The sequence below is a fragment of the Amycolatopsis ponsaeliensis genome (assembly GCF_030182635.1).
In the GTDB taxonomy this organism is placed as follows: domain Bacteria; phylum Actinomycetota; class Actinomycetes; order Mycobacteriales; family Pseudonocardiaceae; genus Amycolatopsis; species Amycolatopsis ponsaeliensis.
On sequence record NZ_JAPZLD010000067.1, the window covers coordinates 1 to 47,886 of the forward strand.

Sequence of the window (47,886 nt, forward strand, 5' to 3'; positions counted from 1 at the left end):
GGGGGCGCCCCGGGGCGGCCGGCGCGGGGGGGGCGGGGGGGGTGGTTGTGTCACACGCGTGTTACAAAACGTGAAACCCCCCCACGACCCCTAGGCACCGCACTAGACCTGACCTGTCCGCCGTGGACAGCCTCGCCGCGCCTGTGTTGCCGTGAAGGTCGAGCAGTCGCCAGAGGAAGGAATCCGCCCGCCCATGGAGCGTGAGATGACGGGTTTTGCGAGCACTCCGGGCGAGCCGGTCGCCGTGGTCGGGCTGTCCTGCCGCCTCCCGGGCGCGGACGGGCCCGCCGCCTTCTGGCGGCTGCTGACCGAAGGCCGCAGCGCGATCACCGACGTCCCCGCCGAGCGGTGGGACCCGGACGTCTCCGGGGTTCGCCGTGGCGGGTTCCTCGACGACGTCGACCGCTTCGACGCCGCGTTCTTCGGCATCTCGCCACGCGAGGCCGGCGCGATGGACCCGCAGCAGCGGCTGGTCCTGGAACTGGCGTGGGAAGCCCTGGAACACGCCGGGATCGTGCCCGCGAGCCTCGGCGGGAGCGCCGCGGGCGTGTTCGTCGGCGCCATGTGGGACGACTACGCCGCGCTCGTGCACGCGAGCGACCCCGAAACGATCACCCACCACACCATCACCGGCGTCCACCGCAGCCTGCTGGGCAACCGCGTCTCGCACCTGCTTGGCGCGCACGGCCCGAGCTTCACCGTCGACTCCGGCCAGTCGTCCTCGCTCGTCGCCGTCCACCTGGCGGTGCAGAGCCTGCGCCGCGGCGAATGCCCGGTCGCGCTGGCGGGCGGGGTCAACCTGATCTTCTCGCCGGGCAACGCCGTCACCACGGCGAAGTTCGGCGGCCTGTCCCCGGACGGGCAGTGCTTCACCTTCGACGAACGCGCCAACGGTTTCGTGCGCGGCGAGGGTGGCGGGCTCGTCGTCCTCAAGCTGCTTTCGCGGGCGCAGGCCGACGGCGACGAGATCCTCGGCGTCATCCGCGGCACCGCGGTCAACAACGACGGCGCCGGCGACGGCCTGACCGTCCCGGACGCCCAGGCCCAGGCCGCCGTCGTGCGCGGCGCCCACGCCGACGCCGGGATCGAGCCGTCCGCCGTGGGCTACGTCGAGCTGCACGGGACCGGGACGAAGGTCGGCGACCCGATCGAGGCGGCCGCGCTGGGCGAGGTCTTCGCCGCCGGGCGGGACGAGCCGCTGCCGGTCGGCTCGGTCAAGACCAACATCGGGCACCTGGAAGGCGCGGCGGGCATCGCCGGGCTGCTCAAGGCCGTCCTCGCGGTGCGCCACGCCACGCTGCCCGCGAGCCTCAACTTCGCGACGCCGAACCCGGCGATCCCCCTGGACGAGCTGAAGCTGCGTGTCGTGGCGGAGAACGCCGGCTGGGCCGCCGAAACCCGGATCGCCGGGGTCAGCTCGTTCGGCATGGGCGGGACCAACGCCCACGTCGTGGTCGAAGCGGCCGAGCCCGCCGCGCCCCGCGAGACGACGGACGCGACCGCGCCCTGGCTGCTCTCGGCCCGTACCGCCGAGGCGCTGCGGGCGCAGGCGGCCCGCCTGCTGTCGCATGTGGACGAACACCCGGAACTGTCCGCCGTGGACATCGGGTGGTCACTGGCGAACCACCGCACGGCCTTCGCGCACCGCGCGGTCGCCGACGGCCGGGACGCGCTGCGCGCGGTCGCGGACGGCATGGGCCGCACCCAGGGCGTCACCGCCACGAGCGACGACCGCGTCGTCTTCGTCTTCCCCGGCCAGGGCGGGCAATGGGCCGGAATGGCCGCCGAGCTCCTGGACGGTTCGCCGGTGTTCGCCGCGCGGCTGGCCGAATGCGCCGCCGCGCTCGCACCACACTTGGACTGGGACGTCGTCGACGTCCTGCGGGAGACCCCCGGGGCTCCCTCGCTCGACCGCACCGACGTGCTGCAGCCGGTGTTCTGGTCGGTAGCGGTGTCGCTGGCCGCCGAGTGGCGAGCGCGTGGGGTCGAACCTGCCGCCGTACTGGGGCACAGCCAGGGCGAACTCGCGGCCGCAGTCGTCGCGGGCGCGCTGTCGCTGGATGACGCGGCACGGATCGTCGCGCTGCGGGCCAAGCTGCTCGCCACACGGATGGCGGGCAACGGCGGCATGCTGTCGGTCGACCTCCCGGTCGCGGCCGTGACGGAGTTCCTGGACGCCTACCCCGGCCGGCTCTCGGTCGGCGCGGTCAACGGCCCGGCGACCACCGCGGTCTCCGGCGACCTCGACGCCCTCGACGAACTGCAGGCCGAATTCAGCGCGCGCGAGGTGCGTTCGCGCCGGATCGCCATCGCCTACGCCTCGCACTCCGCACAGGCCGAGCCCCTGAAGGACGAGCTGCTGCGGCTGATCGCCGGAATCCGGCCTCAGCCGTCGGAAGTCCCGTTCTACTCCTCGACCGCGGGCGGCCTGCTCGACACCGAGCGCCTCGACGCGGACCACTGGTTCGCCAACCTGCGGCAGCCGGTGCTGTTCGACCCGGCGATCCGGGCCGCGCTGGACGCGGGCGTCGGCCTGTTCGTCGAGGTCAGCCCGCACCCGGTGCTCGTCGGCGGCCTGCTGGAGACCGCGGCCGCCGCCGACCGGCCCGCCGCCGCGGTCGGCACCCTCCGCCGTGGTGACGGCGGCCCCGCACGCTTCGCCACCTCGGTCGCCGAGCTGTGGACCCGGGGCGGCGGCATCGACTGGACGTCCACCTTCGCCGGCGGGGGCCCGGTCGACCTGCCGACGTACGCCTTCCAGCGCGAGCGCTTCTGGCTCGAAGGCGACACCGCCGAAACTGTCGGTACTCACCGATACGCTGGAAACCGGGGGCCGGAGGCCCACCCGCAACCGGCCCAGGACCTGCTCGAAACCGTCCGCGCGCACACGGCGCTGGTGCTCGGCCACCCCGGCCCGGACGCCATCGACCCCACGGCCTCCTTCAAGGACCTCGGCTTCGACTCGATCATCGGCGTCGAGCTGTGCGAGCGGCTGTCCGCCGCGACCGGCCTGAAGGTGCCTGCCACCTCCGTGTTCGACCACCCGACCCCGACCCGGCTCGCTGCGATGCTGCGTTCCGAGCCGGCCGTGACCTCCCCGGCCGTCACGGCCCGCGCCGACGAGCCCATCGCGATCATCGCGATGAGCTGCCGGTACCCGGGCGGCGTGCGCTCGGCGGACGAGCTGTGGCAGCTCGTCGCCGACGGCCGCGACGTCATCGGCGGCCTGCCCGCCGACCGCGGCTGGGACCTCGACGACCTGTACGACGCCAACCCGGGCAAGGCCGGGAAGTCCTACGCGCGCCACGGCGGCTTCCTCGCCGACGTCGCCGAGTTCGACGCGGACTTCTTCGGCATCTCGCCGCGCGAAGCCCTCGCCATGGACCCGCAGCAGCGGCTGCTGCTGGAGACGACGTGGGAGGCGTTCGAGCACGCCGGCATCGACCCCGCGTCGCTGAAGGGCAGCCGCACCGGCGTCTACGTCGGCGCCACCTCGTCCGAGTACGGCCCGCGCCTGTTCGAAGGCGGCGAAGGCTTCGACGGCCACCTGCTCACCGGCACCACCGGCAGCGTCGCGTCGGGCCGGCTGGCCTACGTCCTCGGCTTGGAAGGCCCGGCCCTGACGGTCGACACCGCGTGCTCGTCCTCGCTGGTCGCGCTGCACCTCGCCGTGCGCGCGCTGCTTGCGGGGGAATGCACGATGGCGGTCGCCGGCGGCGCGGCCGTGCTGGCCAGCCCCGGCATGCTCGTCGAGTTCAGCCGCCAGCGCGGCCTCTCCCGCGACGGCCGCTGCCGCGCCTTCTCGGCCGATGCCGACGGCACGGGCTGGGCCGAGGGTGCCGGCGTCGTGCTGGTCGAGCGCCTGTCCGACGCTCAGCGGCTGGGCCACCCCGTGCTCGCCGTCGTCCGCGGCACGGCGGTCAACTCCGACGGCGCGTCCAACGGCCTGACCGCGCCCAACGGCCCCTCGCAGCAACGCGTGATCCGCTCCGCGCTGGCCGACGCCGGACTCGAACCATCCGAAGTGGACGTCGTCGAGGCGCACGGCACCGGAACCCCGCTCGGCGACCCGATCGAAGCCCAGGCACTCATCGCCACCTACGGCCAGGACCGCGAACGGCCGCTGCTGCTCGGTTCGCTGAAATCGAACCTCGGGCACACCCAGGCCGCGGCGGGCATCGGCGGCGTGATCAAGATGGTCCAGGCCCTGCGCCACGGCGTGGTGCCGCGGACCCTGCACGCCGACGAGCCCAGCCCGCGGGTCGACTGGTCCGCCGGCGCGGTGACGCTCGCCTCGGCGGAACAGCCGTGGCCGGAGACCGGCGCGCCCCGCCGGGCCGGCGTGTCCTCGTTCGGCATCAGCGGCACCAACGCGCACGTCATCGTCGAACAGGCCCCGGAACCGGCCCCCGTGGTGTCCGAAGAGGACACCTTGGGAGTGTGGGTGCTGTCCGGCCGGACCGACGCCGCGGTGGCGGACCGCGCGTCGGCGCTGGCGGAGACGCCGCACGGCGTCGCGGAAGTCGGCTGGTCCCTCGCCGCGACGCGGACCGCCTTCGAGCACCGGGCCGCCGTGGTCGGCGAACGCGCCGAGCTCCTGGCCGGCCTGGGCGAGATCGCCACGCGGACCCCCGGCGCGTCCGTGGTCACCGGCGTCACCGGCCCGGTGGGGCGCACGGTCTTCGTGTTCCCCGGCCAAGGTGCGCAGTGGGTGGGCATGGCGGCCGGGCTGCTCGACGAGTCGCCGGTCTTCGCGGACAGGTTCGCCGAGTGCGCGTCAGCTCTCGAGTCCTTTGTCGACTGGTCGCCTTTCGCCATCCTCCGCGAAGGCGCGCTGGACCGCGTCGACGTGGTGCAGCCCCTGTCGTGGGCGGTGATGGTGTCCCTCTCCGCGCTGTGGCAGTCGTACGGAGTCACGCCGGACGCTGTCGTGGGCCACTCCCAGGGTGAGATCGCCGCGGCCGTCGTCGCGGGTGGACTGTCCCTGGTGGACGGTGCCCGGGTGGTCGCGTTGCGCAGCAAGGCGATCGCGGCCGGGCTCGCCGGGCGGGGTGGGATGGCGTCGATCGCGCTCGCCGCCGAGCGGGTCGAAGCCCTGCTCGACGAACGGATTTCGATCGCGGCGTTCAACAGCCCGTCGTCGACCGTCGTGTGTGGCGACCCCGTTGCCCTGCAGGAACTGGTCGCGCGCTGCGAAAGCGACGGCGTTCGGGCGCGGGTGATCCCGGTGGACTACGCGTCGCACTCGGCGCACGTCGAGGCGATCGAAGCCGAACTGCGCGAGGTGCTGGCCCCGATCCGGCCGCGCACCGGCGACATCCCGTTCTACTCGACCGTGACCGCCGAACCGATTGACACCGCGACCCTGGACGCCGGGTACTGGTACCGCAACCTGCGTCAGCCGGTCCTGTTCCGCGACACCGCCGACGTCCTCGCCGAGCGCGGGCACCGGTTCTTCGTCGAAGTCAGCCCGCACCCGGTGCTCGGCGGCGGGCTCCAGGAGACCCTCGAAGAAGCGGCGGTGGTGGGGACGCTGCGCCGCGGCGAAGGCGGCCTCCGCCGGTTCCTGCTGTCGGCGGCCCAGCTGTGGGCGCGCGGCCACGACGTCGACTGGTCGGCCCTCTACCCCCGCCGCCGCACGGTTCCGCTGCCGACTTATCCCTTCCAGCGTCAGCGTTTCTGGATCGAACCGGCGGCCAAGTCCAGCGATGACAGCGGGTTCTGGACCGCGCTCGACGACGACACGCTCGGCCTCGCCGACGACCTGCCGTGGCGCGACGCCCGGGTCGCGCTGTCCCGGTGGCGGCGGCAAGCCGACCTGGACACCTGGCGCCACCGCATCACCTGGCGTGCCTGGCCCGAGCCGCCCGCCACCCCGCTCACCGGTACGTGGCTCGTGGTCACGCCCACCGCCGGAGCCCTCGCCGGGCTGGACGCCGACCTCGTCGAGGTGCTCGTCACCGCCGAGGACGACCGCGCGACGATCGCCGAACGACTGGCCGGCCTGACTCCCGACGGCGTCCTCGCGCTGGGGACTTCCGATGACCCGATCCACGCGGTCACCAGCGTGGCCGTGCTCGTCCAAGCACTCGGTGACGCCGGGATCGACGCACCGCTGTGGTCCCTCACCCGGGGCGCGGTCGCCGCGCTCGACACCGACCCGGCGCCGAAGCCGGCGCAGGCGGCGGTCTGGGGCCTCGGCCGCGTCGCCGCGCTGGAACACCCCGGCCGCTGGGGCGGGCTGATCGACCTGCCCGGGACCTGGGACGCCGAGGCCGCCGCGCGCCTGGCCGCCGTACTGGCCGGCGACGAGGACCAGGTCGCCATCCGGCCGACCGGAGTGCTCGTCCGCCGGCTGGTCCCCGCCTCGGTGCGGGGCAAGACGCCGGGCCGGACCTGGGAGACCCGGGGCACGGCGCTGGTCACCGGCGGCACAGGTGCGCTGGGCAGGCACCTCGCCCGGTGGCTCGTCGCCCACGGCGCCGAGCACGTCGTCCTGACCGGTCGCCGCGCCGCCGACGTGGCCGAGCTGGGCCCCCGGGTGAGCGCCGTGATCTGCGACGTCACCGACGCGCACGCCCTCCGGGAGCTGGTCGACGGCATCGACGACCTCCGGACCGTCGTCCACGCGGCGGGTGTCGGCACGCTCGCCACGCTCGACGACACCGACCCGGCCGCGATCGCCGAAGTCCTGCGGGCCAAGGTGCTCGGCGCACAGCACCTCGACGACCTGCTCGGCGACCGCGAGCTGGACGCCTTCGTGCTCTTCTCCTCGATCTCCGGGGTCTGGGGCGTCGCCGACCACGCCGCCTACGCCGCGTCGAACGCCTACCTCGACGCGCTCGCCCTGCGCCGCCGCGCGCTCGGCCGGACCGCGCTGTCGATCGCTTGGGGCCCTTGGGCGGGCGGCGGCATGATCGCCGAGACCCTGCACGACGTCCTCGCCCGCCGCGGCGTCCCGGTCATCGAGCCCGAGCTCGCCTTGGCCGGCCTCGGGCAGGCGCTGGGCCACGAAGAGGCGTTCGTCGCGCTGGCCGAGATCGACTGGCCGGTGTTCGCCGACGTCTTCACCGCCGTCCGGCCGAGCCCGCTGCTCGCCGAGCAGCCCGCGGTCAAGCAGCTCCGCGAACAGTCCCCGGAAACGTCGGGCTGGGGTGATCAGCTCGCCGCATTCACCGGGCCGGAGCGCGAAAAGTTCGTGTCCACTGTGGTCCGGCAGCAGGTCGCGGCCGCGCTCGGGCACGCGAGCCCGGAGACCGTCGACGTCCGGCGTGCGTTCAAGGATCTCGGCTTCGACTCGCTCACCGCCGTCGAGCTGCGCAACCGGCTGAGCGCGGCGACCGGGCTGAAGCTGCCGAGCACCCTCGTGTTCGACCACCCGACCGCCGCACTGCTGACCGAGCACCTGCTGGCCGAGGTGGCCCCGGAGTCCACTGTGGACGCGACGCCGGTCCCGGTCGCGGCCCCCGCCGACGACGACCCGATCGCCATCGTCGCGATGGGCTGCCGCTTCCCCGGCGGCGTCACCACGCCCGAACAGCTCTGGACGCTGCTGACCGACGGCGTCGACGCGATCTCCGGCCTGCCCGCCGACCGCGGCTGGGATCTCGGCTCGCTCTACGACAGCGACGCGAGCCGGCCCGGCACGACCTACGCGCGTCACGGTGGGTTCCTCGCCGACGCCACCCGGTTCGACCCGGCGTTCTTCGGGATCTCGCCGCGCGAAGCCGTCGCGATGGACCCGCAGCAGCGGCTGCTGCTGGAGGTCTGCTGGGAGGTGTTCGAACGCGCCGGGATCGACCCCACCGCGCTGCACGGCACCCCGGCCGGCGTGTTCGTCGGCATGACCGACCAGGCCTACGGCTCGGGCGGCGGCTCCGAGGGCGAGGACTACCTGGTCACCGGCGCGGTGTCCAGCGTCGCCTCCGGCCGGATCGCCTACGTCCTCGGCCTGGAGGGTCCGGCCGTCACGGTCGACACGGCGTGCTCGTCGTCGCTGGTGGCCCTGCACCTCGCGGCGCAGTCGCTGCGCTCCGGCGAGTGCTCGATGGCGCTCGCGGGCGCATCGATGGTGATGTCGACGCCGAGCCAGTTCCTCGGCTTCAGCCGCCAGCGCGGCCTCGCGCCCGACGGCCGCTGCAAGCCGTTCGCCGCCGCCGCCGACGGGTTCGCCCTCGCCGAGGGCGTCGGCGTCCTGCTGGTCGAGCGGCTGTCCGACGCGCGCCGCCACGGGCACCCGGTGCTCGCGGTGCTGCGCGGGTCGGCGATCAACTCCGACGGCGCGTCCAACGGCCTGACCGCGCCGAACGGCGGGTCCCAGCAGCGGGTCATCCGCGCCGCGCTGGCGGGAGCGGGCCTGCGTCCGTCCGAAGTGGACGTCGTCGAAGCGCACGGCACCGGCACCCCGCTGGGCGACCCGATCGAAGCGCAGGCGCTGATCGCCGCGTACGGCCCGGACCGCGAACGGCCGCTGCTGGTCGGGTCGCTGAAGTCCAACCTCGGGCACACGCAGACCGCGTCCGGCGTCGCCGGCGTGATCAAGATGGTCGAGGCGATGCGGCACGGGCAGCTGCCGAAGACGCTGCACCTCGACGAGCCGACGGCGGAGGTGGACTGGTCGTCCGGTGTGGTCGAGCTGACGGCCGAGGAGCGCGCGTGGCCCGAGACCGGGGCCCCGCGGCGCGCGGGCGTGTCGGCGTTCGGCATCAGCGGCACCAACGCGCACGTGATCCTGGAGCAGGCACCCGAAGCGGCGCCGGTGGAGGCACTTCCGGACACCGTGGGCACGTGGGTGCTGTCGGGCCGATCCGAAGCCGCCGTGCGCGAGCAGGCAGCGGCGCTGGCGGAGGCAGAGCACGGCGTCGCCGAGGTCGGCTGGTCACTGGTCAGCACCCGGCCGGCGTTCGAGTACCGGGCGGCGGTCGTCGGCGATCGCGACGAGCTTCTGGCCGGGTTGCGTGAGCTGGCCGCGGGGAGCCCTGTGACCACCGGGACCGCGGGGGAGACCGTCTTCGTCTTCCCCGGCCAGGGTGCGCAATGGGCCGGGATGGCGGTCGACCTGCTCGACGAGTCGCCCGTCTTCGCCGAGCGGATCGCGCAGTGCGCGGCCGCGCTGGCCCCGTACGTGGACTGGTCGCTGACCGAGGTCCTGGGCGACGCGGACGCCCTCGAACGGGTTGACGTCGTGCAACCGGTGTCGTGGGCCGTGATGGTGTCCCTGGCCGCGCTCTGGCGGGCGCACGGGGTCGAACCCGACGCGGTCGTCGGGCATTCGCAGGGCGAGATCGCCGCCGCGGTGGTCGCGGGTGGACTGTCCCTCGAGGACGGTGCCCGGGTGGTGGCGTTGCGCAGCAAGGCGATCGCCGCCGGGCTCGCCGGACGCGGCGGGATGGCGTGGATCGCCGCCCCGGAAGCCGAGGTCGCCCCACTGCTGGAGCCCTACGGCGGCCGGCTCTCCATCGCCGCGGTGAACGGGCCGGGTTCGGTCGTCGTCTCCGGCGAGGTCGAGGCCTTGGACGAACTGGTCGCCGAAACCGGTGACCACCTGCGCGTCCGCCGGATCCCGGTGGACTACGCATCGCACTCGGCCGCGGTCGAGGCGATCGAAGCCGAGCTGAGCGAGGTCCTGGCGCCGGTCCGGCCCCGGCCGTCGGCGATCACCTACCTCTCCGGCGTCACCGGCACGCCGGTCGACACGGCCACGCTCGACGCCGGGTACTGGTACCGCAACCTGCGTCAGCCGGTGCGGTTCCACGACGCCACGAAGACGCTCATCGAAGCCGGGCACCGGTTCTTCGTCGAAGTCAGCCCGCACCCGGTGCTCGGCGGCGGGATCGAGGAAACCCTCGACGAGACGGAGGAGAGCGCCGCCGTCGTCGGCACCCTGCGGCGCAACGCGGGTGACCTCCGGCGGTTCCTGGCTTCCCTCTCCCAGCTGTGGGCACACGGCCACGACGTCGACTGGTCGGTGCTGTACCCGGTCAAGCGGACGGTTCCGCTGCCGACGTACCCGTTCCAGCGTCAGCGGTTCTGGCTCGAACCGCGCTCCGCCGCCCCGGTCGTCCGGTCCACAGTGGACGAATTGCGTTACGAGGTCCGCTGGAGCCCCCTGGCCACTCCCCGCGCCACGACGCTCGATGCGGGCTGGCTGGCCGTGGTGCCCGCCGGGGCCGACTTTCGGGACCTGCTCGGCGAAGACGTCCGCGTGCTCGAAGTGGCCGCTCAGGACCGTTCCGAGCTGGCGGCCCTGCTGGCCGCCGAAGACACGCCGGCCGGGGTGGTTTCCCTGCTGGCGCTCGACGACGAGCCGCACGCCGAGCACCCCGTGCTCACCGCCGGGCTCGCCGGCAACGTCGTGCTCACGCAGGCGCTGGCCGACGCCGGGATCGCCGCCCCGCTGTGGTTCGCGACCCGCGGCGCCGTCTCGACCGGTCCGGGCGAGCCCCTGCACAGCCCGGCCCAGGCGATGGCCTGGGGCCTCGGCGGGATCCTCGGCCTCGACCAGCCCGACCGCTGGGGCGGCCTCGTCGACCTGCCGCCCGTCACCGACGCCACGACCGCCGGCCGGTTCGCGGCGGTCCTCACCGGCCACGACGGCGAAGACCAGGTGGCGCTGCGGCCGTCGGGGGTGTTCGCCCGCCGGCTGGTCCGCGCGGCGGCCTCCCCGCCCGTCCGCTGGCGGCCGCACGGCACAGCGCTGGTCACCGGCGGCACCGGCGCGCTCGGCGGGCAGGTCGCCCGCTGGCTCGCCGCGAACGGTGCCGAGCACCTGGTGCTCCTGAGCCGCCAGGGCGAAGAGGCGCCTGGGGCCACGGACCTCACGGGCGAGCTGTCCGCACTCGGGGCGAAGGTCACCGTCGCCGCCTGCGACGTCTCGGACCGCGACGCCCTGCGCGAACTGCTCGCGGAGCTGCCGCCGGTGAACGCCGTGGTCCACACGGCCGGCGCGGTGGACGTCGAACGCCCGATCACCGCCGTGACCCTGGCCGACTTCGCGGATCTGGCCGAGGCCAAGGTGCGCGGCGCGCGGAACCTCGACGAGCTGTGCGGGGACCTGGACGCGTTCGTCCTGTTCTCCTCCGGCGCAGGCGTCTGGGGCAACGCGGGCCAGGCGGGCTACGCCGCCGCGAACGCCTACCTGGACGCGCTGGCCCACCAGCGGCGCGACCGCGGGGTGCCGGCGACCTCGATCGCCTGGGGTGCCTGGGCGGGCGGCGGCATGGTGGACGAGAACGTCGGTGCGCAGCTGGAGCGGCGCGGGGTCCCGATGATGCGGCCCGAGCTGGCCGTCACCGCGATCCAGCCGTCGGTCGACACCAGCGGTCCGACGACGGTCGTCGCCGACATCGATTGGGCGAAGTTCACCCCGCTCTACACCGCGTCCCGGCAACGCCCGCTGCTGCGAGAGCTACCCGAAGCGCAGCAGGAGTCCCCTGTGGACAGTGACGGCGAGCTGGCGAAGCGGCTGCGTGCGGCGTCGGAAAACGAACGCGAGCGGGTCGTGCTCGACCTGGTTCGCGGCGAGGCCGCCACGGTGCTCGGCTTCCCGGGCCGCGACGCCGTCCGGCCCACGCAGACGTTGAAGGAGCTCGGGTTCGACTCCTTGACCGCGCTCGACCTGCGCAACCGGCTCAGCGCGGCGACCGGTCTGAAGCTGCCCGCCACGCTGGTCTTCGACTACCCGACCCCCGCCGCCGTGGCCCAGCACGTGCTCGAAGGCCTTTTCACCGAGGACACCGCGGACGACGAGCTGGACCGGATCGAGGCCGCGCTGGCGGCCCTGCCGACCGAGCTCGTCACCGCCCGGCTGCGGAAGCTGCTGTGGAAGTGGGACGACACGGGCGACGACGAAGACGACGGCCTGGAACTCGACACGGCGACCGACGACGAGATGTTCGCGGCGATCGACCGAGAACTCGGAATCTCTTGACGTGACCGGAAAACCTTCCCAGGAGCGGACGCAGATGCGCAACGAGGACAAGCTCCGTGACTACCTCAAGCGGGTCACGGCCGATCTGAAGCTGGCCAACCGCCGCCTGCACGACGTCACCGAGCGCCGCGCCGAACCGATCGCCGTCGTGTCCATGAGCTGCCGGTTCCCGGGCGGGGTGACCGACCCCGAGCAGCTGTGGGACTTGCTTGCCGAGGGCCGCGACGCCGTGTCGCCGTGGCCCGCCGACCGCGGCTGGGACCCGGAGCTCTACGACCCCGACCCCGAGCGGGTCGGCCGCAGCTACGTCCGCGACGGCTGCTTCCTGACCGACGCCGCCCAGTTCGACCCGGCGTTCTTCGGCATCTCCCCGCGCGAGGCCGTCGCGATGGACCCGCAGCAGCGGCTCCTGTTGGAGACCACTTGGGAGGCGTTCGAGCGGGCGAAGCTCGACGCGGCGGGCCTGCGCGGCAGCAAGACCGGCGTGTTCGTCGGCGCCAGCAACCAGGGTTACGCGGGCGGCATGGTTACCGCGCCCGAAGGCCTGGAAGGGCTCCTGCTCACCGGTGGTTCGGCCGCCGTGCTCTCCGGCCGGCTCGCCTACACCTTCGGGCTGGAGGGCCCGGCCGTCACCGTCGACACGATGTGCTCGTCCTCGCTGGTCGCCCTGCACCTGGCGGTCTCCGCGCTGCGCAACGACGAGTGCTCGATGGCCCTGGCCTGCGGCGCGACCGTGATGGCCAACCCCCGCAACTTCGTCGAGTTCAGCCGCCAGCGCGGTCTCTCCTCCGACGGCCGCTGCCGCGCCTTCTCCGCCGACGCCGACGGCACCGGCTGGGGCGAAGGCGTCGGTGTCGTGCTGCTGGAACGGCTGTCCGACGCGCGCCGCAACGGCCACCCGGTGCTCGCCGTTATCCGCGGCACCGCGATCAACCAGGACGGCGCGTCGAACGGCCTGACCGCCCCCAACGGGCTTGCGCAGCAGCGCGTCATCGAGGCGGCGCTGGCCAACGCGCGGCTCGCGCCCGAGCAGGTCGACGTCATCGAGGCGCACGGCACCGGCACCAAGCTGGGCGACCCGATCGAGGCGCAGGCCTTGCAGGCGACCTATGGCCGCGACCGCGAACGGCCGCTGCTGCTCGGCACGGTCAAGTCGAACATCGGCCACACACAGGCCGCCTCCGGCGTCGCCGGCGTGATCAAGATGGTCCTGGCCCTGCGCGCGGGCGTCCTGCCGAAGACGCTGTTCGTCGGCGAGCCGACCCCGCACGTGGACTGGACCGACGGCGCGGTCTCGCTGCTGACCGAACAGACGGAGTGGCCCGAGACCGGTGCGCCGCGCCGGGCCGGGGTGTCGTCCTTCGGTGGCAGCGGCACCAACGCGCACGTCGTGCTGGAAGGCGTCACCGACGAACCCGAGGCGGTCGCGGAGTCCACTGTGGACACCGCGGTGTGGGTGCTGTCGGGCCGGTCCGACGCCGCTTTGAAGGCCCGCGCGGCGGAGCTGGCGGACCTGCGGGACGGAAACATCGCCGACGTCGGCTGGTCGCTGGCCGGGACGCGCTCGGCGTTCGAGCACCGTGCCGCGGTGATCGGCCGAGACTTGCCCGCACTGGTCGCGGGCGTCCGCGAGATCGCCGACTCCGGCACGGCCGCCGGTGGCACGGTGGTCGGCGGCGAGGCGCAGGCCGTCGGGGGGACCGTGCTGGTCTTTCCCGGCCAAGGGGCGCAGTGGGCCGGGATGGCCGTGGATCTGCTGGCCGCAGCCCCGGTGTTCGCGGCCCGGATGGCCGAATGCGAGGCGGCGCTGTCGGCTTTCGTGGACTGGAAGCTGACCGACGTCCTCGGCGACGCGACCGCCCTGGAACGCGTCGACATCGTGCAGCCGGCCTCGTGGGCGGTCATGGTCTCGCTCGCCGCGCTGTGGGAGTCCCACGGCGTCACGCCGGACGCCGTGGTCGGGCACTCGCAGGGCGAGATCGCGGCCGCCGTCGTCGCCGGTGCGCTGTCGTTGTCCGACGGCGCGAAGGTCGTCGCGCTGCGCAGCAAGCTGATCGCCGGCCGGCTCGCTGGGCTCGGAGCGATGGCCTCGATCGCGGCACCGGAAGCACAGGTCGAGACGCTGCCCGCGGCCGGACGGGTGTCCATCGCCGCGGTGAACGGACCCGCGTCGGTGGTGATTTCCGGCGAGATCGCCGCCGTCGAGGAGGTCCTGGCGCGCGCCGAGTCCGAAGGTCTGCGCGTGCGCCGGATCCCGGTGGACTACGCGTCGCACTCCGCGGTGGTCGAAGTCCTCGAAGCCGAACTCCTGGAAGCCCTGGCGGACCTCGAACCCCGCGCCCCGCGGATCGCGTTCGTCTCCAGCGTCACCGGCGAGGCGGCCGAGACCCTCGACGCCGCCTACTGGTACCGCAACCTGCGGCACCGCGTGCGGTTCCAGGACGCCACCAGCACCCTCATCGCCGACGGGCACCGGTTCTTCGTCGAATCGAGCCCGCACCCCGTCCTCGGCGGCGGCATCCAGGAGACCCTGGACGCCGCGCTCGACCCCGGTTCGGCGGCCGTCGTCGGCACGCTCAGGCGTGGCGAAGGCGGCTTGACGCGGTTCCTGACGTCGGTGGCGCAGCTGTGGACGCAGGGCCACGACGTCGACTGGTCGGCCGTCTACCCGCAGGCGCAGCCGGTCGCTTTGCCGACATATCCCTTCCAGCGGCAGCGCTACTGGCTCGAAACCCCGGTCGAGACCGCCGCGGCCGACGACGGGTTCTGGACCGCCGTCGAGGACGGCGCCCTGACCGACGAGCTGGGCGTCTCCGCGGAAACGCCGTGGGAGGAGGTGCTGCCCGCGCTGGCGGACTGGCGCCACCGCCGCACCGAGCTGTCCACAGTGGACCAGTGGCGGTACCGGATCACCTGGCACCCGGTCGCCGCACCCGCACCGGCGTTGTCCGGCACCTGGCTGGTCGTGCACGCGCCCGACGTCTGCCTCGACGCCCTGGAGAAGGCCGGCGCGGTGGTCCGCACCCTGCAGGTCGACGAGGCCGACGACCGCGCGTCGCTGGCCGAGCGGCTGCGCACCGAGACCGACGTCGCCGGCGTGCTCTCCCTGCTCGCGCTCGATGAGAGTGCGCACGCCACGCACCCGGTGCTGTCCCGGGGACTCGCGGCGAACCTCCTGCTCTCCCAGGCTCTCGGCGACGCCGGCATCGGCGCGCCGCTCTGGCTCGCGACGCAGGGCACCGCCGTCGTCGTGCCCGGCGACGAGGCGCCGCGTCCCGGCCAGGCCACGACCGGGGGCCTCGGGCGCGTCCTCGCCCTGGAGCACCCCGACCGCTGGGGCGGCCTGGTCGACCTGCCGGAAACCCTGGACGAACCGGCCGCGACCCGGCTCTGCGCCGCGCTCGCCGGGATCGGCGACGAAGACCAGTTGGCCGTCCGCGACTCCGGGCTGTACCAGCGCCGCCTGCGCCGCGCGCCCTTGAGCGGCACCGCGCCCGAGTGGCGGACGAGCGGCACCGCGCTGATCACCGGCGGCACCGGCGGGCTCGGCGCGCACGTCGCCCGCTGGCTCGTCGGCCGCGGGGCCGAGCACCTCGTGCTCACCAGCCGCCGCGGTCCCGACGCGCCCGGCGCCGTCGAACTGCGGGAAGAACTCGAAGCGATGGGCGTCGAGGTGACGATCGCCGCGTGCGACGTCGCCGACCGCGAGGCGCTGACGTCGCTGGTCAGCGGCCTGCGAGAGATCCGCACGGTCGTGCACACCGCCGGCGTCGGCCTGCTGGCCGCCCTGTCCGACACGGACCTGCCCGAGTTCGAAGAGGGCGCCCGCGCGAAGCTCGCCGGCGCCCGCCACCTCGACGCCCTGTTCGGCGAAGCCGACCTCGACGCCTTCGTGCTGTACTCCTCGGTCGCAGGCGTGTGGGGCAGTGGCGACCACGGCGCATACGCCGCCGCGAACGCCTTCGTCGACGCGCTCGCCGAGAGCCGCCGCGCTCGCGGGCTCGCCGGGACCTCGGTCGCCTGGGGCATCTGGGCCGGCGACGGCATGGTCTCCGACGTCGTCGCCGACCAGCTCAAGTGGCGCGGGATCCCGTTCATGGCCCCGGAACCGGCGCTGCTCGGGCTCGGCCAGGTGCTCGACCACGCCGAGCCGTTCCTGGCCGTCGCCGACATCGACTGGGAGCGGTTCGTCCCGGTCTTCACCGCCGCCCGCCCGCGGCCGCTGCTGTCCGAGGTACCCGAGGTCGCGGCCGTGCTGGCCGCCGAGTCGGAGGTCACCGAGGAGGAGACCGGCGCCGCGGGTGCCTTGCGCGCCAAGCTGTCCCCCCTGTCCGAACCGGACCAGGAGCGCGAACTGCTCGGACTGGTCCGCAAGCACGCGGCCGCCGTGCTCGGCTACGCCGGGCCGGAGGACGTCGACTCCTCGCGGGCGTTCCGGGAGCTGGGCTTCGACTCGCTGACCGCGATCGAACTGCGCAACCGGCTCACCGCGGCCACCGGCCTCAAGCTGTCCGCCACCCTCGTGTTCGACTACCCGAACGCGACCACCCTCGCCCGGCACGTCCGCACCGAGGTCCTCGGCGCCCCGGCACCCGAAGTGGTGGCGTCGGCCGTCGCGACCGACGAGCCCCTGGCCATCGTCGGCATGAGCTGCCGGTTCGCCGGCGGCATCGGCAGCCCGAAGCAGTTGTGGGACCTGATGATGGCCGAGGCCGACGCCATCGGCGAGTTCCCCGGCGACCGCGGCTGGCACCCGGGCGACCTCTACGACCCCGACCCCGACAGCGCCGGCCACAGCTACACCCGCGCGGGCGGGTTCCTCTACGACGCCGCCGAGTTCGACCCGGGCTTCTTCGGCATCAGCCCGCGCGAAGCCCTCGCGATGGACCCGCAGCAGCGCGTCGTCATGGAAGCCTCGTGGGAAGCCTTCGAGGACGCCGGGTTCGACCAGGCCACCGTCCGCGGCAGCCGCACCGGCGTGTTCGTCGGCGCCAGCGGTCACGACTACGGCCAGCGGCTGCGGGAAGTTCCCGAGGGCGTCGAGGGCCACCTGGTCACCGGCGGGACCGGCAGCGTCACGTCCGGGCGCGTCGCCTACACCTTCGGGCTCGAAGGCCCGGCGGTCACGATCGACACCGGCTGCTCGTCGTCGCTGGTCGCGCTGCACCTGGCCGGCCAGGCGCTGCGGTCGGGGGAGTGCGACCTCGCGCTGGCCGGCGGCGTCGCGGTGATGTCGACCCCGGCGCCGTTCGTCGCGTTCAGCCGCCAGCGCGCGCTGGCCGCCGACGGCCGGAGCAAGCCGTTCTCCGCCGAGGCCGACGGCATGGGCCTGGCCGAGGGCGTCGGCATGCTGCTCGTCGAACGGCTTTCCGACGCGAAGCGCAAGGGACACCGCGTGCTCGCCGTGGTCCGCGGCACCGCGACCAACCAGGACGGCGCGTCCAACGGCCTGACCGCCCCGAACGGCCCGTCGCAGCAGCGCGTGATCCTCTCCGCGCTGGCCGCCGCCGGGCTCGAACCGTCCGAAGTGGACGCCGTCGAGGCGCACGGCACGGGCACCACGCTGGGCGACCCGATCGAGGCGCAGGCCCTGATGGCCACCTACGGCCGTGACCGCACGGCCCCGTTGTGGCTCGGCTCGGTCAAGTCGAACATCGGGCACAGCCAGGCCGCGGCGGGCGCCGCCGGCGTCATCAAGATGGTGCTGGCCATGCGTCACGGCGTCCTGCCGCGCTCGCTGCACTCGGAACACCCGTCGCCGCATGTCGACTGGTCCTCCGGGGCCCTCGAACTGCTCACCGAGGCCACGCCGTGGCCGGACAAGCCGGGACCCCGCCGCGTCGGCGTGTCCTCGTTCGGCGTCGGCGGCACCAACGCCCACGTCGTGCTCGAACACGACCCGGCTCCCGAGCCGGTCGTCGAGCGAGAGCCGGTCGTGGGACCGGTGCCGTGGGTGCTTTCGGCCCGCTCGGCGGCCGGACTCCCCGCGCAGGCGGAGAAGCTGGCGGCGGTCGGCACCGCGGACATCGCGGACGTCGGCTGGTCCCTCGCTTCGACGCGCACCGCGTTCGAGCACCGGGCCGTGGTGCTCGGCGACGACCGCGACGCTTTGCTGGCCGGGCTCACCGACCTGACCACCGGGACGCCGAGCGCGTCGGTGGTGACCGGGGTGGCGTCCGCGGTGGGACGGACGGTGTTCGTCTTCCCGGGCCAGGGCGCGCAGTGGGCCGGGATGGCCGTGGGGCTGCTGGACTCGTCGCCGGTGTTCGCGGAGCGGTTCGCGGAGTGCGCGGCGGCCCTGGAGTCCTTTGTCGACTGGTCGCCGTTCGCCGAGCTGCGCGAAGGTGCGCTGGACCGGGTCGACGTGGTGCAGCCGATGTCGTGGGCGGTCATGGTTTCGCTGGCGGCGCTGTGGCAGTCGCACGGCGTCTCGCCGGACGCCGTCGTGGGGCACTCCCAGGGCGAGATCGCCGCGGCGGTGGTCGCGGGTGGACTGTCGCTGATGGACGGTGCTCGCGTGGTCGCGTTGCGCAGCAAGGCGATCGCCGCCGGGCTCGCGGGCCGGGGCGGGATGGCGTCGATCGCGTTGGACGCGTCTCGCGTGGCCGCCCTGCTCGACGACCGGATCTCGATCGCGGCGTTCAACAGCCCGTCCTCGACGGTGGTCTGCGGTGACCCGGTGGCGTTGGAGGCCCTGGTCGCGCGCTGCGTGGCCGACGGCGTCCGTGCTCGCGTGATCCCGGTGGACTACGCGTCGCACTCGGCGCACGTGGAAGCGATCGAGAGCGAACTGCGTGAAGTCCTCGCCACGGTCGAGCCGCGGACCGGCGAGGTCCCGTTCTACTCGACGGTGACCGCCGAGCCGATCGACACGGCGACGCTGGACGCCGGGTACTGGTACCGCAACCTGCGCCGGCCGGTGCTGTTCACCCAGACCGTCGAGGCGCTGGCGGCGCGGGAGCACACCGTCTTCGTCGAGGTCAGCCCGCACCCGGTCGTCACGTCCGCGATCGCCGAGGCCGTCCCGGACGCCGTCGCCACCGGCACGCTCCGGCGCGGCGAGGGCGGCCTGACGCGCTTCCGCACGTCGCTGGCCGAGCTGCACGTCCGCGGCGTCGACGTCGACTGGGCCCCGGTCTTCCCGAGCGCCTCGGCGATCCCGCTGCCCACCTACGCCTTCCAGCACCAGCGCTACTGGCTGGACGTCCCCGCCCACGCCGACCCGCTGGACGACGAGTTCTGGGCCGCCGTCGAGCAGTCCGACTTCGAAGCGCTCGCCGCCTGGCGCGGCGGCCGGCAGGCCAAGTCCACTGTGGACGACTGGCGGTACCGGGTCGAGTGGACGCCGCTCACCGTCGCGACCGGCACCACCGTGGCGGGCTGGCTCGTCGTCGGACCCGACCCGCACGGCCTCGCCGACGGCCTGGGTGCGCGGCCGCTGGCGCTCCCGTCCGAAGCGGACCGGGAGCGGTGGGCCGAGCTGCTTCGCGAGGCGGGCCCGTTCCAGGGGGTGCTCTCCCTGCTCGACGGTCTCGTCCCGAACCTGACGCTGCTGCACGCCCTCGGCGACGCCGGCCTCGACGCACCGCTCTGGTGGGCCACCAGCGGCGCGGTCAGCACCGGCGACGCGGACCCGATCCGCGCCGCCGAGCAGGCCCTGACCTGGGGCTTCGGCCGGATCGCGGCCATCGAGTACCCGCAGCGCTTCGGCGGCCTGGTCGACCTCCCGGCCGACCTCGACGCCCGCGCCGTCGCCCGGCTCGCCGCCGTCCTCGGGTCGCCCGGCGAGGACCAGGTCGCCGTGCGCGCGTCCGGCGTCTTCGGCCGCCGGCTCGTCCGCGCGGAACCGGCCCGGGGTACGACGACGCCGTGGACGGCATCCGGCACGGTGCTGCTCACCGGCGGCACCGGCGGGGTCGGCCCGCACCTCGCCCGCTGGCTCGCCCGGGCCGGCGCCGAGCGGCTGATCCTCACCAGCCGGCGCGGGCTGGATCTCCCCGAGCTGACCGAAGAACTGGCCGACCTCGGCACCGAGCTGACCGTCGCGACCTGCGACGTCGCCGACCGCGACCAGCTCGCCGAAGTCCTCGCCGGGCTGCCGGACCTGACCGCGGTGGTGCACGCCGCCGCCGTGCTCGACGACGGCGTCCTCGACGGCCTCACCGGCGAGCGGATCGCGAACGTGCTGCGCCCCAAGGCCGACGCCGCGCGGCACCTGCACGAGCTGACCGCGGACCGCGACCTTTCCGCGTTCGTCCTGTTCTCCTCGCTGGCGGGCACACTCGGCGGCCCGGGCCAGGCGAGCTACGCCGCGGCCAACACCTACCTCGACACGCTCGCCCGCGAGCGCCGCGCCGCGGGCCTGCCCGCGACGTCCGTCGCCTGGGGTGCGTGGGCCGGCGGCCGCGGCGAAGGCCTCGCCGAGCAGGGCCTGCCCGCGATGGCCCCCGACTTGGCGATCCTCGCGCTGCAGCAGGCTCTGGACGAGGACGAGACCGTGCTCGCCGTCGCCGACATCCGCTGGGACCGCTACCGCAAGACCCTCGCCCAGGGCCGGCCGAGCGCCGCGCTCCTGGGCATCCCCGAAGCCGCCGCGCCGGAAGCCGCAGCCGTCGAAAGCGGCTGGGCTCAGCGCCTGGCCGGGCTCGGAGCGGACGAGCAGCACCGGCTGGTCCTGGAGCTGATCCAGGCCCAGGCCGCGGTGGCGCTCGGCTACCCCGGACCCGAGTCGATCGAGGCCGACCGCGCCTTCCGCGACCTCGGCTTCGACTCGCTCACCGCCGTCGACCTGCGCAACCGCCTGGGTGAAGTCACCGGCCTGCGGCTGCCGGTCACGCTCGTCTTCGACCACCCGACCGCCGTCGCGCTCGCCGGCCACGTCCGGCGCGAGCTGGTGGGCGACGAGCTGACCGAAACCGCCGCCCCGGTGGTGGCGGGCACCGACGAGCCGATCGCCATCGTCGCGATGTCCTGCCGCTACCCCGGCGGCGTCGCCGACCCGGACGACCTGTGGCGGCTCGTCGCCGACGGCGTCGACGCGGTCGGCGAGTTCCCGGCCGACCGCGGCTGGGACATCGAAGGGCTCTTCGACGCCGACCCGGACAAGCCCGGCACCTTCTACACGCGCGGCGGCGGCTTCCTGCACGACGCGGCCGACTTCGACCCGGCGTTCTTCGGGATCGCGCCGCGCGAGGCACCGGCGATCGACCCGCAGCAGCGGCTGCTGCTGGAGACGTCGTGGGAGGCCGTCGAGCGCGCGGGCATCGACCCGGCGCTGCTGCGCGGCAGCCGGACCGGCGTGTTCGTCGGCTCCAACTACCACGACTACGGCTCCCGGGTGCGGCACGCGCCGGGCGAGTTCGAGGGGCACCTGGCGACCGGCAGCGCGGGCAGTGTCGCGTCCGGCCGGATCGCCTACACCTTCGGGCTGGAAGGCCCGGCGGTCACGGTCGACACGGCGTGCTCGTCGTCGCTGGTCGCGCTGCACTGGGCGGTCAAGGCCCTGCGGTCGGGCGAGTGCGACCTCGCGCTGGCCGGCGGGGTCACGGTGATCTCCTCGGTCGACACGTTCGTCGAGTTCAGCCGGCAGCGCGCGCTGTCCCCGGACGGCCGGTGCCGCGCGTTCTCCGCGGACGCCGACGGCGCGGGCTGGGCCGAGGGCGTCGGCATGGTACTGGTGGAACGCCTTTCCGACGCTCAGCGGCGGGGACACCCGGTGCTCGCGGTCGTGCGCGGCAGCGCGGTCAACCAGGACGGCGCGTCCAACGGCATGACCGCCCCGAGCGGGCCCGCGCAGCAGCGCGTCATCCGCGCGGCGCTGGCCGACGCCGCGCTCACACCGTCCGATGTGGACGCTGTCGAAGCGCACGGCACGGGCACCACGCTGGGCGACCCGATCGAGGCGCAGGCGCTCATCGCGACCTATGGCCAGGACCGCGAACGGCCGCTGTGGCTGGGGTCGGTGAAGTCCAACATCGGGCACACCCAGGCCGCGTCCGGCATCGCGGGCGTGATCAAGATGGTGCAGGCGCTGCGCAACGGTGTCCTGCCGCGCACCCTGCACGCCGAGACGCCGTCGCCGCACATCGACTGGTCCGCCGGGCAGGTGCAGCTGCTGTCCGAGCCGGTCGAGTGGGCCGCGAACGGCCACCCGCGCCGCGCTGCGGTGTCCTCGTTCGGGGTCAGCGGCACCAACGTGCACACGATCCTCGAAGAAGCACCTTCGCTTCCCGAGTCGCTGGAAGTCGTTTCCCCGCAACGGTTCAGTGTCTGGCCGGTGTCGGCCCGGACCGAAGCCGCGCTGCGCGGCCAGGCGCGCCGGCTGCTGGCGGCGACGGAGTCCGAAGTGGACGCTGCTGACGTCGCCCGATCACTGTCCGCCCGTGCGAAGTTCGGTCACCGTGCGGTGGTCGTCGGCGAGAGCCTCGGCGAGCTGCGTGACGGACTGGCCGCGCTGGCCGCGGACCGCCCCGCCACCGGACTGCGGCAGCACACCGCCCGATCCGGCCGCACGGCGTTCCTGTTCACGGGGCAGGGCGCCCAGCGGCTCGGCATGGGACAGGAGCTGTACGCGCGGTTCCCGGTCTTCGCCGACGCCTTCGACGCGGTCTGCGCGCACTTCGACCTGCCGCTGCGCGACGTCATCTTCGGCGACGACGCGGCCCGGCTCGACCGGACCGGCTTCACCCAGCCCGCGCTGTTCGCCGTCGAGGTCGCGTTGTTCCGGCTCCTCGAATCGTGGGACGTCCGCGCGGACTTCCTCGCGGGCCACTCGATCGGCGAGCTGTCCGCGGCGCACGTCGCCGGGGTGCTTTCGCTGGCCGACGCGGCCAAGCTCGTCGCCGCGCGCGGGCGGCTCATGGAAGCCTTGCCCGAGGGTGGGGCCATGGTGGCGATCGGTGTCCCCGAGGCCGAGGTCGTCCCGCTGCTCGACGAGCGCGTGTCACTGGCCGCGGTGAACGGACCCGACGCCGTGGTCGTTTCGGGGGAGACCGAAGCCGTGCTGGCGCTCAAGGAGCACTTCGCGGCACTGGGCCGCAAGACCAAGCGTCTGGAGGTCTCGCACGCGTTCCACTCGCCGCTGATGGACCCGATGCTCGGCGAGTTCGCCGCCGTCGCCGAGAGTCTCACCTACCAGCGGCCGCGGATCCCGATCGCGTCGGTGGGGGACGTCGCGACGCCGGAGTACTGGGTGCGGCACGTGCGCGAGGCCGTCCGGTTCGCCGACGGCATCCGCGGGCTGGCCGCCGAAGGCGTCACCCGGTTCGTCGAGCTGGGTCCGGACGCGGTGCTCGCCGCGCTCGTCCCGGACTGCGCCGGACCGGCCGAGCTGAGCGTGGGATCGGTGCTGCGCAAGGGACACGACGAAGAGCGGTCCCTGCTCACCGCGCTCGCCGGGCTGCACACCGCCGGCGCCGACGTCGACTGGGCCGCGGTGCTCGCCGGCGGCGGCCACGTCGAACTGCCGACGTACGCGTTCCAGCGCGAGCGGTACTGGCTGGATGTCCCGGCCGTGACCGGCGACGTCACCGGCGCCGGGCTCAGCGAAACCGGGCACCCGCTGCTGGGCGCGTCGGTCTCGCTCGCCGGTTCCGATGGCGCGCTGTTCACGAGCTTGCTCTCGGCGACCAGCCACCCGCTGCTCGCGCAGCACGTCGTGCTCGGCAGCGTGCTGCTGCCCGGAACGGCGTTCATGGAGCTGGCCATGCACGCCGCGGAGAAGGTCGGCTGCGAACGCGTCGAAGAGCTGACTCTCGCGGCACCGCTGGTGCTGCCGGAGACCGGCGGGGTGCGGCTGCAGGTCGCCGTCGGCGGGCCCGACCGGTTCGGCACCCGCTCGATCGACGTCTACTCCCGCGCGGACGACGCGATGGAGGACGAGCCGTGGACCACGCACGCCAGCGGCTCGCTCGCCGCGACGGCCGCCCCCGCGGCCGGTGACCTCACCGGGACCTGGCCGCCGGCCGGGGCCGAGCCGATCGACCTCGACGGGCTCTACGACCGCATCGCGGCCAACGGGTTCGACTACGGCCCCGCGTTCCAGGGGCTGCACCGGGCGTGGCGTGTCGGCGACGAGATCTTCGCCGAAGTCGACCTGCCGGCGGAGGAGCGGGCGGAAGCCGAACGCTTCGGCCTGCACCCGGCGCTGCTGGACGCGGCCCTGCACACTGTGGCCCTGCGCGACGAAAGCCGTGCGGTGCTGCCGTTCACGTGGTCGGGCGTGACCCTGCACGCCGGTGGCGCGTCGGCGCTGCGGGTGCGCGTCACCGGGCAGGGCGACGACACGGTCGCCCTGGCGGTCGCCGACCAGGACGGGCTGCCGGTGGCCACCATCGGTGCGCTGACGCTGCGGCCGGTCTCGGCCGAGCAGCTGGACGTCGCGCGCTCGGCGTACCACGAGTCGCTGTTCCGGGTGGGCTGGGTGATGGCCCCGATCACGCCGGTCAGCCACTCGGCGGCCGAACGCTGGGCGGTCGTCGGGCACGACGTCGGCGTCCGCGTCACCAAGGCCCTCGGCACCGCGGGCGTCCCGGTGGAGTCCTACCCGGACTTCGACGCGCTCGGCGCGGCCGTCGCGGCGGGTGCCCCGGTGCCCGAGGTGGTCGTGATGACGAGCGGCCCGCAGCACGACGAGGATGTGGCGCGCGCGGTCCGGACCGCTACCCACGGCGCGCTGGAACAGGTGCAGGAGTGGCTGGCGAGCGAGCGGTTCGCCGGCTCGCGGCTGGTGTTCGTCACCCGGGGCGCGATCGCGACGCGGGTCGGCGAAGGCATCACCGACCTCGCGACCGCGGCGGTCGTCGGCCTGGTCCGCTCGGCGCAGTCGGAGAACCCGGGCCGGTTCGTGCTGGTCGACCTCGACGACCGCGAAGTCTCCTACGCGGCGCTCCCGTCCGCCGTGGCCTGCGGCGAACCGCACGTCGCGGTCCGGATCGGCGCGATCCAGGTGCCGCGCCTCGCTCGCGTCCCGGCCACCAGCCCGGCGCCGGTGGCCGCGTGGGACCCCGAGGGCACGGTGCTGATCACCGGGGCCACCGGGACGCTCGGCACGCTCGTCGCCCGGCACCTGGTGACCGCGCGCGGAGCCCGGCGGCTGGTGCTGACCAGCCGCCGCGGACCGGCCGCGGAAGGCGCCCGGGAGCTGGTCGACGAGCTGACGGCCTGGGGCGCGGACGTCACCATGGCCGCCTGCGACGTCGCCGACCGGGACTCGCTGGCCGCGTTGCTCGCGGCCATCCCCGCCGAGCACCCGCTGACCGCGGTGGTGCACACGGCCGGCGTCCTCGACGACGGCGTCGTGTCCGCGCTGACCACCCGCCAGCTGGACACGGCCTTGCGGCCCAAGGTCGACGCGGCGTGGCACCTGCACGAGCTGACCGCCGGGATGAACCTGGCGGGGTTCGTGGTGTTCTCCTCGCTCGCGGGGACGTTCGGCGGCACGGGCCAGGCGAACTACGCGGCGGCGAACGCGTTCCTCGACGCGCTGGCGCACGTGCGCCGGGCGCAGGGGCTGCCGGGGCTGTCGCTGGCGTGGGGCCTGTGGGCCGAGCGCAGCGGCATGACCGGCAAGCTCGGCGAGGCGGACTTGTCGCGGCTGGCCCGCGGCGGCGTCGAGCCGATGCCGTCGGAGGAAGGGCTGGACCTGTTCGACGTGGCGTGCACCCTCGACGAGGCGGTGCTGCTCCCGGTCCGGCTGGTGGTGGAGGCGATGCGCGACCGCGTCGGCGAAGACGCGATCCCGGTGATCCTCCGCAGCTTGATCCGCACGCCGGTCCGGCGCGCGGTCCGGGCGTCGGCGGCCCCGGCCGACCCGGTGGACAGCCTGACCCACCGCTTGGCGGGGATGTCGGAGGCGGAGCGCGACGGAGCGTTGCTGGACCTGGTCCGCACCCACGCGGCAACGGTCCTGGGGTACGCGGTCCCGGACGCGATCGAGCCGGACCGAGGGTTCTTGGAGCTGGGCTTCGACTCGCTGAGCGCGGTGGAGCTGCGCAACCTCCTGGGAGCGGCAACGGGGTTGCGCCTGCCGGCGACGTTGCTGTTCGACTACCCGTCGACGACGGTGCTGGTGGAGTACTTGAGGTCCGAGCTGGTCCCGGACGTCCCGGCGGCGATCCTGCCGGCGCTGGCGGAGCTGGACCGCGTGGAGTTCGCGTTGCCGGAGCTGCTGGCGGATTCGTCGGCGCGCGCGACGTTGGGGACGCGGCTGCAGGAGCTGTTGGCCCGGGTGAACGGAGCGTCGGCGACGGCGACGGCGGTGGAGGAGAAGCTGGAGTCGGCGACGGACGACGAGATGTTCGCGCTGATCGACGAGCTCGACCTCGACTGACGTCCGGAACCGGACGACACGCGTACCCAGCCGGACGACACGCGTACCCCGACGGACGACACGGCCGGACCCCCTGCCGGCGTCGTGTCGTCCATCGGAGTACGCGTGTTCGCCATCCAGGTACGCGTGTCGTCCAGCCGGGTGCGCGTGTCGTCCACTCGGCTCGGCTCGGCCGCCTGGCTCGCCTGGCCTGGCGCGGGCGTGGGCGTGGCGGGTGGCGTCTTGAATGAGTCATTCAGGACCTCCGAAGACCTGAATGACTCATTCAAGACGTTCGCGGGCCCGGCCCCACCCGGCCCGGAGGCGCGAAGTCTAGGGATTTGCGGGTCCCCCATGCGTTTCACTCGAGGCGACCACGCCGTGAACCTGGAGGTACCTGGTGGCACTGTCTTCGGACAAGGACAAGGTCGTCGAAGCGCTCCGGGCGTCCTTGCGGGACAACAAACGGCTCCGCGAGCAGAACGACCGGCTCTCGGCCGCCTCCAGGGAACCGATCGCCGTCGTCGCGATGAGCTGCCGCTTCCCCGGGGGCGTCACCTCCCCGGAACAGCTGTGGGACCTCCTGCGCGACGGCACCGACGCCATCGGAAGCTTCCCCGCCGACCGGAACTGGACCGCCGACGAGCTCGGCGGCAGCAATACCGCCGAGGGTGGTTTCCTCGACAACGCCGGTGACTTCGACCCCGGCTTCTTCGGCATCTCGCCGCGCGAAGCCCTCGCCATGGACCCGCAGCAGCGGCTGCTCCTCGAAGTCTCCTGGGAGACCTTCGAACGCGCGGGGCTGGACCGGAAAGCACTGCAAGCCAGCGACACCGGCGTCTTCATCGGCTGCAGCAACCAGGCCTACGGCTCCACCGACCTCGACGCCCTGCCCGACGAGGTCCGCGGCCACCTGCTCACCGGCAGCGCCGTGTCCGTCGCGTCGGGCCGGCTCGCCTACACCTTCGGCCTCGAAGGCCCCACCGTCACCGTCGACACCGCCTGCTCGTCCTCGCTCGTCGCGCTGCACCTCGCCGTGCAGGCGCTGCGCGCGGGCGAATGCTCGATGGCGCTCGCCGGCGGCGTCACCGTGATGGCCACGCCCGCCGTCTTCGTCGAGTTCACCAGCCAGGGCGGGGTTTCCGCGTCCGGCCGGTGCCAGTCGTTCGCCGACACCGCCGACGGCACCGGGTGGGGCGAGGGCGCCGGCGTGCTGCTCGTCGAACGGCTGTCCGACGCCCGCAAGAACGGCCATCCGGTGCTCGCCGTCCTGCGCGGCTCCGCGGTCAACTCCGACGGCGCGTCCAACGGCCTCACCGCCCCCAACGGCCTTTCGCAGCAACGCGTCATCCGCGCCGCGCTCGCCAACGCCGGCCTCAAACCGTCCGAAGTGGACGCCGTCGAGGCGCACGGCACCGGGACCACGCTGGGCGACCCGATCGAGGCGCAGGCCCTGCTCGCGACCTACGGCCGGGACCGTGAGCAGCCTCTCCGGCTCGGCTCGATCAAGTCCAACATCGGGCACACCCAGGCCGCCGCCGGCGTGGCCGGCGTGATGAAGATGGTCCTGGCCCTGCGCCACGGCGAACTGCCCCGCACGCTGCACGTCGCCGAGCCCTCCACGCAGGTCGACTGGACTCGGGGCGCCGTCGAGCTGCTGACCGAGCACACCGCCTGGCCCGAGACCAGTGCGCCTCGCCGGGCCGGGGTCTCGTCGTTCGGCGTCGGCGGCACCAACGCCCACGTCGTCCTCGAAGCCGCCCCCGCGTCCGCACCGGAGGAAACCGAAGCACCGCAGGGACCGACCACCTGGGTGCTGTCCGCCCGCACCGCCGAGGCCCTGCGCGAGCAAGCCGACCTGCTCCGCAAGCACGTCACCGACGAAAAGCCCGGCGACGTCGGCCTGTCGCTCGCCACCGCCCGCACCGCCTGGGAACACCGCGCCGCAGTGGTCGGCAGCACCGTCGAAGACCTGGTCCGAGGCCTCGACGCGGTCGCCGACGCGACGCCGTCGGCCGAGGTCGTCCGGGGCGTCGCCGCGACGCTGGGCAAGACGGCCTTCGTCTTCCCCGGCCAGGGCGCGCAGTGGGCCGGGATGGCCGTCGACCTGCTCGGCGAGCCCGTGTTCGCGGCCAGGATGGCCGAGTGCGCCGCCGCGCTCGCTCCGCACGTCGACTGGACCCTGACCGACGTCCTGAGCGACGCCGACGCCCTGGCCCGGGTCGACGTCGTGCAGCCGGCCTCCTGGGCCGTGATGGTCTCGCTCGCCGCGCTCTGGCAGTCGGCGGGTGTGCGGCCCGGCGCCGTCGTCGGGCACTCCCAGGGCGAGATCGCCGCCGCGTGCGTCGCGGGCGCACTGTCCCTCGAGGACGGTGCCCGCGTGGTCGCGCTCCGGAGCAAGCTCATCGCGGAGGTGCTCGCGGGCAAGGGCGGGATGGCGTCGGTTGCCTTGTCCCTGGACGAAGTCACCGCCCGGCTGGACAGCCGGATCAGCGTCGCGGCGGTCAACGGCCCCGGCTCGGTCGTGCTGTCCGGCGAACCGGAAGCGCTCGACGAGCTCGTCGAAACCTGTGCGGCCGAAGGCATTCGCGCCCGCCGCATCCCGGTGGACTACGCCTCGCACTCCGCGCACGTGGAGGCGATCGAGGACGCCTTGCTCGAAGCACTCGCCCCGATCACCCCGCGCGAAGCCGAGATCCCGCTCCACTCCGCGGTGCTCGGCGAGCGGATCGACACCGGCACGATGGACGCCGGCTACTGGTACCGGAACCTGCGCCAGACGGTCCTGTTCGACACGGCCGTGCGCGGCCTCGCCGACGCCGGGTTCACCACGTTCGTCGAGGTCAGCGCCCATCCCGTGCTCGCCGCCGCCGTCGAGGAGACCTTGGACGGGCCCGTCGTCGTCGGGTCGCTGCGCCGCGGGGAAGGCGGCCTGCCGCGCTTCCTGACGTCGCTGGGCGAGCTGTGGAGCCGAGGCGCCCCGATCGACTGGGCCGGGCTCTTCCCCGGCGCGCGGCTCGTCGACCTGCCCACCTACCCCTTCCAGCGCGAACGCTATTGGCTGACCGCCGCCGAGAAGGCCTCAGGCGCGGCCGACGATCAGTTCTGGTCCGCCGTGGACAGTGGGGACGCCGAAAGCCTCGCCGCCTCGCTGGACGTGGACGCGACGGCGCTCGCCGACGTCCTGCCCGGGCTCGCCCAGTGGCACAAGCGCCGCCACGATCAGTCCGTTGTGGACGACTGGCGGTACCGGATCGCCTGGCGGCCCTCGACTCCGTCCGAAGTGGACTTCGGCGGACGCTGGCTGGTCGTCGCCCCCGCCGGATACCCGGCCGGCGACCTCGTCGAGGGCTTGGCAGCGCACGGCGCCGAGCCGGTCCTGGTGGCCGTCGAGCCCGGTGCGGACCTTCCGGAGCTGCCCACCGAAGGTGTCACCGGCGTCCTGTCGTTGCTCGCTTTCGCCGAAGACGGCCTCTACGCCACCATCGAGCTGGTCCGGGCCGTGACCGCACCGCTGTGGCTGCTGACCCGCGGTGCCGTCTCCACCGGCCGCTCCGACCGGCTCACCAGCCCGGAGCAGGCCCGGATCTGGGGCATGGGCCGCGTCGTGGGCCTCGAACACCCGGACCGCTGGGGCGGCCTGATCGACCTGCCCGAAGACCTCGATGAGCGCGCGCTCGGCCGCCTGGCCCGGGTGCTCGCCGACGCGAGCGAAGACCAGGTCGCGATCCGGGCGGCCGGAGCGCTGGTCCGCCGCCTGGTTCCGGCGCCGCTCGGCGTCACCCGCCCCGCTCGCGAGTGGCGGACGAGCGGAACCGCGCTGGTCACCGGCGGCACCGGGGCACTCGGCGGGCACGTGGCCCGCTGGCTGGCCGCCGCGGGTGCCGAGCACCTCGTCCTCACGAGCCGTCGTGGTCTCGACGCGGATGGCGCCGCCGAACTGCGCGACGAGCTGACGGCGCTCGGCGTCGAGGTGACCATCGCCGCCTGCGACGTCGCCGATCGCGACGCACTGGCCGCCCTGCTCGCCGAGATCGAGCCCCGTACCGTCGTGCACGCGGCCGGGGTGGGCCGCTCGGCCGCCCTCGCCGACACCGACCGTGCCGAGGTCGCCGACACGCTGCGCGCGAAGGTGGACGGCGCCGTCAACCTCGACGCCCTGCTCACCGGGGACCTCGACGCGTTCGTCCTGTTCTCCTCCAACGCCGGGGTCTGGGGCGGCGGTGGCCAGGCCGCGTACGCCGCGGCCAACGCGGCCCTCGACGCCCTCGCACAGCACCGCCGGGACCGCGGCCTCACCGCTACCTCCGTGGCGTGGGGCGCCTGGGCCGGCGCCGGCATGACCGGCAACGACTCCGGGGAGCAGCTGCGCCGCCGCGGCATCCGCGCGATGGACCCGGCGCTCGCCCTCACCGTGCTGGGCCAGGCACTCGACGCGGACGAGACGTTCCTGTCCGTCGCGGACATGGACTGGGCCCGGTTCGCCCCGGCCTTCACCGCGGCCCGCCCGCGGCCCCTGCTCGACGAGCTGCCCGGCGTCCACGACGCGCTCACGGCGACGCCCGTCGAGACCGATTCTTCCTTTGCGCAAAGGCTTTCCGGCCTGAGCGAGTCCGCTCGGGCCGAAGCGCTGCTCGACCTCGTGCGGGCCGAGACCGCCGCCGTCCTCGGCTACCCCGGTGCGGGCTCGGTCGAGCCCGACCGCGCCTTCCGCGACCTGGGCGTCGACTCCCTGATCGCCCTGGAAGTGCGCAACCGGCTCGTCGCGGCGACCGGGCTCAAGCTGCCCGCCGTCGTGCTCTTCGACCACCCGGACCCGCGGCGGCTCGCCGCGCTGCTGGGGCACAAGCTGCTCGACGCCGGCCCCGTGGCAGTCGAGCGGCTTGTGTCCCGGGCGGACGCGGACGAGCCGATCGCCATCGTGTCGATGGCGTGCCGCCTGCCCGGCGACGTGCGCTCGCCGGAAGACCTGTGGGACCTGGTTTCCGCCGGCGCCGAGGGCATGTCGGCCTTCCCGGTGAACCGAGGCTGGGAACTCGACGGTGTGGGCGGTTTCGTCCACGACGCCGACGAGTTCGACGCCGCCTTCTTCGGGATCTCACCCCGGGAAGCCCTCGCTATGGACCCGCAGCAGCGGCTGCTGCTGGAGAGCGCGTGGGAGGTCTTCGAGCGCGCCGGGATCGACCCGCGTTCCCTGCGCGGCAGCGCGGCCGGCGTGTTCGTCGGCTGTGGCACGCAGGGTTACGCGACCGGCCACACCGGAGCGGCGGAAGAGGTCGAAGGCCATCTGCTCACCGGGAACGCCGGCGCGGTCGTGTCCGGGCGAGTGTCCTATGTGCTCGGTCTCGAAGGCCCGGCGGTGACCGTCGACACGGCGTGCTCGTCGTCGCTGGTGGCGCTGCACCTGGCCGCCCAGTCGGTCCGCTCCGGCGAGTCGTCGATGGCGGTGGCCGGCGGTGTCACGGTGATGGCGACGCCGGGGGCGTTCCAGGAGTTCGCCAAGCAGGGCGGCCTGGCCGGTGACGGCCGGTGCAAGTCTTTCGCCGACTCGGCGGACGGCACCGGCTGGGGCGAGGGGGTCGCGCTCGTGCTCGTCGAGCGCCTCTCGGACGCACAACGCCTCGGCCACCCGGTGCTCGCGCTGCTGCGCGGCTCGGCGATGAACCAGGACGGTGCGTCGAACGGCCTGAGCGCCCCGAACGGCCCGTCGCAGCAACGCGTGATCCGCGCCGCGCTCGCGAACGCCGGCCTGGCACCGTCCGATGTGGACGCCGTCGAGGCGCACGGGACCGGCACGACGCTGGGCGACCCGATCGAGGCGCAGGCCCTGCTGGAAACGTACGGCCAGCACCGGGACCGGCCGCTGTGGCTGGGCTCGGTCAAGTCCAACGTCGGCCACACCCAGGCCGCGTCGGGCGCGGTCGGCGTGCTCAAGATGGTGCTCGCCCTGCGCGGCGGAACGCTGCCGAAGACACTGCACGTGGACCGGCCGTCGGACCGGGTGGACTGGTCGTCCGGCGAGGTGCGGCTGCTGACGGAGGCTCAGGACTGGCCGCGGGGCGACCGGCCGCGTCGCGCGGGCGTGTCGTCGTTCGGGGTCAGCGGCACCAACGCGCACGTCATTATCGAGGAGCCGCCCGCGGTTCCGGCTGTCCACAATGAACCCGAAGCCGGTGTCGTGCCCTGGGTGCTTTCGGGACGGACCGAGCAGGCGGTACGGGACGCCGCCCGCGGTCTGCCCGACGGCGACCCGGTCGACATCGCGCTCGCACTGGCCGCGCGTTCGGCGTTCGAATACCGGACCGTGGTGGTGGGAGACGGTCGCGACGACCTGCTCGCCGGGCTCGGCGCGACGACCCCGGTCCTCGCGGAGCCGGGCAAGACGGCTTTCCTCTTTTCCGGCCAAGGTTCGCAGCGCGTCGGGATGGGGGCGGAGCTGTACGAGCGGTTCCCGCTCTTCGCGGACGCGTTCGACGCGATCTGTGCGCTGGTCGACGCGGAGCTGGACCGGCCGTTGCGGGAAGTCGTCTTCGGCGACGCTTCGCTGCTGGACGAGACGGGGTATACGCAGCCCGCGTTGTTCGCGATCGAGGTGGCGCTGTTCCGGTTGCTGGAGTCGTGGGGAGTGGTCCCGGAGCACGTTGCCGGGCATTCGATCGGTGAGATTGCCGCGGCGCACGTCGCGGGCGTGCTGTCCCTTGAGGACGCTTGCCGGCTGGTGGCCGCTCGGGCGAGCCTGATGCAGGCGCTGCCGACCGGCGGCGCGATGCTGGCCGTGCAGGCCACCGAGGACGAAGTTGCCGTGGTCCTGACCGACGGCGTCGGCTTGGCCGCGGTGAACGGTCCCGAGGCTGTGGTGGTGTCCGGTGAAGTCGAAGCCGTCGAAGCGGTGGAGCGGCACTTCGCCGGGCTGGGCCGGAAGGTCCGGCGGCTGACGGTGTCGCACGCGTTCCACTCCGCGCTGATGGACCCGATGCTGGACGGGTTCGCCAGCGTGGCCGGTTCGCTGTCCTTCGCCGCGCCGAAGATCCCGCTGGTGTCCACTGTGTCCGGTCGCCTGGCCGGCGACGAGATCCTGACGCCGGAGTACTGGGTGCGCCAGGTCCGCGAGCCGGTCCGGTTCGCCGACGCTACGGCCGCGCTCGCCGGCCTCGGCGTGACGCGCGGGCTCGAACTCGGACCCGACGGCGTGCTCTCGGCACTGGCCGCGTTCCCCGCGCTTCCGCTGCTGCGCAAGGACCGAGCCGAATACGCGAGTCTGCTCACCGCGTTGGGCGACGCGCACACGCGGGGCCACACCGTCGACTGGCGTGCGGTCCTGCACGCGGCGCACCCGGGGCGACCCGACGGCGCCGTCACGCTGGCGACGTACCCGTTCCAGCGCACGCGCTTCTGGCTGGACACCCGCCCGGCGCCCGACGAGCGGTTCTGGGCGGCCGTCGAGAGTGGCGACGTCGAGGCCTTGGCGGCCTGGCGCGACCGCGGCCAGCCTCCGGTCGGGCAGTACGAAGTCACCTGGACGCTCGTCGACACCGACGAGACCTCGCTCGACGGCCGGTGGCTCGCGGTGGTCCCCGCCGGTGCGGACACCGCGCTCCTCGACGACGTCCTCGAAGTCGGCCCCGCCGACGATCGTGCCGCCCTCGGCGCTCGCCTGCGGGGCCGGGAACTCGACGGCATCCTGTCCACTTTGGACGTCGAAGGCCAGCTCGCGCTGGTCCAGGCCCTCGGCGACGCGGAGATCGACGCGCCGCTGTGGTGCGTCACCCGGGGCGCGGTGGCCGCGGCCGAAGGGGACGTGCCGGACCCGGCGCAAGCGATGGTCTGGGGCCTCGGGCGCACCGTCGCGCTGGAGCACCCGCACCGCTGGGGCGGTCTGGTCGACCTCCCCGCCGACGTGGACGACGAGACGCTCGGCCGCCTCCGCGCGATCCTCGGCGGCGCAACCGGCGAAGACCAGGTCGCCCTCCGCGACTCAGGGGTGCTGGCCCGCCGCCTCACCCGCCGAGGGGTCGTGAGTGAGAAACAGCGTTCTAACCCTGTTTCCCACTCACGACCGGCCCCGTGGCAGCCGAGCGGCACGGTGCTGGTCACCGGCGGCACCGGCGCGCTCGGCCGGCACGTCGCGAGGTGGCTGGCCGAGGCCGGGGCCGAACGCCTGGTCCTGACCAGCCGTCGCGGTCTCGACGCGCCCGGCGCCCGCGAGCTGGCTGCCGAGCTGACCGGACTCGGCGCCCGGGTCGACGTCCTGGCCTGCGACGTCACCGACCGCGCGGCGCTCGAAGCGACCCTCGAATCCGTCGGCGACCTCACCGCCGTCGTGCACACCGCGGGCGTCCTGGCCGACGGCGTCGTCGAAGCCCTGACCCCGGAACGCCTGGCCGAGGTCGTCGACGCGAAGGCCGTCTCCGCTGGGCACCTGCACGAACTCACCGCCGGGCTCGAGGCGTTCGTCCTCTTCTCCTCCTGCGCCGGCACGTTCGGCGCGGCCGGGCAGGGCAACTACGCCGCCGCCAACGCCTACCTCGACGCGCTCGCCGAGCAGAGAAGGGCGCAGGGGCTGGCGGCGACGTCGATCGCCTGGGGGCCGTGGGCCGACGGCGGGATGGCCACCGCGGCCGCCGCCGAAGAGCACCTCGGCCGCACCGGGCTCGCCCCGCTGCAGCCCGGCCGGGCCATCACCGCGCTGCGGTCCGCGGTCGACGGCGGCGGCGCGGCCGTCACCGTCGCCGACGTCGGCTGGGAGCGGTTCGCCGCCGCGCTCACCGCGCACCGCCCGAGCCCGCTCATCGCCGGCCTGCCCGAGGTGCGGCGGCTCGCGCCGGCCACCGCGGGTTCGCTCGACCTCGCCGGACTGTCGACAACGGACGCCGACCGGCTGCTGCTCAAGCTGGTGCGCGAGCAGGTCGCCTTCGCCCTCGGCCACCGCTCGGCCGACGACGTCGCGGCCGGCCGCACCTTCAAGGAACTCGGCTTCGACTCGCTGACCGCCGTCGAGCTGCGCAACCGTCTCGACACCGCCACCGGACTCCGGCTCCCGGCCACCCTCGCGTTCGACTACCCGACCGCGACGGCGCTGGCGTCCTACCTGCGCACCGAACTGCTCGGCGAGGCCGAGGCCGAACACAAGACCGTCGTGCAGGACACCGACGAGCCCATCGCCATCGTCGGCATGAGCTGCCGGTTCCCCGGCGGCGTACGGACCCCGGACGCACTCTGGGCCCTGCTCGCCGAGGGCCGCGACGCCGTCTCGGAGTTCCCCGCCGACCGCGGCTGGGACACCGACGCGCTCTACGACCCCGACCCCGACCACGCGGGCACGACCTACGTGCGCGAAGGCGGTTTCCTGGCCGGCGCCGACCGGTTCGACGCCGAGTTCTTCGGGATCTCGCCGCGCGAAGCACTGGCCATGGACCCCCAGCAACGGCTGTTGCTGGAGGCCTCCTGGGAAGCCCTGGAGCAGGCGGGCATCGACCCCCTGTCCGTGCGCGGTGCCCCGGTCGGGGTGTTCGCCGGGACCAACGGGCAGGACTACACCGCGGCGCTGCACTTCGGTGAGGAGAGCGTCGACGGCTACCTCGCCACCGGCAGCGCGGGCAGTGTCCTTTCCGGACGGATCGCCTACGAGCTCGGGCTGGAGGGCCCGGCGATGACCGTCGACACGGCGTGCTCGGCGTCGCTGGTCGCCCTGCACCTGGCCGCCCAGTCGCTGCGGGCGGGCGAATGCTCGTTGGCGCTGGCGGGCGGCGTGACGATCATGTCGACCCCCGGCCTGTTCGTCGAGTTCAGCCGGCAGCGCGGCCTCGCGAAGGACGGGCGCTGCAAGGCTTTCGCCGACGAGGCGGACGGCACCGGCTGGGGTGAAGGCGTCGGCGTCGTCCTCGTCGAACGGCTGTCCGACGCCCGCCGCAACGGCCACCCGGTGCTCGCGATCGTCCGGGGCAGCGCGGTCAACCAGGACGGCGCATCGAACGGCCTGACCGCCCCGAACGGTCCTTCGCAGCAGCGGGTCATCCGCGCGGCACTGGCCAACGCGGGCCTGACACCGTCCGATGTGGACGCCGTCGAGGCGCACGGCACGGGCACGACCTTGGGCGACCCGATCGAAGCGCAGGCCCTGCTGGCGACCTACGGCCGCGACCGCGCCGCGGAAGAACCACTGTGGCTCGGCTCGATCAAGTCCAACGTCGGGCACACGCAGGCCGCGGCGGGCGTCGCCGGGGTCATCAAGATGGTCCTGGCCCTGCGGCACGGCGTGCTGCCCGCGACCCTGCACGTCGGCGAGCCCTCGCGGCACGTCGACTGGGACAGCGGCGCGGTCTCTCTGCTGACCGAGTCACGGCCGTGGCCCGAGCGCGAAGGACCGCGCCGCGCCGGGATCTCGTCGTTCGGCGTCAGCGGCACGAACGCACACATCATCGTGGAACAGGTTTCCGAACCGCCAGTCGAATCTACTGTGGACGTCGAAGGGGCGTTGACCCCTTGGGTGATCTCCGCCCGGTCGGAGGCGGCGGTCCGTGACCGGGTGGCCGCGCTGGCCGAGGTGTCCGGGAGCGTCGCCGAGATCGCCTGGTCGCTGGTCAGCACCCGGTCCCAGTTCGAACACCGCGCGGTCATCCTCGATGATCACCGCGAACTGATTGCCGCTGTCACCGGAACCGCCGGAGCTGCGGGGGAGACGGTGTTCGTCTTCCCCGGTCAGGGCGCGCAGTGGGCGGGCATGGCGGTCGGCCTGCTCGACGAGCCCGTGTTCGCGCAGCGGCTCGGCGAATGCGCGGAAGCGCTGGCTCCGCACGTCGACTGGTCGCTGACCGAAGCGCTGGGCGACGCGGACGCCCTGGCCAGGGTCGACGTCGTGCAGCCCGCCTCTTGGGCCGTGATGGTGTCCCTGGCCGCGCTCTGGCGCGCGCACGGGATCGAGCCCGACGCCGTCGCCGGGCACTCGCAGGGCGAGATCGCGGCCGCGGTCGTCGCGGGTGGACTGTCCCTCGAGGACGGTGCCAAGGTCGTCGCATTGCGCAGCAAGGCGATCGCCGCCGGACTCGCCGGACAAGGTGGCATGGCCTCGATCGCGCTCGGCGCCGAGCGCGTCGCGGACCTGCTGCCGGACGGCGTCGCGATCGCGGCGTTCAACAGCCCGACCTCGACGGTCGTGTGCGGTGACCCGGCCGCACTGGACGAGCTGATCGCCCGGTGCACGGACCAGGACATCCGCGCCCGGCGCATCCCGGTCGACTACGCCTCCCACTCCGTCTACGTCGAGGGCATCCGCGACGAGCTGCACGAAGTCCTGGCGGGTCTGAGCCCCCGCACGGGCGACGTCCCGTTCTACTCCGCGGTCACGGCCGAGCCGGTCGATACCGCAACGCTGGACGCCGGGTACTGGTACCGGAACCTGCGCGAGCCGGTCCGCTTCCTGGACACGACGCAGGCCCTCATCGAGCGGGGACACCGGTTCTTCGTCGAGGTCAGCCCGCACCCGGTGCTGCTGTCCGCCGTCCAGGAGACCCTCGACGACACCCCGGGCGTCGTCGTCGGGACGCTCCGGCGCGGCGAAGGCGGCCCACGCCGTTTCCTGACCTCGGTCGCCGAGCTGTGGACCCAAGGGCACGACGTCGACTGGCGGACGTTCCTCCCCGAGGCGCGCACGATCGGCCTGCCCACCTACCCGTTCCAGCACCGGCGTTTCTGGCCGAAGACCGCGCAGCCCGCGGCGGCCACCGGCGACCCGGCCGACGACCGGTTCTGGGCCGCGGTCGAACGCGAGGACCTCGCGTCGATCGCCGACACCCTCGCCGTCGCGCCGGAACCCCTCGGCGACGTCCTGCCCGCGCTCGCGTCCTGGCGGCGCACCCGGCTCGAGAAATCCACTGTGGACGGGTGGCGCTACCGCATCACCTGGAAACCCCTCGCCACACAGGAAAAGGAGCTGACCGGCACCTGGCTGGTCGTGACGCCGGAAGGCAGCGACCACGCGTGGCTCGACGCGGCGAGGCAGGCCGTCGAGGACGCGGGCGCCACCGCCGTCCCGATCACCGTCGGGGCCACCGACCGCGCCGCGCTCGGCAAGCGCCTGGTCGACCTCGCTCCGGTCGACGGCGTGCTCTCCCTGCTGGCCCTCGACGCGACCGGGGACGCGGTGCTCCCGCGCGGCGTCGCGAACACCCTGCTCCTGACCCAGGCACTCGGCGACGCCGGGATCGCCGCCCCGCTGTGGCTCGCCACCGCGGGCGCGGTCGCCACCGGCCGGGGCGACACCGTGACCGACGCGGCACAGTCCCAGGTCTGGGGGCTCGGCCGGGTCATCGGCCTGGAGCACGCCGACCGCTGGGGCGGCCTGGTCGACCTGCCCGAAACGGCCGACGAGCGCGACCGGCAGCGGCTGGCCGGCATCCTGGCCGCGGCGGGCGACGAGGACCAGGTCGCCGTCCGCGCGTCCGGGGTGCTCACCCGCCGCCTGGTCCCGGCCCCGCTCGGCGATGGCGCTCCGGCCCGCGACTGGCGGCCGGACGGCGCCGTGCTGATCACCGGCGGCACCGGCGCGCTCGGCGCCCACGTCGCCCGCTGGCTCGCCGGCCGCGGCGCGCGACGCCTGGTGCTCACCAGCAGGCGTGGCGAAGCGGCGCCCGGCGCGGCCGAACTCCGCGAGGAGCTGACCGCGCTCGGCGCGACGACGACGATCGCCGCCTGCGACGTCGCCGACCGCGCGTCCCTGAAAACGCTGCTCGACGAGCTGGGCGAGCCCGTCCGGGCCGTCTTCCACGCGGCCGGGATCGTGCAGGGCACCGCGCTCGACGACACCGAACTGGCCGAGTTCGCCGAGGTCGTGTCGGCCAAGGTCGCCGGCGCCACGCACCTCGACGAGCTGCTGGAAGACGTCGACGCGTTCGTGCTGTTCTCCTCCAACGCCGGCGTCTGGGGCAGTGGCGGACAGGGCGCGTACGCGGCGGGCAATGCCTTCCTCGACGCGCTCGCCCAGCGACGTCGTGACCGCGGGCTCACCGCGACGTCGGTCGCGTGGGGTGCTTGGCAAGGCGCGGGCATGGCGGGCGACAACGACGCGGAGGAGCACCTGCGCCGCCGCGGCGTGGGCGCGATGCCGCCGGAGCGGGCGCTGCTCGCGCTGGGACAGGCGATCGACCGCGACGAGACCGTCCTCACCGTCGCCGACGTCGACTGGGAGCGGTTCGTGCAGGGCTTCACCGCCGCGCGGCCGCGTCCGCTGCTCGACGCCCTCCCCGCCGTCCGCCGGGCCCTGGAAGCCCGGCCGGCCGAGGCCGAGTCGACGCCGGCGGACTTCGCGAGCCGGCTGACCGGTCTGCCGCCCGTCGAGCAGGAACGGGTGGTCCTCGACCACGTCCGCGACGCCATCGCCCGGGTGCTCGGGCACGCGGGCGCCGAGGAGATCGACGCGAACCGGCCGTTCAAGGAGATCGGCTTCGACTCCCTGACCGCGGTGGAGCTGCGCAACCGGTTGCGCGCGGCGACCGGGCTCAAGCTGCCCGCCACCCTCGTCTTCGACCACCCGACGCCCTCGGCGCTGGCCGGGTTCCTGCTCTCGGCGCTGGTCGGCGAGGAAGTCTCGGTCCTGGGGGAACTGGACCGGATCGAGGCGCTGGTTTCAGGGGTTTCCCCAGAGGATGACGCCTTTGGTCTTATTACCAGCCGACTTCAGACCATGCTGAACAAGCTGGGAGAGGCCCGGGCGTCCGACGGCCGTCCCCGGGCCGCCCAGCAGCTCGAAGGCGCGACGGACGACGAGATTTTCGACTTCATCCACCGGGAGCTAGGCAGGTCGTGACGCCCGGCGCCGGTGGACCGCACAAGGACCACAGGCGAGGGCGCTGGTGAACGAAGACAAGCTCCGGGACTACCTGAAGTGGGTAACGACCGACCTTGCCGAGACCCGGCAACGCCTCCAGGAGCTGGAGGAGGGGGAGCGGGAGCCCATCGCGATCGTGGCGATGGGCTGCCGGTTCCCGGGCGGCGTGACCTCCCCGGAGGATCTTTGGGACCTCGTCGACGGCGGGACCGACGCGATGTCCGCGTTCCCCGCCGACCGCGGCTGGGACACCGACAGCGGCGACTACGCGCGTACCGGCGGGTTCATCGACACCGCCACGACGTTCGACCCGGCGTTCTTCGGCATCAGCCCGCGCGAGGCACTGGCCACCGACCCGCAGCAGCGGCTGCTGCTCGAAGTGTCGTGGGAGGTCTTCGAACGCGCCGGGATCGACCCCGGAACCCTCGCCGGGACGTCCGCGGGCGTCTTCGTCGGCTCGACGCCGTCCGGGTACGGCCTGGGCAGCGAGACCGACGACGTCGCCGGGCACCTGCTCACCGGCAACGCGGGCAGCGTCCTGTCCGGCCGGCTCGCCTACAGCTACGGCCTGGAAGGGCCCGCGGTCACCGTCGACACGGCGTGCTCGTCCGCGCTGGTCGCGCTGCACCTCGCCTGCCAGGCACTGCGCAAGCGGGAGTGCTCACTCGCGCTGGCCGGCGGCGCCACGATCATGTCGACCCCGGCCGTCTTCCTCGAGTTCGCCCGCCAGGGCGGGCTCTCCGGCGACGGCCGCTGCAAGCCGTTCGCCGAGGCCGCCGACGGCACCGGCTGGGGCGAGGGCGTCGGCCTGCTGCTGCTCGAGCGCCTGTCCGACGCGCGGCGCCGCAACCACCCCGTGCTCGCCGTGGTCGAGGGCTCGGCCGTCAACTCCGACGGCGCGTCCAACGGCCTGACCGCCCCGAACGGCCCGTCGCAGCAGCGGGTGATCCGCGCGGCCCTGGCCGCCGCCGGGCTCTCGCCCGCCGACGTCGACGTCGTCGAGGCGCACGGCACCGGCACCACGCTCGGCGACCCGATCGAGGCCCAGGCGCTGCTGGCCACCTACGGGCAGAACCGCCCGGCGGACCGGCCGCTGCGCGTCGGCGCGGTGAAGTCCAACATCGGGCACACCCAGGCCGCCTCCGGCGCGGCCGGTGTCATCAAGATGGTCCTGGCCCTGCGGCACGGGCACCTGCCGCACACCCTGCACCTGGACGAGCCGTCGTCCCACGTGGACTGGGCGGCCGGGTCGGTCGAGCTGCTGGGCGAGCCGATGCCGTGGCCGGAGCGCGACGCGCCCCGCCGGGCCGGCGTCTCCGCATTCGGCGTCAGCGGCACCAACGCCCACGTCCTGCTCGCCGAACCGCCCGCGGCCGAAGAGACGGAAGAAGTCCCGGCTTCGGCTGGGCCGTGGCCGTTCCTGGTGTCCGCGCGCGGCGCGGCCGCCCTGCGGGAGCAGGTCGTGAGCCTCCGGTCGGTTGCGGAGGACGAAAACCTGGCCGACCTCGCCTGGTCGCTGGGCACCGGCCGGGCGGCCCTGGACGACCGCGCGGTCGTCCTCGCCGACAGCCGTGACGAGCTGCTGCGCGGCCTCGACGCGCTCGCCGCGGACGGCGTCGCGCCGGGCCTGGTGCGGGGCGCGATCCGGCCGGGAAAGCTGGCGTTCCTCTTCACCGGCCAGGGTTCCCAGCGCGCCGGCATGGGCAGCGAGCTGGCCGCGCGGTTCCCGGCGTTCGCCACCGCCTTCGACGAGGTGTGCGCGGAGTTCGACCGCCACCTCGACCGTCCACTGCGGACGGTGATCGCTTCGGGCGAGCGTCTCGACGAGACCGCGTACACCCAGCCCGCGCTGTTCGCGGTCGAGGTCGCGCTGTTCCGGCTGGCCGAGTCCTGGGGGTACACCCCGGACTACCTGCTGGGCCACTCCATCGGCGAGCTGGTCGCCGCGCACCTGGCCGGGGTCCTCTCGCTGGCTGACGCGTGCACGCTGGTCGCCGCCCGCGGACGGCTGATGCAGGCGCTGCCCACCGGTGGCGCGATGGTCGCCGTCCAGGCGACCGAGGACGAAGTCGAGCTGGTGGACGGACTCTCGATCGCAGCCGTCAACGGGCCGTCGTCGCTCGTGCTCTCCGGGGACGAGGATGTCGTGCTGGCCGCGGCGGAGCGCTTCGCCGGGCTCGGCCGCAAGACCAAGCGTCTCGACGTTTCGCACGCGTTCCACTCCGCCCGCATGGACGGGATGCTCACCGAGTTCCGCCAGGTCCTCGGCGGTCTTACCTTCCACGCGCCGAAGATCGCGGTCGTCTCCAACGTCACCGGTACCCTCGCCGACCGGCTGACTTCGCCGGACTACTGGGTTTCGCACGTCCGCGAGGCCGTGCGGTTCGCCGACGGCGCCGGCTGGCTGAGCGAGGCCGGGGTGACCGGCTTCCTGGAGCTCGGCCCCGACGGCGCGCTGGCCGCGCTCGCCCAGGACTGCCTGCCCGCCGGTGCGGCCGTGGCCGCGCTCCTGCGCCGGGACCGCCCGGAGGCACCGGCCGCCCTGACCGGTCTCGCCCGGATGCACGTCTCCGGTCACGGACCCGACTGGTCGGCCGTGCTGGCCGGCGGCCGCCGCGTCGACCTGCCGACGTACCGCTTCCAGCGGCAGCGTTACTGGCTGGAGCCCGCGGCCCCCACCGGAACCGGGGACGATGAGTTCTGGTCCGCCGTGGACGCCGGGACCCTCGCCGAGGTGCTGAACCTGCCCGAGGGCGTGGCCGGCGACCTGCTGCCCGCGCTGTCGGCTTATCGCGCCAAGCGTCAGGAAAAGTCCACTGTGGACGCCTGGCGGTACGGGATCGACTGGACGCCGGTGTCGCCGGCGCCGAAGCCGCTTTCGGGGACCTGGCTGGCCGTAGTGCCGGCCGAGGACTTCACGTCACCGGTGCTCGACGCCTTGGTGCGCCGCGGATTCGTCCCCGCCACGCTTGACCGGCTGCCCGAGCACTCCGATGTGGACGGTGTGCTCTCGCTGCTGACTCTCGACGAAGACGCGTCCGTCACCACGACCTTGCTGCGCACGATCGAGCTGGTGCGCGGCGCGGCCGCCCCGATCTGGATCGCCACCCAGGGTGCCGTCTCCACCGGGCAGGCCGACCCGCTGAGCGCTCTTGGCCAGGCTCCGCTGTGGGGCCTCGGCCGGGTCGCCGCGCTGGAGTACCCGCAGCGCTGGGGCGGTCTGGTCGACCTGCCCGCCGAGCTGGACGACCGCGCCCTCGACCGGCTGGCGGCCGTCCTGACCTCGGCCGAGGACCAGGTGGCGCTGCGCGCGTCCGGCGTTTTCGGCCGCCGGCTCAAGCGGGCCACCGGCCCGGCCGCCGAGCCGTGGTCGCCCGCCGGAACCGTGCTGATCACCGGCGGCACCGGTGCGCTGGGCGCGGTCGTCGCGCGCACGCTCGCCGAAGCGGGGGCCGAGCACCTCGTCCTGGCCGGCCGCCGCGGTCTCGACGCCCCGGGCGCGACGGCGCTGCGGGACGAGCTGACCGCGCTCGGCACCCGGGTCACCGTCGCCGCCTGCGACGTCGCCGATCGCGACGCCGTGGCCGGCCTTCTCCGCGAACTGCCTGAACTCGACGCCGTGATCCACACCGCCGGTGTCCTCGACGACGCCGTGCTCGACGGGGTCACCGCCGAGCAGCTCGCCACGGTCTTCCGGCCCAAGCTCGACGCCGCCCGGCACCTCGACGAGCTGACCCGCGACCGCACCCTGTCCGCGTTCGTGCTGTTCTCGTCGTTCGCGGGCAGCCTCGGCGCGGTCGGCCAGGCCGCCTACGCCGCCGCCAACGCCGGCCTCGACGCCCTGGCCGAGCAGCGCCGCGCCGCCGGGCTGCCCGCCACCTCCGTGGCCTGGGGCCCGTGGGGCGGCAGCGGGATGGCGGCCGACGACCTGGTCGCCGACCGGATGCGCCGGGGTGGCGTGCCGCCGATGTCCCCGCGCCTGGCCGTCGCCGCGCTGCGCCGCGCGATCGGCGGCGGGGAAGCGAACCCCATCGTCGCCGACGTCGACTGGGCGAAGTTCGTGCCCGGGTTCACCACCACCCGCCCCAGCCCGCTGCTCGGCGACCTGCCCGAGGCGCGGGACGCGATGCACGCCCCCGAGGAAGCGTCCTTGGTCGCGCGGCTGGCCGGACTGTCCACTGAGGACCAGCAGGCACTCCTGCTCGACGTCGTCCGCGCGCAGGCCGCCGCCGTGCTCGCCTACTCCGGACCGGAGGCGGTCGAGCCCGAGCGGGCGTTCAAGGACCTCGGTATCGACTCGCTGACCGCCGTCGAGCTGCGCAACGGCCTCGGCGCCGCGACCGGGCGCGCGCTGCCCGCGACGCTCGTGTTCGACTACCCGACCCCGGCCGCCGTCGCGACCTACCTGCGCGAGGAGCTGGCCGGTTCCGCCGCGATGCCGGTCGTGACGCGGTCCGCCGCGGCCGTCGAGGACGAGCCGCTCGCCATCGTGTCGATGGCCTGCCGCCTGCCCGGCGGCGTGCGGTCGCCCGAAGACCTGTGGGACCTCCTGGCGGGCGGCCGCGACGCCGTCGGCACCTTCCCCGAGGACCGCGGCTGGCCCCTATCCGACCTGTACCACCCGGACCGCGACCACGAGGGCACCAGCTACACGCGCCACGGCGGTTTCCTCGACGGCGTGGCCGACTTCGACGCCGGCTTCTTCGGGATCTCGCCGCGCGAGGCCCTCGCCATGGACCCGCAGCAGCGGCTGCTGCTGGAGACCTCATGGGAGACGTTCGAGCGCGCGGGCATCGACCCGTCGTCGCTGCGCGGCGCCCAGGTCGGTGTCTACATCGGAACCAACGGCCAGGACTACGCGGCGTTGCTGCGCGAGTCCGGCGAGGGCAGCTCGGATGGCCACGCCGGGACCGGGAACGCCGGGTCGGTCGTCTCCGGCCGGATCTCCTACGTGCTGGGCCTGGAAGGTCCCGCCGTCACGGTCGACACCGCGTGCTCGTCGTCGCTGGTGGCGCTGCACTGGGCCGCGCAGTCGCTGCGCTCGGGCGAGTCCTCGATGGCGCTGGTCGGCGGCGTGACCGTGATGACGACGCCGGGTGCGTTCCTGGAGTTCAGCAAGCAGGGCGGGCTCGCCGAAGATGGCCGGTGCAAGGCGTTCGCCGACGGCGCGGACGGCACGGGCTGGGGCGAAGGCGTCGGCCTCATCCTCGTCGAGCGGCTTTCCGATGCCCGCCGCAACGGGCACCCGGTGCTGGCGCTGGTGCGTGGTTCCGCGGTGAACCAGGACGGCGCGTCGAACGGCCTCACGGCACCGAACGGTCCCTCGCAGCAACGGGTGATCCGGGCGGCGCTGGCGAACGCGGGCCTCGAACCGTCCGATGTGGACGCCGTCGAGGCACACGGCACCGGCACGACGCTGGGCGACCCGATCGAGGCCCAGGCGCTGCTGGCCACCTATGGCCGGGACCGCGAACAGCCGCTGTGGCTGGGTTCGCTGAAGTCCAACATCGGGCACACGCAGGCGGCGGCGGGCGTCGCCGGGATCATCAAGATGGTCCTGTCCCTGGGGCACGGCCTGCTGCCGAAGACGCTGCACGTCGACCAGCCGTCACGGCACATCGACTGGGACAGCGGCGCGGTCGCGCTGCTGACCGAGGCGCACCCCTGGCCGGAGCACGACGGACCGCGCCGCGCGGGCGTCTCATCCTTCGGCGTCAGCGGCACGAACGCCCACGTCATCCTCGAAGGCGTCCCGGCGGTCGAGGCCCCGTCCGCTTCGGACGGACTGGCTCCGTGGATCCTGTCCGGCCGGTCCGAAGCCGCGCTGCGGGACGCCGCGCGGGACCTGCTGCGGCTGCGGGACACCGACGTCGCGGCCGTGGCCGCCGGCCTGGCCGGACGCGCCGCGTTCGAGCACCGGGCCGTCGTGCTCGGCGCGGACTTCACCGAGCTGGCCACCGGGTTGACCGCCCTCGCGGCCGGCGGCCCGGCGGCGAACCTCGTCCGGGGCACGCAGAACGCCGGGAAGACGGCGTTCCTGTTCTCGGGCCAGGGTTCGCAGCGCGCCGGGATGGGTGCGGAGCTGTACGAGCGGTTCCCGGTGTTCGCGGACGCCTTCGACGCGGTCTGCGCCTTGGTGGACTCCTCTTTGGATCGGCCACTGCGGGAGGTCGTCTTCGGCGACGCTTCGGCGCTCGACGAGACCGGGTACACCCAGCCGGCGTTGTTCGCGGTCGAGGTGGCGTTGTTCCGATTGCTGGAGTCGTGGGGCGTCCGGCCGGACTACGTGGCCGGGCACTCGATCGGCGAGCTGGCCGCGGCGCACGTCGCGGGGGTGCTGTCCCTTGAGGACGCTTGCACGCTCGTCGCGGCACGAGCGAGTCTGATGCAGGCGTTGCCCACCGGTGGTGCGATGCTCGCCGTGCAGGCCACCGAAGACGAGGTCGCCGCCGTGCTGGGTGACGGCGCGGGTTTCGCGGCCATCAACGGTCCTCAAGCGACTGTCGTGTCCGGTGACGCGGACGCGGTCGCCGCGGTCGAGGAGCACTTCGCCGGGCTGGGCAGGAAGGTGCGGCGGCTCACGGTGTCGCACGCGTTCCACTCCGCGCTGATGGACCCGATGCTGGACGCGTTCGCGGCCGTCGCCGACGGGTTGGCCTTCCACGCGCCGAAGATCCCCGTAGTGTCCACTGTGTCCGGTCGCCTGGCCGGGGACGAGATCCTGACGCCGGTCTACTGGGTGCGCCAGGTCCGCGAGCCGGTGCGGTTCGCCGACGCCGTCGGCACGCTGAGCGGCCTGGGCGTCACCGGGTCCGTCGAGCTCGGCCCGGACGGGGTGCTCGCCGCGCTGGCGCAGGAGACCCTGCCCGCGACGGCGACGCTGCGGAAGGACCGGCCCGAGGAGCGGACGCTGCTCGCCGCGCTTGCCCGCCTGCACGTCTCCGGGCACGCGCCGGACTGGTCCGCGGTCCTGCGCCCGGCGTCGTTCGTCGTGCTGCCGACCTACCCCTTCCAACGCGAGCGCTTCTGGCCGCGCACGCCCGAGGCTGTCACCACTCCGGCCAACGTCGTCGACGGCGAGTTCTGGGCCGCGGTCGAAACCACGGACCTGTCCGCCCTCGCCTCGACCCTGGATGTCGCCGAAGCCGAGCTGTCCGGCCTCGAGACCGCCCTGCCGCTGCTCGCGCGGTGGCACGGGAACCGCGCCGATCTGTCTACTGTGGACAACTGGCGGTACGCCGTGAACTGGCGTCCGCTGACCTCGTCCGAAGGAACGCCGGGCAGCTGGCTGCTGGTGCTCCCGGAACACGGCGTCGAGCCGCACGTCCTGGCCGCGCTGACCGCAGGGATCGACTGCCGCCCCGTGCGCCTCGGTGACCTGCCCGGCATCGACGGTGAGTTCGCCGGCGTGCTGTCGCTGCTCGCCCTCGACGAGCGCCCCGCGCCGGACGCACCGGAGATCACGACCGGCCTCGCCGCGACCCTGGAACTCCTACAGTCGCTCGACGACGCCACCCCCTTGTGGGTTGCCACTTCGGGCGCGGTCTCCGTCGGCCGCGCCGACGCGGTCCGCAGCGCGACGCAGGCCGCGCTCTGGGGCTTCGGCCGCACCGCCGCCGTCGAACACGCCGACCGCTGGGGCGGCCTGGTCGACCTGCCCGCCGCCCTCGACGACCGTGCGGTCGCCCGGCTGGCGAGCGTGCTCGGCGGCACCGAGGACCAGGTCGCCGTCCGCGACTCCGCCGTCTTCGCCGCGCGCCTCGAACGCGCCCCCGCGACGGTGCCAGGGGTCGTGAGTGAGAAACAGCGTTCTAACCCTGTTTCCCA

At 74.1% G+C, this 47,886-nt stretch carries 3 protein-coding genes and 1 pseudogene; all 4 read left to right on the forward strand.

What is annotated here, in order from left to right:
- Positions 1 to 205: 205 nt before the first annotated feature.
- Positions 206 to 11,929, forward strand: coding sequence for a type I polyketide synthase (locus tag QQ657_RS51450; protein ID WP_284749786.1), 11,724 nt, complete (start codon positions 206 to 208; stop codon positions 11,927 to 11,929).
- Between the two features lies 1 nt (position 11,930).
- Entirely contained in the window at positions 11,931 to 26,258 is a 14,328-nt protein-coding gene (locus QQ657_RS51455; RefSeq protein ID WP_284749787.1) for a type I polyketide synthase, read from the forward strand.
- Between the two features lie 406 nt (positions 26,259 to 26,664).
- Positions 26,665 to 40,038: pseudogene (locus tag QQ657_RS51460) on the forward strand (type I polyketide synthase); the annotation flags it as partial.
- Between the two features lie 43 nt (positions 40,039 to 40,081).
- A partial coding sequence (locus QQ657_RS51465) for a type I polyketide synthase (protein WP_284749789.1) occupies positions 40,082 to 47,886 on the forward strand: 7,805 nt, incomplete at its 3' end.

Excerpts from the sequence above, each read along its gene's own strand:
- QQ657_RS51450 (WP_284749786.1), top strand. The coding sequence starts at position 206 with ATGACGGGTTTTGCGAGCACTCCGGGCGAGCCGGTCGCCGTGGTCGGG.